We start from the raw sequence: 56,310 nt of genomic DNA, 5'->3' as shown, positions 1-56,310 counted from the left end.
CCCCGTGCCCGTCCCCGTCCCCGTGCCCGTGCCGCCGGTGGAGCCGGCCTCCTTCGCCGCCGCCTCGGCCTTGCGGTCCGCCTCGGCCTTGGCGGCGGCCTGCCGGCGGGCGAGTTCCTCCGCCTTGCGCTTGGCCTCCGCCTCCTTCTCGCGCTCCAGCGCCGCCAGCCGCGCCTTCTCCTCGGCCGTCAGCTTCGACAGCATCGCGCGCGCCTCGCCCAGCTTCTTCTGGACGGATTGTTTGCTAGTCCGGAGCGTGGCCTGGGACTCGGTGAGCGTCTCCAGGCTCTGCACCGCCTCGGTGCGCTTCTTCGCTGCCGCTGCCTGCTGCGTACGGAAGTCCGTGACCGCCTTCTGCTGCTGGGCGGTCATCCGGTTCATCAGCTGGTTCTGGTCGAAGTACGACTGCGGGTCGTCGGCCAGGAAGAAGGTGGCGGTCGGGGCGATGGAGCCGGTGCGGTACTGCGCGGCCGCGTAGTTGCCGAGGGTCCTGCGCGCCTCGTTCAGCTTGTCGGCGCGCTCGGCCACGTCCTCCAGCAGGGCGTCCACCTTGCCGCGCTGCGTGGCGGAGGCCTCCTTCGCCCTGTTGTACTGCTGGGTCGCGGTGCCCGCCTGCCGGTAGAGGTCGTCGACCTTCTTCTGCACGTCCTCGATACTGGGCTTGGGTGCGCCCGGAGCGGCCATGGCGCTCTGGGTCGACAGCAGGGTCACCCCTGCCAGTGCGGCCGTCGTGAGCCCGACGGCGGGGGTGGTGGTGCGTGCCCGGCTGCGCGGTTTGCGATGCGATGCCAAAACCGGCGTCTCCTTCCGTGGACCGCCTACCGGGTTAGCTGTCGGGTTCGGGCGGAACGGAAGGCTGCCCTACGGTCCGAGTGGGGATTTGGACCGATTCACCCCGGTTTGTCCTGTGGGTCCCCGGCTCCGAACTTCCCTGTGGGCAGCTCGGATTCGGCGTGGGAGCCCGCTCGGCGTGGTTCGCCTCAAGGGGGTACGGGCCGCCCGACGGAGCACGCTAGCCAACCGTGTTGCCGCTGTGAAGGTTGATGTTCGATATGTCCGATACGTTTTCGTGACCCTGGCGAAGAGGGGCCGGAGGACGTAGTCCGGGCCTCGTTTTCCTTACGGGGCGTGGGTGGCTGCTCTCCATGCGTAGGCGCCTTCCGGTCGGGCTTCTCCATGCGGCCGCAGAGTGTCGGTGTGTCGCCCTAGACTCGTGAGGCGATGAGCAGCCTCTTTGACGACAGCTTCCTGGCCGGCCTCCAGCACCCGGAGGAAGAACCCCCGCCGCCCCCCGAGGACTCCGCACCCGAAGCGGTGCCGGAGGACCTCTTCGCGGGTGTGTTCGACGCGCCCCCGCCGCCTCGGGACGCGTACTACCGGGACGGCGCCCACCGCCCCGCCATCGACTCCGCCGCCCTGCTCGACGGGCTGAACACCGAGCAGTGCGCCGCGGTCGTGCACGCCGGATCGCCGCTGCTCATCGTCGCCGGTGCGGGCTCCGGCAAGACCCGGGTGCTCACCCACCGCATCGCCCACCTGCTGGCCGAGCGCGGCGTGCACCCCGGCCAGATCCTGGCGATCACCTTCACCAACAAGGCCGCGGGCGAGATGAAGGAGCGCGTCGAGCAGCTCGTCGGACCGCGCGCCAACGCCATGTGGGTCATGACGTTCCACAGCGCGTGCGTCCGGATCCTGCGCCGCGAGTCGAAGCGGCTCGGCTTCACCTCGTCGTTCTCGATCTACGACGCGGCCGACTCCAAGCGGCTGATGGCCCTGGTCTGCCGCGATCTGGACCTCGACCCGAAGCGCTTCCCGCCGAAGTCGTTCACGGCCAAGGTCTCGAACCTGAAGAACGAGCTGATCGACGAGGAGACCTTCGCCGGCCAGGCGGCGGACGGCTTCGAGAAGACGCTCGCCCAGGCGTACGCGATGTACCAGTCCCGGCTGCGCGAGGCCAACGCACTGGACTTCGACGACATCATCATGACGACGGTCCATCTGCTCCAGGCGTTCCCCGACGTCGCCGAGCACTACCGCCGCCGCTTCCGGCACGTCCTCGTCGACGAGTACCAGGACACCAACCACGCCCAGTACACGCTCGTACGCGAACTGGTCGGCCCGGCCGGAGAAGCCGACGCCCCCGCCGAGCTCTGCGTCGTGGGTGACGCCGACCAGTCGATCTACGCCTTCCGTGGCGCGACGATCCGCAACATCCTCCAGTTCGAGGAGGACTACCCGAACGCGACGACGATCCTGCTGGAGCAGAACTACCGCTCCACGCAGACGATCCTCTCCGCCGCCAACGCGGTCATCGAGCGCAACGAGAGCCGCCGCCCCAAGAACCTCTGGACGAAGGCGGGCGAGGGCGCCCGGATCACCGGCTACGTCGCGGACACCGAGCACGACGAGGCGCAGTTCGTCGCCGATGAGATCGACCGGCTGACCGACGAGGGCGACGCGAAGGCCGGCGACGTCGCGATCTTCTACCGGACGAACGCGCAGTCCCGCGTCTTCGAAGAGATCTTCATCCGCGTCGGCCTGCCCTACAAGGTCGTCGGCGGTGTGCGCTTCTACGAGCGCAAGGAGGTCCGGGACATCCTGGCCTACCTCCGGGTCCTCGCCAACCCCGAGGACACCGTTCCGCTGCGCCGCATCCTCAACGTGCCCAAGCGCGGTATCGGCGACCGCGCCGAGGCGATGATCGACGCCCTGTCGTTGCGTGAGAAGATCACGTTCCCGCAGGCACTGCGCCGCGTCGACGAGGCATACGGCATGGCGGCCCGCTCGGCCAACGCCGTCAAGCGGTTCAACACGCTGATGGAGGAACTGCGCACGATCGTCGAGTCCGGCGCAGGCCCCGCCGTGGTGCTGGAGGCGGTGCTGGAACGGACCGGCTATCTCGCCGAGCTCCAGGCGTCCACTGACCCGCAGGACGAGACCCGCATCGAGAACCTTCAGGAACTCGCCGCCGTCGCGCTCGAATTCGAGCAGGAGCGGGGGGAGTCCGCCGGGGAAGAAGGTACGGGCACACTCGCCGAGTTCCTGGAGAAGGTCGCGCTCGTCGCCGACTCCGACCAGATCCCCGACGAGGACGAGGACGGCTCCGGCGTCATCACGCTGATGACGCTGCACACGGCCAAGGGGCTCGAATTCCCGGTGGTCTTCCTGACCGGCATGGAGGACGGCGTCTTCCCGCACATGCGCGCCCTGGGACAGGTCAAGGAGCTGGAGGAGGAGCGGCGCCTCGCCTACGTCGGGATCACCCGTGCCCGTGAGCGGCTCTACCTGACGCGGGCGGCTATGCGCAGTGCGTGGGGTCAGCCCTCGTACAACCCGCCGTCGCGGTTCCTGGAGGAGATCCCGGACCAGCACCTGGAGTGGAAGCGGACCGGGCCGATGGCGGCCCCGGCCGGACCGACGTCGGGGATCACGTCGTCGCTGTCCTCGTCGCGCGCCCGCTCGGGCCCCTCGGGCTTCGCGACCCGGCGCACCTCGGACAAGCCGACGGTCACGCTGGTGGTCGGGGACCGGGTCACGCACGACCAGTTCGGGCTCGGCACGGTGACGGCGGTCGAGGGAGTCGGCGATCAGGCGAAGGCGACGGTCGACTTCGGGGACGAGCGGCCGAAGAAGCTGCTGCTGCGATACGCGCCGGTGGAAAAGCTCTAGGAGGGCACGGAAGATCTTGGCCGGGCTCCCGGCGTCTTGCACGCACATCTGCGGCGTTGCCAAAACGGCCTGATAGCTCCGCTATGAGGCCGCTTCGGCGCCTTGCAGCTGCACGCACCAGACGCCGCTCGCTGATCCGGCCAAGATCTTCAGCACCCTCCTAGGGTCACTCGCTCGGATCATGCAGGGCTGACCCGAGCGAAAGACCCTGGGGGTCCGCCCCAGAGCCGACGGGGCGGGTGCGGGTGTCCGCCCCCTGTCGGCGGGTGGGGCCTGCTCCGTGGCGGGATCGGCTGCTCAGGATGGGTTGAGGCCGTGGCTGCGGAGCCAGGGCAGCGGGTCTATGGCCGCTCCGCCACCGGGCCGGACCTCGAAGTGCAGGTGCGGGCCGGTGGAGTTGCCGGAGTTCCCGGAGTAGGCGATGACGTCGCCGGCCTTGATGGGGCCCGAGCGGATCCTGGTGCTGCTGAGGTGGCAGTACCAGGTCTCGGTGCCGTCGGCCGTGGTGACGATGGCCATGTTCCCGTAGGCGCTGTTCCACTGGGTGCGTACGGTGCCGTCGGTCGCGGCCATCACCGGAGTGCCGTACGAGACGGGGAAGTCGATGCCCGTGTGCACGGACATCCAGTTGACGCCCGCCTGGCCGAAGTAGGCGCTGAGGCCGTGCTGCTTGACCGGCAGCAGGAACTTGGGCCGCAGCGCCTCTTTCCGGGCGGCCTCCTCCTCGCGCTTCTTCTTCTCGGCGGCCTGCCGCTCCCTCAGGTCGATGCGCTCCTGGGTGCGGCTGGCGCGGTCGGCGAAGTTCGCGGCGTCGGCGCTGAGGTTGGCGAGCTGGGTGTCGAGCTTGTTGTTGGCGGCGACCGGCTTGACGCTGCCGGGGTCGGCGGCCGCCATCGACATGGTGTCGTCCTTGGTGTCCCCGTTGCTGCCGAGTCCGCCGACGGAGGCGGCGGCGATACCGGCGACGCTCATCACGCAGGCGGAGGGGACGGCGACGGTGAGAAGAGCGGAACGCTTGACGGGGGTGCGGCGCCGGCCGCGGCTGCCACCGCCGCCGCGGGTGACGGAACGGCTCGCAGGGCGGGGGATGCCGACGATGTGGTGCACCGCCCGGTCTGCGCGGTCTGCCGCGTCGTCCGTGTCGGCGTCGAAGTCCGAATCCAGGTCGACGACGCCGAACTCGGAGGTCGCGGTGATGTCCGCGGGCTCCGCGGTTGCGGCCGGCGGGTAGGGCTCGTACGGAGCAAAGGAACCCTGGTCCTCGTACGTCTCGTACGCGGCTTGTTCGGGTTCGTACGACTCGTGCGCGGTGTGCACGGTTTGCTGTTCGTGCTCGGGCGTGGCGCCGGTGTTCCAGGCCGTGGCGTCGTACGTGCCGGTGTCGTAGGCAGCCGTCTCGGTCGTCGCCCACTGGCCGATCTGGTGCCAGCCGTTGGTGTCCCACCCGCCCGAGGTGTCCGGAGCGCCGCCCTGCGCGGGGATGCCCGGGGCTTCCGGCATCCAGGTCGCGGTGGTGTCGTACTGCTGCGGGTGCTGGGTCCCGTAGGCGGCGTAGGGGTCGTACACGGCGGTCTGATGTGCGCCGGTGTCCCACTGGGCGGAGTCGTACGGGCCGCTGTACCCGGCCTGTCCGGTGTCGTAGCCGCTGCTGTAAGCGGTGGTGTCGTACGTGCCGTCGTAGCTGCCCGGGAGGGAGCCGAAGAGCGGGTCGCTGTCGTAGCTGCCCGTGGAGTGGCTGTCGTAACCGACATACCCGGCGTAGGGGTGCTGGTCGTTCACCAACTTCTCTCTCGCCTCGGCAGCAGGACCTGGGTCTGGGGACCCGGTGGGGGGAATCCCAGGGGAAAGCAGTGGCCGCGACTGTACCCGGCAGTACGTGACGGCGACAATCTTCGTCGGGTCCTGGACTCGCAGGAAACGGGCAATCGGCCGTCTTTCGGGGGGCTGTGCACAGACCCTTGGCTCTATGTTCGAAACATGTTCTATTCGATGGGCCTCGGGTGGGCGGAGGGTTGCTGTCCGCGCTGCTAGGTGGTGCTTGAGCGCATCCCGCCGCAATGCCCGAGCCCGGGCGGTCACCGCAGCCTCAGAGCCTGTCGGGTGACCTCTGATCGGGCGGCCACGCCCTGGCACGCACGCTTCCGGCGTTGCCGAAATGCCCTGGTAGCTCCTTCCCCAAGCTCTCAACTTCGTTCGAGCAGGGGAGACCCCACCCAAGGCCATCCCGGCGCCTTGGAATCGCACGCACCAGGCCGCGTCCGCTCTCCGATCGAAGGTCACCCGACAGGCTCTCGGGGCAGGTGCGGCCGGACCGGTCACGCCACCGACGCGGCTCCTGGGTTTCCTGCTGGTCCGGTGGCTCCTTGTTCGGCGGTCTCCGTGGGTCCTGCGGCTTGTGCGGCCCCTGAGGCTTCCGTGGGTCCTGAGGACTCCGCGTCTACGGCCATCGATGCGCGGGATTCCAGTGCCTGGCGGACCGCGGCGGCGACGGCCGGGTGCACGGGGAGCGCGAGATGACCGATACCGCAGACGCGTACGTTCAGTGCGTCGAGATCCGGATGGTCGATGCAGGCTGCCTCGGCCGGGACGATCACCCGGTCCAGTTCACTCCAGAAGCTCACGAACCGGGTGCGGCAGCCGGGTGCCGGCCTGCGCAGTTCCTCGATCGGTGCGGAGCCTGTACGCATCTGGCGCACGACGGGGTGCGCACTCGCCAGCGGGGCGACAGCCGTGCCCCCGTGCGGTGTGCCGAGAGTGACCAGGGTGCGGACCCGCTGGTCACCGCCCAGCCGCTGTACGTAGTACCGGGCGATCAGGCCACCGAGGCTGTGGCCGACGATGTCGACCTCGTGGTGACCGGTGCGGGCGCAGATCTCCTCGACGTGCCGGCCGAGAAGTTCGGCGGCCGTGCGGATGTCACAGGTCAGTGGTGAGTAGTTGAGCGACTCCAGATGGTGCCAGCCGTGCCGGGCGAGGGAACGGCGCAGCAGGACGAACACGGAGCGGTTGTCGATGAACCCGTGCAGGAGCACGACGGGCCGCCGCTCGAGGCTCTCGGTGGGCAGGGCCCGGGCTCCGGCCGGTGCGGTGGGCGGCTGTTCGGCCGGGGGCGTCGCGTCATGCCGCTCCCCGGTCATGCCCGAGGGGTAGAGGAGTACGTGCCCGACGAGCACGACCAGCTCCAGCGCGGTGGCTCTCAGTAGTGCCGATGACAGCCAGGCGCGGCGCAGACACGGCTGGCGCAGCAGTAGCGGATGAAAAGGCAGGACCTTCATGGCCGACCTCCTGCTTCGGCGCACGGGAGGCGGCTCAGGTCCCCGTATGCCCTCATGGGGCGCCGTGGCAGAGGCGCGGGTGGCTGGTCGGACCACCGTGTCGACGGGCCGTACCACCGTGCCGTGCGGCTGACGGCGCGGTGGTACGGCGACCTCGTTGCGGCTCCCCTTGCCTCCGTGGCCCGCGCGGCAGGTGTGCCGCGTGATGCGGGAACGGGGCCTGGCGAACATGTCCCAGGTGTGATTTCCCCCTCCCGGCCCACCGCGAAACGGCGGGTTGCGGGATGCTGTCGATAACGTTCGTTCACATCCCCGGCCCTTTCCGGCACGGGAGACGCATGTGGAGGCAGTGATGGGTGTGACCGGTCCGATCCGTGTGGTGGTGGCCAAGCCGGGCCTGGACGGCCATGATCGCGGGGCCAAGGTGATCGCGCGGGCGCTTCGCGACGCCGGTATGGAGGTCATCTACACCGGCCTCCACCAGACGCCCGAGCAGATCGTGGACACCGCGATCCAGGAGGACGCCGACGCGATCGGCCTCTCGATCCTCTCCGGCGCGCACAACACGCTCTTCGCCAAGGTGATCGAGCTCCTGAAGGAGCGCGAGGCGGAGGACATCAAGGTCTTCGGCGGCGGCATCATCCCCGAGGCGGACATCGCGCCGCTGAAGGAGCAGGGCGTCGCGGCGATCTTCACCCCGGGTGCGACGACGGGCTCGATCGTCGACTGGGTGAACGCCAACGTCCGCCAGTCCGCAGACGCCTGACCCGGGCGGGCCGGGGCGTCCGTCCGCCCGGTGTCCTGTGTCCTCAATCGCCTGCCCGGTGCGAGACCGAGCCCGTCGAAGGGGTCCCCCATGCCCTGGAGACCGTGGGGAGATTGAGGACACAGCACGGCGCGGGCCGTGCAACCCGCCGCCGGCACCACCGCAGCCCCTACATCGCCTCCGGCATCAGCTCCACCTCCATCGCCGCGCGCAGCCGCAGGGTGGAGACCAGACGCCGGAAGGCCTCCGACCAGTAGCCGGCGGCTCCCGGCGACGCACCCTCCGGCTCGTCCGGTGTCGCCGTGAGGACCTCCAGGCGGTCCGCCTCCGCCGGGTTCAGACAACGCTCGGCGAGGCCCATCACGCCGCTGAAGCTCCACGGATAACTCCCCGCGTCGCGGGCGATGTCGAGTGCGTCGACGACCGATCTGCCCAGCGGCTCCGCCCAGGGAATCGCGCAGACCCCCAGGAGCTGGAACGCCTCGGACAGCCCATGCGCGGCAATGAAGTCGGCCACCCACGCGGCCCGTTCCGCATCGGGCAGTGTGGCGAGGAGTTTGGAGCGCTCGGCGAGCGACGCCGTTGCGGGGCCGTTCGACGGGGGCACAGAGGGGGCGCCCAGCAGCGCGCGGGCCCACTCCGGGGCCCGCTGCCGCACCGCCGCCCGGCACCACGCCGCGTGCAGCTCCTCACCCCAGCCGTCGGCGACGGGCAGCGCGACGATCTCCTGCGCCGTACGCCCGCCGAACCGCGCCGGCCAGGTGGACAGTGGGGCCGACTCCACCAACTGGCCCAGCCACCAGGACCGTTCGCCCCGGCCGGACGGCGGCGCCGCGACCACGCCGTCGCGCTGCATGTCCGCATCGCATTCATGCGGTGCCTCCACGGCGATGGACGCGGAACTGGCCGTCAGGTCCGGGTTCACGCACGACGCCGCACGGGCCGCCATCCGCCCGGCCAGCGCCGACTCCGGCAGCGCGGACAGCAGCTCGGCGGCCGTCGCGCGGACATTGCGGCTGCGGTCGGAGAGCGCCTGCTCCAGGAACGGTTCGTCCGCACCGGACAGCCCGGTACGCAGCGAGTCCACGAACATCAGCCGGTCCTCGGCACGCTCCGTCGGCCACGTGCTGGTCAGCAGCGCGAGCGCGTTCCCCGGATCATGCGCGCGTACAGCCCCGAGCAGGGCGACGCGCTCGGCGAACAAGCCCTCCTCCCACAGCCTGCGTACCGCCTCCGGGTCCGTCACCTCGGGCCGCGGCGCGCCGCCGGCCGAGCCGCGCAGCGCGAACTTCCACTCGGGGTTCAGCCGGGCCAGCCACAGCCCGCGCGGCCCGGCGAACGCCAGGGCCTGCGGCCGCAGGTCGGTACGGGCGCGGGCCGCGTCCAACAGCGCCGGGAGCAGCGCCGCCGGAGCCCGGTAGCCGTGCAGACCGGCTGTGGCCAGCCACTGCGGGATCAGCTCGGTGAGATCCGGCGCGGCACCGCGCCGACCGCCCGCAGTGCCCGGCGCCGACCGGTCGGCGAGCAGCTGGGCGAGTCTGCGCCGCGCGGCCGGCGGCAGGGGCGGCCGGGGATCGGCGGGCGCCGTCCCCGGCCGTGCGGCCGCGGGCGCGGGCAGCAGTCCGGCTCTGTGCCGCACGGTCTGCAGCGCCGCCGCGTCCAGGAGCGCGACCGGCCCCCCATCACCGCCCGCCATGGACGGTCGGCGATCGGTGCCGAGCAACGCCGAGGTGACGAGCTCTTCCCACGGGGTGGTTGTACTGGGCATCGGTCCTCCTCCAAGGATCAGATGAGCGGTACGGTCTCGGCCGCACCGCCGTCGGAGCCATCGGCCCAGGCGGCGAGCGGGTCGAAGCCGCGGTGGCCGCATTCGCCGAACACCGTGACGGGCGCACCCCCGGACAGCGCGACGAGCTTCCACAGGCCCGGCCGGGACAGCGCCGACGGGACGACGGGCAGGGCCGTACCGCCTGTGGCGTCCGCCAGTTGCCAGCCGTCGCCCGAGGGCACCGGTATGACCTCGCGCAGCGTCGCCGGCCAGGACTCCAGCCAGGGGTCGTCCCGCAGGGCGCGCCCGTACGCGGCGGCCGCGGCCGCGGTCGTGGAGCCCCGAGGGGGAGTGCCGGACGGCACCGGCGTACCGAACTGCGCGCCCAGCTCCGCCCGTAGCTGCCCGCCCCCCTGATACGGCGTGAGTTCGGCGTCGAGCGTGACGCCCACCGGCAGGGCCTGCCCGGGGGAGCGCCCGGCCGCTCCGAAGGACAGCAGCAGCGCGGTGCGGCCCGAGTCCTTTCCGAGCAGCCAGATCCGACGCGTGACGATTCTGCCGTCCGGGGTGTCGTACTGGGCGAGGACCAGCCACCGGTCACGGACCGGGAGGCCGTCGGCGGGGGATGTCAGACCCACCCGCGTACGGACCGTCGCGGCCAGCGGATCCGGCAGCCGGTCGATGCCCAGCCAGGCGGTGTCCAGCAGATGCAGCAGCGCGCACTCCTGCAGCAACCGCGCCGGCCAGCCGGGGCCGGACGCCGGGATCGCCTCCAACTCACGGACCCGGCCGGCAAGTCCCGGGGCCTGTGCGTCGACCATGCGGGCCGCCGTCTCCTCCCACAGCCCGTACCCCGACTGGTCGGCCGCCGCCAGACCGCCGCGCACCAGGTCCATCAGCCGCTGCTCCAGCTCCTCTGCGCCGCCGGTGATCCGCCCGGCCCGCCGCTCGGCGCGCCGCCGGGCGGCCTCCGGGTCCGCCGGAGCCGCCGCGGAGCCACCCGCAGCCGCCTTCGCCGCCGCGCGTCCGCGCCGGCCGTCGAGCCACTCCCGGGCCCAGTCCGGCACCTCCGCCGGCCCGAGCACCGCCTCGTCCGACGCCCAGAGCAGCAGCAGACCCAGGGCGTGCTTGCACGGGAACTTCCGGCTGGGGCAACTGCACTTGTATGCGGGGCCCGTCGTATCGACCACCGTCCGGTACGGCTTGCTTCCGCTTCCCTTGCACAGACCCCACACCGCGCCCGACCCGTCGCAGCCCGCACCGGACCACGGCCCGGCCGAACCGAGCTTGCCTCCCGCCTTGCGTGATGACTCGTCAGGAGTGAGGGCCAGCACCTGCTCCACCGTCCAGCGCGCCACTGGAGCAGCGGTGCGCGAGGGTTCTCCCCCGTGAGATAGCAGCATGGCGACGACGGTAGGACGCGGCACTGACAATCGGCTCCGACCTGCGGAGACAGCCGATTGTCAGTGGTGTGGTGCACGGTGGGAACCACATCCGGTCGACCGATCTGGAGGGGGATCCATGACCGTGTCCGAAACCACCGCAGGCGTCGGCGCAGCAGCTCTGCGCCCGCATGCCGAGGACGCTTTCGCCGACGAGCTGAAGGCGCTCGCCGCAGCCGACGACCGCCCGCGTCCCGCCCGATGGAAGCTGTCCCCGTGGGCGGTGGCCGCCTATCTCCTCGGCGGTGTGCTGGCGGACGGGACGGTGATCACACCCAAGTACGTGGGGCCGCGCCGCCTCGTCGAGGTCGCCGTGACGACGCTCGCCACCGACCGGGCGCTGCTGCTCCTCGGCGTTCCCGGTACCGCCAAGACCTGGGTCTCCGAACACCTCGCGGCCGCTGTCAGCGGCGACTCGACGCTGCTCGTCCAGGGCACGGCGGGCACACCCGAGGAAGCCGTCCGCTACGGGTGGAACTACGCGCAGCTGCTGGCGCACGGACCCAGCCGCGATGCACTGGTGCCCAGCCCGCTGATGCGTGCCATGTCCGAGGGCATGACCGCGCGGATCGAGGAGCTCACCCGCATCCCCGCCGATGTGCAGGACTCGCTCATCACGATCCTGTCGGAGAAGACGCTCCCCGTTCCGGAGCTGGGTCAGGAGGTCCAGGCCGTCCGGGGGTTCAACGTCATCGCGACGGCCAACGACCGCGACCGCGGGGTCAACGAGCTGTCCAGCGCCCTGCGCCGCCGGTTCAACACGGTCGTGCTGCCGCTGCCCGCCACGCCCGACGCCGAGGTAGACATCGTGTCCCGGCGCGTCGACCAGATGGGGCGCTCGCTCGACCTTCCGGCCGCCCCCGACGGCATGGCCGAGATCCGACGGGTGGTCACGGTCTTCCGTGAACTGCGCGACGGCATCACGACGGACGGACGCACCAAGCTCAAGTCCCCGTCGGGCACGCTGTCCACGGCCGAAGCCATCTCCGTCGTCACCAACGGTCTCGCGCTCGCGGCCCACTTCGGCGACGGAGTGCTGCGCCCCGGAGATGTCGCGGCCGGCATCCTCGGCGCGGTCGTCCGGGATCCGGCGGCGGACCGGGTGGTCTGGCAGGAGTACCTGGAGACGGTGGTCCGGGAGCGGGACGGCTGGAAGGACTTCTACCGCGCCTGCCGCGAGGTCTCCGTATGACCGGGGCAGTGCCCGCCGCCGGGCCGCTGCTGCTCGGGGTCCGGCACCACGGGCCCGGCTCCGCCCGCGCGGTCCGTGCCGCGCTGGAGGCCGCCCTTCCGAAGGCGGTCCTCATCGAGGGGCCGCCCGAGGGCGACGCACTCCTGCCGCTCGCCGCCGACGAGCAGATGCGGCCACCCGTCGCGCTGCTCGCTCATGCAGTGGACGATCCGGGGCGGGCGGCGTTCTGGCCACTGGCCGAGTTCTCGCCCGAGTGGGTCGCGATCCGCTGGGCGCTGGGCCACGACGTCCCGGTCCGCTTCATCGACCTGCCCGCGGCGCATTCCCTGGCCATGACCGACTCTCCGGACGGGAGCGAGGACAATGATCGGGGAGCTCGGGAAGCTGCCCCGGCCGACGCGGTCGCCGCGCCTCCGTTCGACCCGATCGGCGCCCTCGCCGAAGCCGCCGGATACGACGACCCGGAGCGCTGGTGGGAGGACGTCGTCGAACACCGCGCACCGAACGGCGAACTCGCCGACCCGCGCGCGCCGTTCGCCGCGCTCAGCGAGGCGATGACGGCGCTGCGCGAGGTGTACGGGGACGGCGGGCATCCCCGCGACGCCGTCCGCGAGGCGTACATGCGGATCCAGCTGCGGTCCGCGCGCAAGGAGTTCGGGGACGACATCGCTGTCGTCTGCGGCGCCTGGCACGTGCCCGCGCTCGGTGCGCGGACGACCGTCACCGCCGACCGGGCCCTCGTCAAGGGACTGCCCAAAGTGAAGGCCGAGTTGACGTGGGTGCCCTGGACCCATCGCCGGCTCGCCCGGCACAGCGGATACGGGGCGGGCATCGACTCGCCCGGCTGGTACGGACACCTCTTCGCCGCCCCCGACCGTCCCGTCGAGCGGTGGATGACCAAGGTCGCCGGACTCCTGCGCGACGAGGACCGGTTCGTGTCCTCCGCCCATGTCATCGAGGCCGTCCGGCTCGCCGGGACCCTCGCGGCGATGCGCGGCCGCCCGCTCGCCGGTCTGGACGAGACGACGGACGCGATCCGGGCGGTGATGTGCGAGGGCTCCGATGTGCCGCTCGCGCTCGTCCGGGACCGGCTCATCGTCGGCGAGACGCTCGGCGAGGTGCCGGACACCGCCCCGGCCGTGCCGTTGCAGCGCGACCTCACCAGGCTTCAGCGCACCCTGCGGCTCAAACCGGAAGCGCAGGAACGGGAGTTGGAGCTCGACCTCCGCAAGGACACCGACGCGTCCCGCAGTCGCCTGCTGCACCGCCTGCGGCTCCTCGCGGTCGGCTGGGGCGAACCGGCCACCGGGCGGGGGAGCACCGGCACCTTCCGGGAGACCTGGCGGCTGCACTGGGAGCCCGAGCTGCACGTACGTGTCGCGGAGGCCGGGGTCTGGGGCACCACCGTGCTCTCCGCAGCGACCGCCAAGGCCGAATCGGAGGCCGTGTCGGCGACCGCCCTCGCCGAGGTCACCACGCTCGCCGAGCGCTGTCTCCTCGCCGAACTGCCCGAGGCACTGCCCGTGGTGATGCGGGCCCTCGCCGACCGCGCCGCGCTCGACGCAGACGTGGGCCACCTCGCCGACGCCCTGCCCGCCCTCGCCCGCACCCTGCGGTACGGGGACGTCCGGTCCACGGACACCGCGGCGCTCGGCGAGGTCGCGGCCGGGCTCGCCGAGCGGGTCTGTGTCGGACTGCCGCCCGCCTGCACCGGGCTCGACGCCGACGGAGCCGCCGAACTGCGCCGCAAGGTGGACGGCGTTCACACCGCGATCGGGCTGCTCGCCGGAACCGTACCGGCGGACGGACTCCGTGAGCGCTGGGCCGTCGTGCTGCACAAGCTGGCCGCCCGGGACACGGTCGCGGGCGTCATCCGGGGCCGCTCGACGCGGCTGCTCCTCGACGACGGGCAGCTCGAAGAGGACGACGCGGCACGGCTGATGGGCCTCGCCCTCTCGCCCGGCACACCCCCGGCCGACGCGGCGGCCTGGATCGAGGGGTTCGTCGGCGGGGCCGACGGGGGCGGCATGCTCCTTGTCCACGACGAGCGGCTGCTCGGCCTGGTCGACGCCTGGCTGGCCGGTGTCCCCGCCGACACGTTCACCGATGTGCTCCCGCTGCTGCGCCGCACCTTCTCGGCGTACGAAGCAGGCGTGCGGCGCACGCTCGGTGAGCTCGTACGACGCGGTCCGGCCGCCGGGGCACCGGCCGCGACCGCCGCAGGGACGGCCGCACCCAGCTTCGGGCCCGGCCTCGACGAGGCGCGGGCAGATGCGGTGGTGCCGGTGCTGCGGCTGCTGCTGGGACTGGACGCCGAGGGCGCAGAGGGTGCCGACAACGCCATGGAACCGCTGGGGGCGACAGGATGACGACGGTCACGGAATCAGGCACGGACGCGGAGCGGCCGGGAGCCGCCGGACGGGGCGCGGTGCACGACGAACGGCTCCGGCGGTGGCGCATGGTGCTGGGCGCGGACAGCGCCGAGTCCACCGGGTGCACGCTGACCGGACAGGACGCCGCGATGGACGGTGCGCTGAACGCGCTGTACGGCGGCGGGGGCAGGTCCGGCGGCCGCGGCGGGACCGAGCGCTCGGCCGGACTGGGCGCCTCCGCCCCGTCCGTCGCCCGCTGGCTCGGTGACATCCGCACGTACTTCCCCAGCTCCGTCGTCCAGGTCATGCAGCGCGACGCGATCGACCGGCTCGGTCTCTCCGCGCTGCTGCTGGAGCCGGAGATGCTGGAGGCCGTCGAGGCGGACGTCCACCTGGTCGGAACGCTCCTCTCGCTCAACAAGGCGATGCCCGAGACGACGAAGGAGACGGCACGAGCCGTCGTCCGCAAGGTGGTCGACGACCTGGAGAAGCGGCTCGCCACCCGCACCCGGGCCACGCTGACCGGCGCACTCGACCGCTCGGCGAGGATCAACCGGCCGCGTCACCACGACATCGACTGGGACCGCACCATCCGGGCCAACCTCAAGAACTACCTCCTGCTTCCTGGCGGGGACGGAGCCGGCACGGTCGTCCCCGAGCGGCTCATCGGCTACGGACGCGCCGCGCAGGCGGTGAAGAAAGACGTCGTCCTTTGCATCGACCAGTCGGGGTCGATGGCCGCCTCCGTCGTCTACGCCTCCGTCTTCGGCGCGGTGCTCGCCTCCATGCGTACATTGCGGACCAGGCTCGTCGTCTTCGATACGGCTGTCGTCGACCTCACCGAGCAGCTCGACGACCCCGTCGACGTACTCTTCGGCACCCAGCTCGGCGGCGGCACGGACATCAACCGGGCGCTCGCCTACTGCCAGTCCCAGATCACCCGGCCCGCCGACACCGTCGTGGTTCTCATCAGCGACCTCTACGAAGGCGGCATCCGCAACGAAATGCTGAAGCGGGTGGCGGCGATGAAGGCGTCCGGCGTGCAGTTCGTGACGCTGCTCGCCTTGTCCGACGAGGGCGCGCCCGCCTACGACCGCGAGCACGCGGCGGCGCTCGGCGCGCTCGGAGCACCGGCTTTCGCGTGTACCCCGGACCTCTTTCCGGAGGTGATGGCCGCGGCGCTGGAGAAGAGGCCACTGCCCATACCGGACAAGGAGACCCATCAGTGACAAGGGACTCGCGTCAGCCCGGGAAGGCCGTGCACGCATCGTCCCGTCGCCCGTGGAGGACCGCGTTCCGCAGTCCACGCCCTTCCGGGAGGGCTCACTCCGACGGGACGGCAGCAACTGTCCGTCCAGTCGCCGGCCCGCGCCCGGCGCGCGGGCCGGGCGCGATGCCCGTCCGGCCGTCGAGCACGCGGCGCACGGAGCGGCGGGCCGGAGCCGATCGCTCCGCCTGCCCGAGCGACGCGGTGGCCGCCTTCACCGCTCCGGAGTATCCGGCCCGGGAGATCTGAGATCTCGCGGAACGCCGAGTGCTCCGCCCGGCCCGTGGCCGGGCGGGTCCCCGCCGGTGTGCCGGACCACCGCGTCCCGACCGTGGGCTCCGCCCGGCCACGGGCCGCCCTCGCTCCATCGGCACGGCCCGTGCCGTGTCGTCCACTGCCACCCGGCCGCCGGCACGATCTGTGACCGTAATCACCGCCCAGGTGCGATCTGCGATTTAGGGTCATGCGGAGCTCGGGGATAACCTGCGAGATGGACATGCCGCGTACTCGGTAACCGTGTGCGCCTTCCTTGTGACCGAGCAGTCACGTTGCCCCTCGCGGCACGCCCACGCTGAAAACGAACCGCGAGACCACTGAAAAGGGACGGACGCGCGTGGACCTGTTCGAGTACCAGGCGAGGGACCTCTTCGCCAAGCACGGTGTACCGGTGCTGGCCGGTGAAGTCATTGACACGCCTGAGGCAGCCCGCGAGGCGACCGAGCGGCTGGGCGGCAAGTCTGTCGTCAAGGCGCAGGTGAAGGTCGGCGGCCGCGGCAAGGCCGGCGGCGTCAAGCTGGCCGCCACCCCCGACGAGGCGGTCGCCCGGGCGACCGGCATTCTCGGCATGGACATCAAGGGCCACACGGTCCACAAGGTGATGATCGCCGAGACCGCGCCGGAGATTCTTGAGGAGTACTACGTCTCGTACCTCCTCGACCGCACCAACCGCACCTTCCTGGCCATGGCCTCGGTGCAGGGCGGCATGGACATCGAGGAGGTCGCGGAGAAGACCCCCGAGGCCCTCGCGAAGGTCCCGGTCGACTCCAACACCGGTGTCACGATCGAGAAGGCCCGCGAGATCGTCGCCCAGGCGAAGTTCCCGGCCGAGGTGGCCGAGAAGGTCGCCGAGGTCATGGTGACGTTGTGGGACACGTTCGTCGCCGAGGACGCGCTCCTCGTCGAGGTCAACCCGCTCGCCAAGGTCGCCTCCGGCGACGTCCTGGCGCTGGACGGCAAGGTGTCTCTCGACGAGAACGCCGACTTCCGTCAGCCCGGCCACGAGGCCCTCGAGGACAAGGACGCAGCCAACCCGCTCGAGGCTGCCGCCAAGGCCAAGAACCTCAACTACGTCAAGCTCGACGGCGAGGTCGGCATCATCGGTAACGGTGCCGGTCTGGTCATGTCGACCCTGGACGTCGTCGCGTACGCCGGTGAGAACCACGGCAACGTGAAGCCCGCCAACTTCCTCGACATCGGTGGCGGCGCCTCCGCAGAGGTCATGGCGAACGGCCTGGAGATCATTCTCGGCGACCCGGACGTCAAGTCCGTCTTCGTCAACGTCTTCGGCGGCATCACCGCGTGCGACGAGGTCGCCAACGGCATCGTCCAGGCTCTTGCGCTGCTCAAGAGCAAGGGCGAAGAGGTCACCAAGCCGCTGGTCGTGCGCCTCGACGGCAACAACGCGGAGCTGGGTCGCAAGATCCTTTCCGACGCCAACCACCCGCTGGTGCAGCGTGTGGACACCATGGACGGCGCGGCCGACAAGGCCGCCGAGCTCGCCGCGGCTGCGAAGTAAGGACGAGGGACTCCAACACCATGGCTATCTTCCTCACCAAGGACAGCAAGGTCATCGTCCAGGGGATGACCGGTGCCACCGGCATGAAGCACACCAAGCTCATGCTGGGCGACGGCACCAACATCGTCGGCGGCGTGAACCCGCGCAAGGCCGGCACGACCGTCGACTTCGACGGCACCGAGGTTCCCGTCTTCGGCTCCGTCGCCGAGGCGATGGAGAAGACCGGCGCCGACGTGTCCGTCCTCTTCGTGCCGCCGGCCTTCGCGAAGGCCGCCGTCGTCGAGGCGATCGACGCCGAGATCCCCCTCGCCGTCGTGATCACCGAGGGCATCGCCGTCCACGACTCGGCCGCCTTCTGGGCGTACGCCGGTTCGAAGGGCAACAAGACCCGGATCATCGGCCCGAACTGCCCCGGCCTGATCACCCCCGGCCAGTCCAACGCCGGCATCATCCCGGGCGACATCACCAAGCCCGGCCGCATCGGTCTCGTGTCGAAGTCCGGCACGCTGACCTACCAGATGATGTACGAGCTCCGTGACATCGGCTTCTCGTCCGCCGTCGGCATCGGTGGCGACCCGATCATCGGTACGACGCACATCGACGCCCTCGCGGCGTTCGAGGCCGACCCCGAGACCGACCTGATCGTCATGATCGGTGAGATCGGCGGCGACGCCGAGGAGCGTGCGGCGGACTTCATCGCGAAGAACGTCACCAAGCCGGTCGTCGGTTACGTCGCGGGCTTCACCGCCCCCGAGGGCAAGACCATGGGCCACGCGGGCGCCATCGTCTCCGGCTCCTCCGGCACTGCCCAGGCGAAGAAGGAGGCCCTTGAGGCCGCCGGCGTCAAGGTCGGCAAGACGCCGACCGAGACCGCCAAGCTGGCGCGCGAGATCCTCGGCGCCTGATCACCTCTTCGCGGGACTGCCTCCGCACAGGCGGCGCGGGCCCGTACCCCTCCCCGGGGGTACGGGCCCGCGCCGTTTCCTGTGCGCCGGCCGGAGCGCGCTGGAGTCACCTCAGGTCCGGTACCAGCCGCGCCGGGCCACGGACGAGCTCTTCGTGGAGCTTCTTCTGCAGCGTGAGGTCCTGTGGGGTCAGCCTCTGGGGACCGCCGCGGGGAGGCACGCCGCCGACCCGCTCGGCGGGCGGATTCCCGTACCGCGCCGGAGACATCACCATGCTGATCAGCGCGATCCCGACGATCAGGGCCGTCAGGGCGATGGCTGCCCGCATCCAGAGTCCGGCCTTGTGCTCACTGCCGTCACGGATCGCACGGGCTGTGGGCATCGCGGCCACCGGCTGGGTGAGGGCGAGCGCGCCCAGTTGCTCGTGCAGCAGCGCCGACTGTCCGGTGGGCCATGAGGGTTCCGCCAGCCCGGGCACCTGCTCGGCCACCGCGGCACGCGCGTTCGTCAGCCGGCTCGCCGCCGCCGGAGTGCTCGCCTCCGTCTCCGCGGCGGTCTCCGGCAGGTCCAGGCCGACACCGTCGTAGAGCAGCAGGGTGCGACGGTAGGACGGCGGCAGGTCGAGCAGCGCCTCGAGCAGGGCGCCCGCGCCGGGGGCGGCGGGCGGCGGATCGGGGTGGCGGTGCGCCCGGCGCAGCCGGTGCCAGGGCGACACCGCGTACTCGTATGCGGCCGCCCGTACCCAGCCCGCGGGGTCCCGGTCCACCGCGACCTCGGGCCAGCGCTGCCAGGCCTGCTCAAAGGCCCGCTCGACGGCCTCCCTGGAGAGGTTCCGGCGCCCGGTCAGCAGGAACGTCTGGCGGAAGAGGGCGGCGGCGTTCTTCGAGTACAGGGCGTCGAATGCCTCGGCGGGTGTGAGAGCGGGTACGGCGGCGCCCGGCCGGTCGCCGGCCGACGGCTCGTCCGCCCGCGCCGTTTCCGCCGCTCCTGCTGCCGGTGCCGGGGACGACGACGGCTTCGTCAGGCCGGCCCGCTTGCCGTGGGCGCCCGAAGGGGGGCCTTCCGAGGCGCCCCGCGTCTCCGTGCCGCCTGTGCCGATCAGCTTTGCGTACGCCGCACGCTTCCGTCCCCGAGGGCTGGCGCGGCCCGCCTCCCAGGACCGGACCGTGGCCGGGGTGACGCCCACGGCCGCGGCGACCTGCTCCTCACTCAGTGACTTCGCCTCACGCAGTCGGCGCAGCTCCTTCGGGGAGGGCAGAGGGAAGGAGGCCGTGTCGGTGGCGCCCTGGGTCATGAGGAACCCCCGGCAGGCCGCCACGGGATGAAAACGTACATAACCGTATATTGGGCGACACAGCGGCTAATCGCCCGTTACACGGAATAAGTGCGTGTCGTTGGGAGCATTGCGGTGTGATCCACACGACCGAACGCACCCCGTCGCTCTCGGCGGAGCAGGGAAGGACCGCCGTACTGGCATCCGCCTTCGTGCGGGGGGTGCTCGCCGCGGGGCTCGGACTCGGCTCGCTCGCCGTCCTCGCCCTGGTGGTGTGGATCAGCTCCCCGGCCCCCGACAACGGCCCCGGCGGGGCCCTCCACGCGGCGGCCGGGATCTGGCTGCTGGCACACGGCGCGCCACTCGTCAGGACCGACACGCTCAGCGGCGCCCCCGCCCCCGTCGGCATCGTCCCGTTGCTGCTCACCGGGGTGCTGGTGTGGCTGGTGCACCGGGCCGCCCGCGACGTGATGGAGCCGGACGAGGGGCGCACCCGACCGTCGGGCGCGAGCGCCTTCTGCCTGGTGACGGTGGGATATCTGCTGGTCGCGGCGGCGATCGCCCTCTATGCGAAGGGCGGGCCGATGTTCGCGCTGCCGGGCTCGCTTCTGTTCCCGATGGCCCCCGTGGTGGCGGGTGGGGCAGCCGCCGGGGTGTGGGCGGCGGCCGGGCGCCCGATCGGGCCGCCGCCGGCCCGGGCGCCGGAGCGGCTGCGCGAGGCGCTGGCACGGTCCCGGTTCGTGGAGCGGGCGGACGCGGTGTTCCGGTCGGCGGTGGCCGGGACGGCCGTGCTGTTGGGTGGCGGGGCGCTGCTCGTCGCGATGGCCCTGGTGTGGCATGCGCAGCCGGTTCGGGACTCGTTCCTCGGGCTGTCAGGCGACTGGGCGGGCCGGGCCGCGGTCCTGCTGCTGGCGCTGGTGCTCGTGCCGAACGCGGCGATGTGGGGTGCCGCGTACGGGATGGGGCCAGGATTCGCCCTCGGTACGGCGTCCACGGTCACCCCGCTCGCCTTCACCGGGCGACCGGCCCTGCCGAACTTCCCACTGCTGGCTGCGGTCCCCGCCCACGGAACCGGAACGGCTCCGAACTGGGCGGCCGCGGCGGTACCGGTCGCGGCCGGGGTGACGATCGCCTGGTTCACGGTACGGAGGGCAGTGCCCGCCCGTGGTGTGGGGCATCAGCCGGCGTGGGGCCTGTGGGGGACCGCGCTGACGGCTTTCCTGGCCGCGCTCGGATGCGGCGCCTGCACGGCGGTGCTGACCGCCGCGGCGGGAGGTCCGCTGGGGACCGGGGCGCTGGCGGAGTTCGGCCCGGTGTGGTGGCTGACCGGGGCGGCGGCGGTGGCGTGGACGGCACTGCTCGGTGTGCCGGGGGCACTGCTGCTGAGAGCGTGGCGACTGCGCGGGTCCGGCAGCGAGGGGGGCAGCGCCGAGGCCGCGGAGAAAACGGTGGCCCGCGTGACACCTGGGGCGGCCGATGCGGAGGCGCCCGGGCAGCCGAGCGAGGAGCGGCGTCGGTGGTGGCGCAGGACCGGGGGCGAGGACGCGGCTGCCGGCACGGAGCCCGGAACCGGATCTGCGGCTGGAGCAGGCCCCGTGCGGCCGTCCGCGACCGCGCCTGCGCCCGCTTCCGTGCCCACCCCCACACCCACCTCCGTGTTCCGCAACGAGGAACACGGAGGCCGGGACGCGTACGACTTCCTGCCTGCCGATCCGTGGCGCGGGCGAGCGGTCCAGGATTCCTCCTGGGCCCCGCTCCTGACGGAGCCGGAAACGCCGTCGGCCCGGCCTCCGGAGGCCGGGCCGACGAGTGCGCCGGGGGAAAGCGCTACTTCTTGACGCCGAAGAACGGCTCCAGCGGCTTCGGCAGGAGATCGTTGCAGGCCAGCTGTCCGGACTTGGTGAGCGCGTCGTTCACGCAGGTGTAGTAGTCGCGGTAGACCAGCTGCACCGTGAACGTCATCGCGACGATCGACAGCGCCAGCAGCGCCGTGACAAGCCCGCTGACTGCGGCCGTCGTCTGCGGCCTGCCCTGGATCTGCGCATACGGTGCACCGGGTCCGGAGGCCGGGGCGCCTGTCGGAGCGGAGCCCGTACCGGAGGAACCGGCGGCGCCGTCCGCGGCTGTCGCGCTCCTGGGCTTGGCGCGCAGTGAGCTGATCGACCAGTACACGGCCAGCGCGCCGAGCAGCAGGGCGATCTCCGGGAAATCGAAGATCGCGAAGAAGAAGGCCCACATGCCGGAGAGCAGCGCGTAGCGGGCGCGGCGCTGGGCGGGGTCGGTCGGGTCCCAGCGCAGTCCGCCGGGGGTGTTCTCGGGTCCGCCCCGGCCGTTCGGTCCGCCCTGGCTGCCGGGACGGCCACCGAAGCCGCCGCTCTGGCGTCCCGGCTGCTGGCTGCTCCACTGACTGCCCCAGACGGGGCGGTCGTCGGAGGAGCCGTTCTCGGGTGCCCCGTCGCCGTTTCCGCTCCCGTTGCCCTCTCCGCCGGTCCCGCCGTTCGACGGGTGGCGGGGCTGCCACGGCTGGTCGGGGCGGTTCTCCGGCGGTGCGGCGAACGGGTTGTCGTCCTTGTCCGGGGAAGAGGAGGAGCCGGTGGGGGGCCGGCGTTCCCTCAGCAGCACTGAGGACCGCTCGGGCAGTGGGAGGCGGAAGGCGGTGCGGCGGCGTCGGTCCGGCATATGGTGAACGTCTTCCCCATCTCGTCATTTCCGCCCTGCGGACGGTTCGCTGTCCCCTGACGCTACCTCCCGGCCATCAGGGGCCGAAAGCGGGGAGCGCGGCCGCGGCGGCCCGTGCCTTCCGTCCGGCCCCCTCCTCTCTTCGATCCGGCCCCTCACCCCCGTCCCGTGGGGGTCCCGCGATGTGCCGGTATCGTTGCTGACGGTCGACTCCTTCGTAGAGTTCCCCGTATCGAGGGGCGCGATTCTTTCGTACGACCGTACAAATAGCGTCGCTCTGCTTCACCACGCGAGGCTTCACCACGCGAGAAAGGGCCCAGCCGTGGCCTCCCCGCCCTCCTCCGCCGCCCCGGCCCGCCTGGTCGTGCTGGTCTCCGGCTCGGGTACGAACCTCCAGGCCCTGCTCGACGCGATCGATGACGACCCTGCGGGCTTCGGCGCCCGGGTCGTCGCGGTCGGCGCCGACCGCGACAGCATCGTCGGTCTGGAACGGGCGGAGCGCGCGGGGCTGCCGACCTTCGTCTGCAAGGTCAAGGACTACGCCACCCGCGAGGAGTGGGACGCGGCGCTCGCCGCGGCCACCGCAGCGCACCATCCGGACCTCGTGGTGTCCGCGGGCTTCATGAAGATCGTGGGCAAGCGGTTCCTCGCCGAGTTCGGCGGCCGGTTCGTCAACACCCACCCCGCCCTGCTCCCCAGCTTTCCCGGTGCCCACGGGGTGCGTGACGCACTCGCGTACGGCGCGAAGGTCACCGGGTGCACCGTCCACTTCGTCGACGACGGTGTCGACACCGGTCCGATCATCGCGCAGGGCGTGGTCGAGGTGACCGAAGAGGACACACCGGAGGGCGAAGCCGCTCTCCACGAACGCATCAAGGAAGTCGAGCGCAAGCTGCTCGTCGAGGTCGTGGGGCGGCTCGCCCGTAACGGCTATCGCATTGAGGGACGAAAGGTTCATCTCGGTCATGTCGGTGAATAAGCCCATCCGTCGCGCCCTGGTCAGTGTCTACGACAAGACAGGGCTCGAAGACCTCGCCCGCGGTCTTCACGAGGCGGGCGTCGAGCTCGTCTCCACCGGTTCGACCGCCGGGAAGATCGCCGCTGCCGGTGTGCCGGTCACCAAGGTCGAGGAGCTCACCGGCTTCCCCGAGTGCCTCGACGGCCGCGTGAAGACGCTGCACCCGCGCGTCCACGCCGGCATCCTCGCCGACCTGCGCCTGGACGCCCACCGCGAGCAGCTCGCCGAGCTGGGTGTCGAGCCCTTCGACCTCGTCGTCGTCAACCTGTACCCGTTCAAGGAGACCGTCGCCTCCGGCGCCTCCGCCGACGAGTGCGTGGAGCAGATCGACATCGGCGGCCCGTCGATGGTCCGCGCCGCCGCCAAGAACCACCCGTCCGTGGCCGTCGTCACCAGCCCCGAGCGGTACGCCGACGTCCTCGCCGCGGTCAAGGCGGGTGGCTTCGACCTGACCGCCCGCAAGCGTCTCGCCGCCGAGGCGTTCCAGCACACCGCCGCGTACGACGTGGCCGTCGCCTCCTGGTTCGCGGACGACTACGCCGCCGCCGACGACTCGGGCTTCCCCGACTTCCTCGGTGCGACGTACGAGCGCAGCAACGTCCTGCGGTACGGCGAGAACCCGCACCAGCCCGCCGCGCTGTACACCTCCGGCTCCGGTGGCCTGGCCGAGGCGGAGCAGCTGCACGGCAAGGAGATGTCGTACAACAACTACACGGACACGGACGCCGCGCGCCGTGCCGCGTACGACCACGCCGAGCCGTGCGTCGCGATCATCAAGCACGCCAACCCGTGCGGCATCGCGATCGCCGACGACATCGCCGAGGCGCACCGCAACGCGCACGCCTGCGACCCGCTGTCGGCGTTCGGCGGGGTCATCGCCACCAACCGTCCGGTGACCGTCGCCATGGCCGAGCAGGTCGCGGAGATCTTCACCGAGGTCATCGTCGCCCCGGCGTACGAGGACGGCGCGGTCGAGATCCTTGCCCGCAAGAAGAACATCCGCGTGCTGCGCTGCCCCGACACCCCGGGCTCCGCGGTCGAGCTCAAGCCCATCGACGGCGGCGCGCTGCTCCAGGTCACCGACCGGCTCCAGGCCGACGGCGACAACCCGGCCAACTGGACCCTCGCCACCGGTGAGGCGCTCTCCGAGGACGAGCTCGCCGAGCTCGCCTTCGCGTGGAAGGCCTGCCGTGCGGTCAAGTCCAACGCGATCCTGCTCGCCAAGGGCGGCGCCTCGGTCGGCGTCGGCATGGGCCAGGTCAACCGCGTCGACTCCGCGAAACTCGCCGTCGAGCGGGCGGGTGAGGAGCGGGCACGCGGCGCGTACGCCGCCTCGGACGCGTTCTTCCCGTTCCCGGACGGCCTGGAGATCCTGACCGCGGCCGGCATCAAGGCCGTGGCCCAGCCCGGCGGTTCGGTCCGTGACGAGCTGGTCGTCGAGGCCGCGAGGAAGGCGGGCGTGACGATGTACTTCACGGGTACCCGGCACTTCTTCCACTGAGCAGCGTGAACGAACGAGCAGCGTGAACGAACGCCGAGGGCGTCTCCCGGAGACCGGCTCCGGGAGACGCCCTCGGCGCTGACCGCTGACCGTTCGGGGAGCCGCGCCCGGAGCGGGTCGGTCGGCGCCCGGAAAACGCCGAAGGCCGTAAACCCACGCGCGTGCGGGTTTACGGCCTTCCTGTTCCCCTGCGGGAACGACAGACCGGCAGGTTCAGTACTGCGGCTGCTGCTGACGGTTGAACCAGGCGCTGCCGTCGGCCCGCGCCACGAAGACGATGACCAGGATCGACAGAACCGTGTGGACGAGGCCGACCACGATGAACGGGTAGATACCGAGAAGCGCGGTGATCGAGCCGAAGACGATGGCGGTGATGCGGATTCCGTTGCCGCCCTTGCCGAACTTCACGGCGAGGAACACGGCCAGGACGCCCCACAGCAGCACGAGGACCGAGAGGCCCCACAGCGCGCCGCCGGAGTAGTCGGCGAGCTGCTGGAATTGGACGTCGTCCTGGAGTGTCGCGTCGTTCTTGGCAGCGTTCACGGCCACGGCGCTGAGGACGAAGAGGACCGCGCCGATGAGCTGCAGGCCGCCGATCACGTAGAGCATGACGCGGGCGGCCTTGACGCCACCCGGCATCTCGACCGGTGCGCCCGGGAAGCCGTAACCGGGCTGGACGGGCGGGGCCTGCGGGTAGCCGTAACCCTGCTGCGGCACGCCCTGCGGGGCCTGCTGAGGGTAGCCGTAGCCCGGCTGCCCGCCCTGCGGCTGGCCATAGGGGTTGTTCGGGTCGCCGTTGCTCATGGCGAAATTCCTCCGTTGAAAAATATGCGGGGACGACGCGGTCCACGCGGAGGAACGGTGCACAATCTGAACGGCCTGTCCCCCCGACACTGTCCGCGGTGCTGCGCGGCTCATCGTGGTCTTGACATCGGCTTTTTGTCCAGCCAGTAGCCGTATGTGTTGTGTAAGCGCAACCTAATGGCCACCGGTGGCACCCAGAATTGGTATGCGGGCGGGGTCATCCGCGAGGATGGGCACCATGACTGCCCAGATTCTCGATGGCAAGGCCACCGCAGCCGCGATCAAGTCCGATCTGACCGCCCGCGTGGCGGCCCTCAAGGCGCAGGGCATCACCCCTGGCCTGGGAACCCTGCTCGTCGGGGACGACCCGGGCAGCCGGTGGTACGTGAACGGCAAGCACCGCGACTGCGCGCAGGTGGGCATCGGCTCCATCCAGCGCGAACTCCCCGGCACCGCCACCCAGGAGGAGATCGAGGACGTCGTACGGGAACTCAACGCGAACCCCGACTGCACGGGTTACATCGTGCAGCTTCCCCTTCCCAAGGGCATCGACACCAACCGGGTCCTGGAACTGATGGATCCGGCCAAGGACGCCGACGGCCTGCACCCGATGAACCTCGGCCGCCTCGTACTGAACGAGACGGGTCCGCTGCCGTGCACCCCGCAGGGCGTTGTCCAGCTGCTCCGCCACCACGGTGTGGAGATCAACGGGGCGCACGTCGTGGTCGTCGGCCGCGGTGTCACCATCGGCCGCTCGATCCCGCTGCTGCTGACCCGTAAGTCCGAGAACGCCACCGTCACCCAGTGCCACACCGGTACGCGTGACCTCTCCGCCCAGCTCAAGCAGGCCGACATCATCGTCGCCGCCGCGGGTGTCCCGCACATCATCAAGCCCGAGGACGTGAAGCCGGGCGCTGCCGTGCTCGACGTCGGCGTCAGCCGGGACGAGCACGGCAAGATCGTCGGCGATGTGCACCCCGGTGTGGCCGAGGTCGCCGCGTGGATCTCGCCGAACCCGGGCGGTGTGGGCCCGATGACCCGCGCCCAGTTGCTCGTCAACGTGGTCGAGGCGGCTGAGCGCGACGCGGCTGCCGTGTCTTCCGGCTCCGCCGGCTGACCTGATGCTGACCTGATCCGGAAGGAACCCCATGGGTGCTGGTACGAGTCCGGCTGATCCGGCCGCCGCGGTGGCCGGGGCGATTCCGGTGCCGCCGGATGAGGAAGTGACTGCGGTGGAGGCCTTCGGCGGGGCGGCAGCGAACGACCGTGCCCAGTCGGCCCGGGGTGCCGACGCGCGGCGGGGCAGCGACTCGGGAACCGGGCCGGAGGACGGCTCCGGCGCGGACGCGGGCTCGGCTTCCGGCTCCGATGCCGACGCGGCTCCCGGTTCCGATGCGGAAGCGGCCCCAGGTTCGCGGGACGGCGTGGCTCGTGGCGCGGAGGCCGGCGCGGGCGGCGACTCCGACAGCGGTGCGCGCCGCTCCGACGGCCGCGAGCCGGGCAGCGGAGCCGAGGGCGAGGGCTCCGGCGACAGCGGCTCGGACCGGGGCGCGGACGGTGCCGTCTCCGCCCCGGCGCCCGGTGGCGGCCCGCGCGGATCGCGACGGTTCCCATCGTTCACCAGGGACACCGCCCGCCCCGAGGGTGGTGGCCGGGCCGCGTCGGGGGACGCGCCCGCCCCGGCCCGTCAGTGGCCGCTGCTGGCCGTGCTCTGCACGGCCGGGATCGGACTGTTGATCGTCGCCCTGAACCCCTTCGCGGAGGCCTTCCGGATCGGCACGATACTGATCGGCGCGGCCCTCATCGGGGGCGCCGTGCTGCGCTGCGTCGTCCCCTCGGTGGGCATGCTCGCCGTCCGTTCCCGCTTCACCGACCTGGTGACGTACGGACTCCTGGGCGTCCTGATCGTGATGCTCGCCCTCGTGGCGCAGCCCAAGCCATGGCTCGACCTCCCCTTCCTGGAGCATGTGGTCCGGTTCACGATCCGCTGACACCGCCGCCTGTGCGGCCCCGCCGCGGCCCCCTCGCACCCGGCAGGTGCGAGGGGGCCGCGGTCTGTGCAGGGGGGAGAAAACCGCCACCATGTATGACGACGGCGGCGACGTCCAGTCCGACGTCGTCGCGCAGGGTTTCGGCTCGCTCGGCCTGATGACCTCGGTCCTGACGTCCCCCGACGGCAGGACCGTCGAGGAGGAGGCCGCGCACGGCTCGGTCACCCGTCACTACCGCCGGCACCAGCGCGGCGAGGCGACGTCGACCAATCGCTCTGACGGCCTCGCGCCGGCTGCCCGCACGCCGGTCTGTGGTGTCCGTCCCCTCCCCCGAGAAGGGACGGACACCCGAGGCCGGAGTCCACCGGAGCGCAGATGCCCCCGGAACGTGGCGACTTGAGCGGCCTTGCCCCGGCCTACGTCAGCTTTGTCGACGGGGTGTCAGGGATCAAGGGATGCCAGGGGTCTGTGGCACGGAAGTGACCATTCCGCCATGGTGTGATCGCTGCGCGACGGTGGCGGTCCGGCACGGCGGAGCGCCACGGAAGGGGGCGCGCGAGGGTGCGCGCCGATCCCCCGAACGCCACCGTGCGCCATCTCTCCCGCAACTGGCAGCCTGCCTTTGGGCATCCTTCTGGGTAGTCCGGAACGGTGGACCGCCGTATCGGGGCAGGGGGAACGACGGGGCGTCGGAAGAGCGGGGCACGCCAGGCACGTTCGGGGGAACGGAGGGGGAACAATGCCTCGTTGGAAGGCATTATCGGATGAACTCGATCCGCAGGTGAGGGAGTTTGCGGGCCAGCTGCGCAGGCTCATCGACCGCGGCGGCCTGAGTGTCGCAGCGGTGGCCGACCGCACGGGCTACAGCAAGACGTCGTGGGAGCGCTACCTGAACGGGCGGTTACTCGCCCCCAAGGGGGCGATTGTCGCTCTGGCCGAGGTCACGGGCACCGACCAGGCACATCTGGCCACCATGTGGGAGTTGGCGGAGCGGGCCTGGAGCCGCTCCGAGATGCGCCACGACCTGACGATGGAAGGCATGCGGGTCGCGCAGGCGCGCGCGGCGCTCGGCGAGTTCGGGCCGAACCCGTTGGGCGACGACAGGAGCCGCCGCTTCGGTGGCCGGATCACCGGCACGGCCGTGGACGAGGACGATGGCGCGGGTGCGGGCTGCGGGGCGCGCCCGCCATCCGTACCGATCCAGCGTGGGAACGCACCACGGGCGCCGCAGCCGGAGGACCGGCCGCCGCGGCCCGACGGCGTCCGGCGGGAGCCGGCCGACCGCCGCAGGCTGACCCTGGTGCTCACCGGTGTGGTGGGCGCACTGCTGGTGCTGGCCGCGGCGGTACTCCTGACCGGCCCGGGCGGCGACGACAAAGGCGGGAAGGCCGCGGCCACCCCGTCGTCCGTATCACCGACGACCGGTGCGCCCGCACGGCCCGCCGGGGCGGGGTGCAGCGGCGCCGACTGCACGGGACAGGACCCGGAGGGCATGGGGTGCGGCGGCCGGTCCGCGCGCACGGTCTCCAGTGCCACGGTCGGCGGAAGCCTCGTCGAGGTGCGGTACAGCAGGACGTGTGGCGCGGCGTGGGCCCGCATCACCGACGCCGTCCGGGGGGACACCGTACGGATCACCGCGGGCGGCGCCGCGCGGCAGGACGGCACGGTCGACGCCGGCGCGGACGCGTACACCCCAATGGTCGCAGCGAAGAAGGCCGCCGACGCCAAGGCGTGCGCGACCCTCGCCTCCGGCACGAAGGGGTGCACCACCGTCGCCGCCGAGTGAGAACGCGCGGGGCGCGGTGAGCAGTGAGTGACCGGCTGTGTGCGGTGCCACAGGGGGCCGGGCGGCCGGGAGGTCCCGGGTCGGATAGCCTGAACGCTGGATATCTCTTCACATCAAGATTCAGGGGATATCCAGCATCAGGGGCAGGGACCCCCACCGCCAGCTGTCTAACGGAGATCGCCATGACCCGCACTCCCGTGAATGTCACCGTGACCGGCGCAGCCGGCCAGATCGGCTACGCGCTGCTCTTCCGCATCGCCTCCGGCCACCTGCTCGGCCCGGACGTGCCGGTCAACCTGCGCCTCCTCGAGATCCCGCAGGGGCTGAAGGCCGCCGAGGGCACCGCGATGGAGCTCGACGACTGCGCCTTCCCGCTGCTGCGCAACATCGAGATCACGGACGACGCCAACGTCGGCTTCGCCGGTGCGAACGTCGCCCTGCTCGTCGGCGCCCGCCCGCGCACGAAGGGCATGGAGCGCGGCGACCTGCTCTCCGCCAACGGCGGCATCTTCAAGCCGCAGGGCAAGGCCATCAACGACAACGCCGCGGACGACATCAAGGTCCTCGTCGTCGGCAACCCGGCCAACACCAACGCGCTCATCGCGCAGGCCGCCGCCCCGGACGTGCCGGCCGAGCGCTTCACCGCGATGACGCGCCTGGACCACAACCGCGCGATCTCGCAGCTGGCCGCCAAGACCGGTGCCGCCGTCTCCGACATCAAGAAGCTGACGATCTGGGGCAACCACTCGGCGACCCAGTACCCGGACATCTTCCACGCGGAGATCGCCGGCAAGAACGCCGCCGAGATCGTCAACGACGAGGCGTGGCTGGCCGACACCTTCATCCCGACCGTCGCCAAGCGCGGCGCCGCGATCATCGAGGCCCGTGGCGCGTCCTCGGCCGCCTCGGCCGCCAACGCCGCCATCGACCACGTGTACACCTGGGTCAACGGCACCGCCGCCGGCGACTGGACCTCGATGGGCATCCCGTCGGACGGCTCCTATGGTGTGCCGGAGGGTCTCATCTCGTCCTTCCCGGTCACCACGAAGGACGGCAAGTACGAGATCGTCCAGGGCCTGGACATCAACGAGTTCTCCCGTGCGCGCATCGACGCGTCCGTGCAGGAGCTCACCGAGGAGCGCGACGCGGTTCGCGAGCTCGGCCTGATCTGACCGTCGGATCCGTTCGTTCCCGGTTGGATCCGCACGCCCTTCGCGTACCGCACCGCCCCCGGCAGCCGTTGCTGCCGGGGGCGGCCGCCTATCCGGACGTGCGCGCCCCGCCAGGGAACTGATCGCGCCCCGACCCGGGTCTGTGCGGTCATGCGCGGGACGATGATTCTTCCGGCCCTGACCGAGGCGACCAGCCCGGACACCTGGCCGCCCTAGCCTGCGTGCAGCCGGTCGGCCATCTCCCGCACGGCTGCCATGGCCCGGCGCTGCAGGCCGGGGCCGAAGGTGATGCGCGTGGCGCCCAGCTCGCCGAGCCGGCGCGGGGTCGGGCCGTCCGGCAGCGCCAGTGCGTTGAGCGGGGCCGCGACGGCGGCGGCCAGGCGGGGAAGGGACTCGGGCGGCGCGGCGATCGGGTAGACGCAGTCCGCGCCGGCCGCCGTGTACAGCCGGGCCCGGGCGATCGTCTCCGCCTCCGGGTCCGTGCCGTCCGGGACGCCGCGTACGTACGTGTCGACGCGGGCGTTGACGAAGAGGTCCTCGCCCGCCACCGCCCGCACCTCGGCCAGCCGGTCCGCCTGCCGCTGCGGGTCGAGGAGGACGCCGTCCACCGAGTCCTCCAGATTGCAGCCGACCGCTCCGGTGGCCAGAAGACGCTCCACGAGCTCCTTCGGCGGCAGCCCGTAACCGGCCTCGATGTCCGCCGACACGGGTACGGGGACGGCGCGCACGATCCGGGCGACGGCCGCGAACACCTCGGCGGCGGGCGTCGCCCCGTCCTCGTACCCGAGCGAGGCCGCGACCCCGGCGCTCGGGGTGGCCAGTGCCGGGAAGCCCGCGTCGGCGAAGACACGGGCGCTCGCGGCGTCCCACGGGCCGGGGAGGACCAGCGGGTCGTCGGGGGCGCGGCCGTGGTGCAGCGCGCGGAGAACGGACACAGTCATCGCGGCTCCTGGGGTGGGGTGGGCTGACGGTCCGGGGTGCGGCCCGGACCGGATCTGCCGGATCAGGGTCAGTGCTTGCTGTCGCCCGGGGTGTAGTGGCCCGGGACCATCCGGGTGGTCACACCGAACCGGTTCCAGGCGTTGATCACCGTGATGGCGGCGATCAGCTGGGCGAGCTCGGCCTCCTCGAAGTGCTTCGCGGCCTTCTCGTACACCTCGTCCGGTACGAAACCGTCGGTGAGGACCGTCACGGCCTCCGTCAGCTCGATCGCCGCGATCTCCTTCTCCGTGTAGAAGTGCTGCGACTCCTCCCACGCGCTGAGCTGAATGATCCGTTCGACGGACTCGCCCGCCGCGAGCGCGTCCTTGGTGTGCATGTCGAGGCAGAACGCACAGTGGTTCAGCTGCGAGGCGCGGACCTTCACCAGTTCGACGAGGACCGGGTCGAGGCCCTTACGGGACGCGACGTCCAGCCGGACCATGGCCTTGTAGACATCGGGGGCGAGCTGGGCCCAGTGCAGACGGGCGCTGTGTTCGGGGGCGTGGCCGGAGTTCGGGTGGGAGTGCTCGTTCGTGGTCATGGGTACGACGCTACGGGGCGGATGGCTCATGGGTATGGTCCATTTTCATGACGGATTCCTGGGCCACTTTCGGAGCCGACCTGCACATCGACCCGACCGGTGCGGCAGGGCTGCGGGCCGGGCTGATGGACGCGCTGCGGGAGGCCGTACGGACCGGGCGGCTGGCACCCGGTACCCGGCTGCCGTCCTCCCGGACGCTTGCCGCGGACCTGGGTATGGCCCGGAACACCGTCGCCGACGCCTACGCCGAACTGGTCGCCGAGGGGTGGCTCACCGCCCGGCAGGGCTCCGGTACGAGGGTCGCACCGCGGGCCGAACCGCGCCCGGTGGCCACGACGACGCCGCGCTCCAGGACAGTGCGCCGACGGCCCGCGTACAGCCTGATGCCCGGCTCGCCGGACCTCTCCACGTTCCCGCGCTCCGACTGGCTCAAGGCGGCCCGGCGCGCCCTGACCGCCGCGCCCAACGACGCCTTCGGCTACGGCGATCCGCACGGACGCATCGAGCTGCGCACCGTACTGGCCGGCTATCTGGCGCGGGCGCGCGGCGTGTACGCGGACCCGGAGCGGATCGTGATCTGTTCCGGCTTCGTCCATGGCCTGATGCTGATGGGGAAGGTGCTGCGGCAGCGGCGGGTGCGCGAGGTGGCCGTCGAGTCGTACGGACTGGACATGCACTGGGAGCTGCTCGCTGATGCCGGGCTGCGCACCCCCTGCCTGCCACTCGACGGACTCGGCTCCCGGACCGGGGAACTGGCCGGGATGCGTGGCGTGGGCGCGGTCCTGCTGACGCCCGCGCACCAGTTCCCCACGGGGGTCCCGCTCCACCCGGACCGGCGGGCCGCGGCGGTCGACTGGGCGCGGGGCACGGGCGGGCTGATCCTGGAGGACGACTACGACGGGGAGTTCCGCTACGACCGGCAGCCGGTCGGCGCCCTCCAGGGCCTCGACCCGGAACGGGTCGTCTACCTGGGGACGTCCAGCAAGTCCCTGGCGCCCGGGCTGCGGCTGGCCTGGATGGTGCTGCCGCGGGGGCTGGCGGGGGCGGTGGCCGAGGCCAAGGGCCAGGTCGACTGGGTGTCGAGCACGCTGGACCAGCTGACGCTCGCGGAGTTCATCGAGTCCGGCGCCTACGATCGCCATGTGCGCTCCATGCGGCTGCGCTACCGGCGCCGCCGCGACCAGCTCGTCGCGGCGCTCGCGGAACGTGCTCCCGCGCTCCGGGTCAGCGGGATCGCAGCGGGTCTGCACGCCGTGGTCGAACTCCCGGAGGGCACCGAGCGAGCGGTGATCCAGGCCGCCGCCTGGCAGGGCCTGGCGCTGGAGGGCCTGGCCCGCTTCCGGCACAAGGACGCGGCGGCGGAGGCGGGCAGCGACGCCCTGGTCATCAGCTACGGGGCGCCGACCGACAGCGCCTGGGCGGGAACCCTGGAGGCACTCTGCCGGGTGCTCCCGTAGGGCGTGCGGGAGGACCGCGCCGGCGCAGTACGCGCTACCGCTCGCCCGGGACGTCCGGCTCGGTGATGTCCGCCGGAGCCTCGCCGAACCGGGTCAGCGCCAGCGCGCCCGCCACCGCCACCGCGAACCCGGTGACCGCCAGCCAGCCGAGACCCTCCCGCGTGCGGTCCCCGAGCCAGACGACGCCCACCAGCGCCGGGCCGATCGTCTCGCCGATCACCATGCCGGCCGTCGCCGTCGTCACCGAGCCCCGCTGCAGCGCGGAGGTGAGCAGCAGGAACGCCGCACCTCCGCCCAACAGCAGCGCATATGTCGCCGGGTTGGCGACCAGCGCCGACGGCGACACGTCGTCGATCAGCCGAACAGCGACCTCGACCACCCCGAAACCGCACCCTGCGCCCAGCCCCAGCACCAGTGCGCGCGACTTCTCCGGGAGCCGCCCGGCCGCCGCGCCGATCACCAGGACACCCAGTGCCACACCGAGCATCGACCAGCGCAGGGCGGTCGAGCCGGTCAGGTCGCCCTCGCCGCCGGCGGCGAGCCCCAGCATGGCGAGACCCGCGCAGACCAGGCCGATGGCGGCCCACTCCGTACGGCTCAGCCGCACGTGCAGCAGGCGCGCGGCGACCACGGCCGTCACCGCGAGACTTGCGGCGAGGGCGGCGCTCACCGCATAGATGGGCAGGGAGCGCAGGGCGATGATCTGGAGGATGAAACCACAGCCGTCGAGGGCGAGTCCGGCCATGTAACGCCACTGCCGCACGGCGCGCAGCAACAACGCCGGATCGACCCCCGCACCGGACCCCGGCCCGGCGGCCGCCCGCGCGGCAACGGCCTGGAGGACGGAGGCCGTACCGAAGCAGACCGCGGATCCGAGCGCGCAGATCATCCCTAGGAGCACATGGGGACTCTACGCGGGCGCTCCCGGCCACCAGGTTCCGGCCGAAAGCAGCAGCCCCCTCATCTGACGAACGTTCCTACTGGTGTGAACCGGACAACGGGGGAAACCGAAAAATGGCCAAGCGCAGGCTGAGGTCGAGCACAGTGGTGCTCGGTTCCATGGGCGCACTCGCGGCGGCGATCACGTCCTGTGGTTCGGAGCCGGACAAACGGTGCGTGGACCCGGTCACCCACTCCAAGCTGCCGAGCTACGAGTGCAAGAACAGCAACGGCAAGGGCGACTACTACTACGGCGGCACCTCCAAGGGCGGCACCGTGCAGGGCGGCAGTTTCGACAAGTCCGCCGTCGACCGCGGCGGCTTCGGCTGCTCCGGTACGAGCGGCGGCTGACCGATCATGGAACGCCGCACCGCGCAACCGCGCCCCGGCTGGCAGGAGACGGTCGAAGAGCAGGGGATCGTAACGATCGCAAGGCGGCCGGGCGTCCTGGGGTGGGGTCTCCCCTGCTCGAAGGGAGCTGAGAGCTCGGGGAAGGAGCTGCCAGGGCTTGTGGCCGACGCGGCGAGCGTGCGTGCCGGTCGGTGCGACGGGACAAAGCCTGCCGGGAGGGGCACGAGTGCCCCTCCCTACGCGCCCGCCGACCCGGCTTGCTCCGAGCACCGGCCGTGGGCGACACGCGCGTCCCGTCAGCCGCGCAGCACCTCCCGGAGTTGCTCCAGGCCCCAGTCCAGGTCCTCCTTGCTGATCACCAGGGGTGGGGCGATCCGGATCGTCGAACCGTGGGTGTCCTTGACCAGCACGCGGCGGTCCATCAGCTTCTCGGAGATCTCCCGGCCTGTGCCGAGGCTCGGGACGATGTCCACACCCGCCCACAGCCCGCGCCCCCGCACCGCCTCCACGGCGCCGCCGCCCACGAGCAGCCCCAGCTCCTGATGGAGGTGGTCGCCCAACTCCGTGGCCCGCTGCTGGAATTCACCGGTACGCAGCATCGCGATGACTTCCAGCGCGACCGCGCAGGCGAGTGGATTCCCACCGAACGTCGATCCGTGCTCACCGGGCCGGTAGACCCCCAGCACCTCCGCCGACGAGACGACGGCCGACACCGGGACCACGCCGCCGCCCAGCGCCTTGCCGAGCACGTACATGTCCGGCACGACGCCCTCGTGCTCACAGGCGAATGTCTTGCCCGTCCGGCCCAGACCCGACTGGATCTCGTCCGCGATGAACAGCACATTCCGCTCTCGGGTCAGCTCGCGCACCCCGGGGAGATAGCCGGGCGGCGGCACCAGCACCCCGGCCTCGCCCTGGATCGGCTCCATCAGCACCGCCACGGTGTTCTCGGTCATCGCCGCACGGAGTGCGGTGAGGTCCCCGTACGGCACGATCTCGAACCCCGGTGTGTACGGGCCGAAGTCCGCCCGGGCCTCCTGGTCCGTGGAGAAGCTGATGATGGTCGTCGTCCGGCCGTGGAAGTTGTTCGCGGCGACGATGATCTTCGCCATGCCGTCCGGGATGTCCTTGACCCGGTAGCCCCACTTGCGGGCGGTCTTCACCGCCGTCTCCACGGCCTCCGCCCCCGTGTTCATCGGCAGCACCATCTCCATGCCGCACAACTCGGCGAGCTGCGTGCAGAAATCGGCGAACCGGTCGTGGTGGAAGGCGCGCGAGGTCAGGGTCACCCGGTCCAGCTGCGCCTTGGCGGCCTCGATCAGACGTCGGTTGCCATGGCCGAAGTTGAGCGCCGAGTAGCCCGCGAGCATGTCGAGATACCGCCGACCCTCGACGTCGGTCATCCAGGCGCCGTCCGCCGAGGCGACGACGACCGGAAGCGGATGGTAGTTGTGCGCGCTGTGCGCCTCGGCGGAGGCGATGGCAGTTTCCGTGGTCGACACGGGATCTCCGTTCGTCGTGCGGCGTCGGGCTGGGGTAACGCCCACTTTGTATCGTCGGTCGGATCCTCGGGGAGGAAACCTTCAATCCATGGCGCGCCCATGCGTTTGCGCAGTCAGAGGTCCAGGAGCTCATGGCGGCGGCCGCTGTCCCGGCCGCCCCGGTGACCGCCGCAGCACCAGGGCTGCCTGCTGCCGGCTGAACCGGCCTCCTTGCCGTTGCACGGAACGCACCCGCCGCCCTCGCGTGAACAGGCTTCCTGGCTTTCGCATGACGCCCCCCTTGCTGTCGCACTGTGCGGTACGGCCCGTCTGCACCGCGTCACCTCTGGTACACCGTTCAAGCCCCGCGGGTTCCGCTCCGGGCCCATCGATTCCGGGCCCACCGATTCCGGGCCCGCCGGTCGTCGGCCTGCCGGTCGCCGGGTCCGTCAGAGGGTGGACCCGGCGACCGAGCGGGCCCGCTCCCGCGAGGCCACGCCCTCCAGCCGCAGAGTCAGCCGTCCGCCCTTCACCCACAACAGAGTCGGTCCAGCCGTCCGCTGGGACCGCGTCCACCGGACACCATCCCCGTCGGTCATGCCGAACTGCAGCACATGCGGCCTCGCGAACCAGAGGCCGTCCACTGCGCCGCCGCGGCCGTCGGCCACCTTCAGCCACTCCGGCTGTTCCCGCATCTGCTTGATGAAGTACGGATCCAGCGGCGCCCCGAACTCGTCGAGCCGTATCGTCCGCCCTTCCTCCTGCCAGCACAGCGTGACCATCCACCGGCCCTTCGGCAGCCCCGACACGGACACCGCGTCCGGCGGGCCGAGCGCCCCGGGCACGACCGGCCGGAAGCCCGACCGCCGCGCCGCTTCCGCCGTCGTCACGGGGGTGCCGCAGCCCGGCACCGGTGCTCCCGGCTGCTCGGGGACCGGCGCCGACGGGTCGTACCGCACGTCCACCCCGCCGAAGCCGAACCAGTCGGCGACCGTCGCCCGCACCGGAGGCGTCAGCACCAGCACGACCAGGAGCCCCGAGACCGCCGCGGCCAGCAGACGGGCCCGCCGACGGGCCCACACCCCGGCCCGCTCCAGCCGCCCCGGGGGTACCGGCACAGGCACCGGGACTGCTTCGGCGACGATCTGCGCCAGCACTCGCTCGGCCATCGTCAGCCCGCCGCCCTCCGGCTCTGGGACCTTCATCCCGTGCCCCAGCGCCAGCAGCTCCGCCCGCAAGCACGCCCGGTCCGGATCATTCGCACCCGTCACCCCACGTCACCCCCTCCCACCCCGGTCCCGAGCTTCTTCTCCAGCTTCTTCAGTGCACGGTTCAGCCGGGACTTCACCGTCCCCCGCGGCCAGCCCAGGGTTCGCGCCGTCTCCGCCTCGTCCATCTCCAGCAGGTATCGGTAGGTGACGACCTGCCGATGCTCCTCGCTCAGCTCGTCGAGCGCTGCTGTCAGCAGCGCCCGCCGCTCCTCCGCGAGCGCCGCCACCGCCGGATCCGCCGACTCCGGTATCACCGGCTCGGCGCCCCGCAGCACCGCCTCGCGCCCGGCCACCGCACGCGCCCGACCCGCCGACCGGAGTGTGTTCCTCGTCTCATTCACGACGATCCGCAGCAGCCACGGCCGGAATGCCGCGCCTTCCCGGAATCGACCGAGCGACTGATACGCCTTGAAGAACGCGGACTGCACCACATCCTCCGCCTCCGCCCCCGCTCCGAAGGCGACCGCGGCCCGCAGCGCGACGCCCGTGTGGGCGCGCACCAGCTGCGCGTATGCCTCCGCCTCTCCGGCGCGCACACGAGCGATCACCGCGGCCTCGTCCTCTGCCGGCGCCCCTTCCGGCGCCGCGGCACGAGTCCCGGTCCGCTGTTCGGCCCGTGCCTCGGCCTGCCCTCCGGCACGCCCGAGAGCGCGGTCCGCACCCCCGTCCTCGACGGCGCGGCCCCCCTCCCGACCCCTTTGCAGGGCCCCCTCCTGCGTCCTCACACCTTTCATACACCGGCTGCCGGAGATTGGTTCCGTACCTGAGACAATGAGTCCTATGGCCTCTGAACGCCCCCGCGTGCTCTCCGGAATCCAGCCCACCGCAGGCTCGTTCCACCTCGGCAACTACCTCGGTGCGGTCCGCCAGTGGGTGGCGCTGCAGGAGTCCCACGACGCCTTCTACATGGTGGTGGACCTGCACGCGATCACCGTTCCGCAGGATCCCGTGGAGCTGCGTGCGAACACCCGGCTTGCCGCCGCCCAGTTGCTGGCCGCCGGTCTCGACCCCGAGCGCTGCACGCTCTTCGTCCAGAGCCATGTTCCGGAGCACGCCCAGCTCGGCTGGGTCATGAACTGCCTCACCGGGTTCGGCGAGGCCTCCCGGATGACGCAGTTCAAGGACAAGTCCGCCAAGCAGGGCGCCGATCGGGCGACCGTCGGCCTCTTCACGTACCCGGTCCTCCAGGTCGCGGACATCCTGCTCTACCAGGCCCACCAGGTCCCGGTCGGCGAGGACCAGCGCCAGCACATCGAGCTCACCCGCGACCTCGCCGAGCGTTTCAACGGCCGGTTCGGCGACACGTTCACCATCCCGGCGCCGTACATCCTCAAGGAGACGGCGAAGATCTACGACCTGCAGGACCCGTCGATCAAGATGAGCAAGTCGGCGTCCACGCCGAAGGGCCTGATCAACCTGCTCGACGAGCCCAAGACCACGGCCAAGAAGGTCAAGAGCGCGGTCACCGACACCGACACGGTCATCCGGTACGACGTCGAGAACAAGCCAGGTGTCAGCAACCTCCTGACCATCTACTCCACCCTCACCGGCACGGGTATCGCGGATCTGGAACAGAAGTACGAGGGCAAGGGCTACGGTGCGTTGAAGACCGACCTCGCAGAGGTCATGGTCGAGTTCGTCACACCTTTCCGGACCCGTACCGAGGAATATCTCGGCGACCCCGAGACGCTGGACTCGATCCTGGCCAAGGGGGCGGAGAAGGCCCGGGCGGTAGCCGCCGAGACCCTGGCCCGGACGTATGACCGGATGGGCTTTCTGCCCGCGAAGCACTGAGTCCGAGGACCCTGGCGAGATGACGGCTCCAGGCTGCACACTGGGCACACTGGTGACAGGAGACCACCCCCCGGTGACGGCCTGAAACCAGCCACTGACCGCGGTGACGGCGGCACGCCGGTCACCGACTTCGAAGAGTGAGGAGAACGACGTGGGGACCGTTACGCTCGGCGTTTCGATCGCGGTCCCGGAGCCCTACGGCAGCCTGCTCCAGGAGCGGCGCGCGAGCTTCGGGGACCCTGCCGCATTCGGCATTCCCACCCACGTCACGCTTCTCCCGCCGACCGAGGCGGAGGCGGCCGACCTGCCCGCGATCGAGCGGTATCTCGCCGAGATCGCGACAGGCGGCCGTCCCTTCCCGATGCGGCTGTCCGGCACGGGGACGTTCCGCCCCCTGTCGCCGGTGGTCTTCGTCCAGGTCGTCGAGGGCGCGTCTGCCTGCTCCTGGCTGCAGAAGCGGGTGCGGGACGCGTCCGGCCCGCTGACCCGCGAGCTGCAGTTCCCGTACCACCCGCATGTGACCGTGGCGCACGACATCCCGGAGCAGGCGATGGACCGGGCGTATGACGAGCTCGCCGACTACGAGGCGTCCTGGACCTGCGCTTCCTTCGCGCTGTACGAACAGGGCCCGGACGCCGTCTGGCGCAAGATCAACGAGTTCCCGTTCGGGGCCGAGAGCAGCGCGCCCGCTGTGCCCGCGCAGGGCGGCAGCTCCGTGGACGAGCCGTCCCTGCAGCCCTGAGGCCCCTTACGGCCTCCCCCACGACCCGCGGCAGGGAGTGGGCTCCCGGCGTCGCGCGACTCCTCCCCCAAGCTCTCGGCCTCGCTCGAGCAGGGAGCGGCCCCCTCCGGCGTTGTCGTCGGTCAGCGACGCTCCGCGTCGCCTCCCTCCTCCGCCTTGGATTCGAAGCCGCATGACGCCGCTCGCTGATCCACTCGCTATCGTGCACCGGGCCGTAAGCGCTGCGCTCAGACCGGCAGGCGCCGGAAGAGCGGCCGCGGCACGTGCCGCAGCGCCGACATCACCACCCGCAGTGCCCCCGGCACCCACACCGTCTCCGAGCGCCGCCGCAGTCCCGTCACGATTGCCTCCGCGACCGCGTCCGGGGTCGTCGCGAGCGGTGCCTCAGGCATCCCCGCCGTCATCTTCGACCGTACGAAGCCGGGGCGTACGACCATCACATGCACCCCCGTGCCGTGCAGTGCGTCCCCCAGCCCCTGGGCGAACGCGTCCAGGCCCGCCTTGCTCGACCCGTAGATGAAGTCGGCGCGCCGGGCGCGCTCACCCGCCACCGAGGACAGGACCACCAGCGATCCATGCCCCTGCGCCTGGAGTGCGCCGGCGCACACCAGTCCGGCGGAGACAGCGCCGGTGTAGTTGGTCTGGGCGACCCGGACCGCGGAGAGCGGTTCCTCCTCGTCGCGTCCCTGGTCCCCGAGGATGCCGAACGCGAGCAGCACCATGTCGATGTCGCCCTCGGTGAAGATCTTGCCGAGAGCGGTCTCGTGGGACTCGGAGTCGAGGGCATCGAAGGCGACGGTGCGGACGTAGGCACCCAGTTCCCGCAGTTCGGCCGCGGCCGATTCCAGGGCGGGGGAGGGGCGTCCGGCCAGCCAAACCGTGCGGGTGCGGCGGGCGATCAGCCGACGCGCGGTGGCGAGCCCGATCGCCGATGTCCCACCGAGGACGAGCAGGGACTGCGGGGCACCGAAGGCGTCCATCACGGAAACACTCCTAGCGGGGGTGGCGGGGAGAGCAAGCAGGCAGAGCGCGGGCTCAGAGGCCGAGGCGGCGGGAGAGGTCCGAACGGAACGCCCCGTCCGGGTCCAGTTCGGCGCGCAGCGCCCGGAACTCGGGCAGCCGCGGATACATCGCGGCCAGCGTCTCGGGGCGCAGCCGGGAATCCTTCGCCAGGCAGACGCGGCCACCGGCCGTCGCGACCTCCTCGTCCAGCTCGTCGAGGAAGCGGGCCAGGTCCGGCAGCGTGGCCGGCAGATCGAGGGCGAGCGTCCAGCCGGGCATCGGGAACGACAGCCAGCCCGGATCGCCGTCCCCGAACCGTTTGAGCACGGCCAGGAACGATGGGCAGCGCCGCCGCGAGATCCGGCGCACGATCCGGCGCAGCGCCTCCTCCTGCCCGTATCCGACGACGAACTGGTACTGGACGAAGCCGCTGCGGCCGTACACCCGGTTCCAGTGCGGCACGCCGTCCAGCGGGTGGAAGAACGTGGACAGCTTCTGGAGTTCGCCGATGCGGTACGTGGGGGCTCTGCGGTACCGGAGCTCGTTGAAGAGGGCGACAGAGGTGCGTCCGAGCAGTCCGTCCGGTACGAACGCGGGCGGGACGGGCAGCTGTCCCGGGCGGAACGCGAGCGGTGCGCGCCGGGCGCGCGCCGGGAGCACATGCAGGGGCGCGTGCTCCCCTCGGGTGAGTACGGAACGCCCGGTCGCCCTGCCTCGGGCGAGGAGGTCGATCCAGGCCGCCGAGTAGCGGTAGCGGTGGTCGGAGGCGGTGAGCCGGGCCATCAAGTCGTCCAGATCGACAGCCCGTTCGGTGGTGACCGACATCAGTGACGTCGCGACGGGCTGGAACCGGAGCGTGGCCGAGAGGATCACCCCGGTCAGCCCCATGCCGCCCGCGGTCGCGTCGAAGAGAGCGGTGCCGGGCCGGACCGTACGGATCCCGCCGTCGGCGGTCAGCAGCTCCATGTCCTGTACGTGGCGGGAGAAGGAGCCGGAGACGTGATGGTTCCTGCCGTGGATGTCGGCGCCGATCGCTCCGCCCACGGTGACGTAACGGGTCCCGGGAGTCACCGGCACGAACCAGCCGAGCGGCAGCAGTACGTCCATCAGCCGGTGCAGGCTCACGCCCGCGTCGCACACCACCAGACCGGTGGCGGCGTCGATGGTGCGGATCCGGTTCAGCGCGGTCATGTCGAGGACGGAGCCGCCCGCGTTCTGTGCCGCGTCGCCGTACGCCCGGCCCAGACCGCGCGCGATGGAACCGCGGGGTCCGCAGCCGCGCACCGCGCCCGCCGCCTCCTCGTACGTACGGGGACGGAACCGCAGGGCGGTCGTCGGGGCGGTACGGCCCCAGCCGGTCAGGGAGACGGTGTCGGCAGACATGATGGTGACCGTATCGCCCAGAGAAACACCTTTGAGGGATTTGTTACAGAACTCGCCGAAATGGGCGATTGAAGGAATTTTGCTGATTAATGACGCGCAACTTCCTTTACTGGTCGGAAGAGTCCGCTTCGGCTTCGTCCGGCAGCAGGGCGCGGCCCTCGCCCCCGTCCGTGGCGCCGGAGAGCGGCGGCCCGGCCGACGGGAGCCTTCCGTCCTGGCGTCCGCCGCCGGTGATCCCGTCCGTCCTGGCGGTGCTGCGGTACGCGGTGTCCGCCGGCCGCTGCATGCCCGGCGCCCCCGGCGACGTGGTGCCGGGAGGCCGGCGCTCGCCGCCGTCGGGCTGGTGTGGATGGCCCCGTGCGGACCGGCGATCGCCGAGCTGTGAGGGTCCCGCCTGCGGGGTTCCGCCTCGGCCGTACCGGGTGTTGGTCGCCGTCGACGCCCGCGGCTCTGTGGTGCAGTTGCCGTCCGGCCATGTCGCCCACGGGGCCGGCCCGACACCACCCCGGCGCCCGCGCCCGGGGCCCGTACACCGGTTTTCCGCGCCCAGGAGGGTACGCGCACGTCATGGACTGGCTGAAGAATCTCCCCGTCATCGGGCCACTCGTCGCCCGGCTGATGATGACGCACGCCTGGCGCTCGTACGAACGGCTTGACCTGGTCCACTGGACCAGGCTCGCCGCCGCAATCACCTTCATCAGCTTCCTGGCGCTCTTCCCGCTGATCGCGGTCGGCGCGGCGATCGGCGCCGCGCTGCTCTCCGACGAGCAGCTGCACAAACTCGAGAAGACGATCGCCGACCAGGTGCCGGGCATCTCCGACCAGCTGGGCATCAGCAATCTGGTGGCCAATGCGGGCACGGTCGGGCTGGTCGCCGCTGCGCTGCTGCTCTTCACCGGCGTCGGCTGGATCGGTGCGATGCGGGACTGCCTGCGGGCGGTCTGGGAGAAGGACGATGTGGATCAGGGCAATCCGATCGTCCGTAAGCTCAAGGACGCCGGACTGCTGATCGGCCTCGGCGGAGCCGTGCTCGTCACCCTTGCCGCCTCCACGGCGGGCTCCACCGCGGTCGGCTGGACCGCCGGTCTGGTGGGCATCCCCAACCGTGGCGCGGGCGGAGTGCTGCTGCAGACCGCGGCCCTGCTCGTGGCGGCCGTGGCCGACTTCCTGCTGTTGCTCTATCTGCTGACACTGCTGCCGGGCGTGAAGCCGCCGCGGCGCAGGCTGCTGACAGCGGGGTTGATCGGTGCGATCGGCTTCGAACTGCTCAAGCTGCTGCTCGGCGGCTATATGAAGAGTGTCGCGTCGAAGAGCGTGTACGGCGCCTTCGGTGTGCCGATCGCCCTCCTGCTGTGGATCAACTTCACGGCGAGGCTGCTGCTGTTCTGCGCCGCTTGGACGGCGACGCGGAGCAGCAAGGACATCAGGGAGGGCGTCGCGGACGTCAGAGGCGAGGACGGCGGCGCACCAGGTCCGGCAGCGGCCAGCGCCGGTTGACCAGGTACACGCCGCCGGCCAGCAGTACCAGCACCCCGCCGACGATCCCCAGTGCGACCCCGGCTCCGCTGGAGGCCTTGGTGGCCGGACCGTGCTTGCCGGCATCGTCGCTTTCCGAGCCAGGGGTGCCCGCGGCGCTGTCGCCGTTGGTCGGTTCCGCGCTCTTCCCGGTGCCCGTCTGCGCGGACTTCGGGGGGACCAGTTCGCCGACCGGGGTCACCTTGCCGGCCGCGTCGAAGCCCCAGTCGAGCAGGCTCGCGGCCTCCTTGTAGACGGCGTGGGGCTCCTTCGACGACGGGTTCATGACGGTGACGAGCAGCACCTTCCCGTTGCGCTCGGCGACGCCTGTGAAGGTGTTGCCCGCATGCGTGGTGTAGCCGTTCTTGACGCCTGCGATGCCCTTGTACGGCTCGACGCCACCGGCGCCGGTGAGCAGCCGGTTGGTGTTCTGGATCTCGAAGGTCCCGCGCTTCTTCCCCTTCTTCTTCTCCCCGGGGAATTCGGCCGTGGCCGTCGAGCAGTACTCGCGGAAGTCCTTCTTCTGCAGCCCGCTGCGGGCGAACAGGGTGAGGTCGTACGCGCTGGAGACCTGTTCGGGTGCGTCGTAACCGTCGGGAGACACGACGTTCGTGTCGAGGGCCTGCAGCTCTTCGGCGTGCGCCTGCATGGCGGCGACGGTCCTGGGCACGCCTCCGTACATCGCGGACAGCACATGTACCGCGTCGTTGCCGGAGCGCAGGAAGACGCCGAGCCACAGGTCGTGGACCGTGTAGGTCAGGTGCTCCTTGACGCCGACCAGACTGCTGCCCTCGCCGACACCGGCGAGGTCCTTGTCCGTCACCTTGTGCTGCAGGGTCTTCGGCTGCAGTTCGGGCGAGCCCATGACCGTGTCGGCGAACAGCATCTTCAGGGTGGACGCGGGGGGCAGCCGCCAGTGCGAGTTGTGCGAGGCGAGCACCTCACCGCTCTCCGCGTCCGCGACGATCCAGGACCGCCCGGTGAGGTCCTTCGGCAGCACCGGGGCGCCGGGACCGAGTTCGACCTGGGTGCCGACCCGGCCGAGCTTCGCGCCACCGACGTTCGACATGGGGGCGGTCGGCTTCGGGTCGTCGGTGGTGTCCTTGTCGACCGCTGACGCGGGACTGATGACAAGAGTGGACAGCAGAGCGGCGGAGATGACCGTCAGCGCGGTCTTTTTCAGAGCGGGCACGGTCGGAAACGTACAGGCTGATGATGTGACGAGTGTTGCGGACCTGCTGACCGGCCGTCCGCGACGCTGGGACAGCCCACCCCGGGCGCTCCGGCCGGAGCGTGGCGGCGATACTGGATCCATGAAGCTCAGCCGCCCCGTTTCCTGGTTCCTGCTCGCTTTCGGGGTGTGGAGCTGGGTCATTTGGGTCACTTTCGCCAAGAATCTATGGAAAGACGGCAGTGGACTTGCCTTCGACGACGCGGGTGACCCGACTGCGTACTTCTGGGTGCATCTGCTGCTCGCCATCACGTCCTTTCTCCTGGGGACGGCGGTCGGTGTGATCGGGTTCCGCGGACTCAGGGCGCTGCGCCGCGAACGTTCATAACCCGCCGGGCGGCGACCGGACATAGGTGTACGAAGCGTCGGCGCACAAGGCGCGGACGTACCGAGAACCGCACCTGGGTGGGGGATATCACGTGGCAGTGGTCTTCGTTGCGGTGGCGCTGGCGGTCCTCGCGCTGCTCGTCGGTGTGCACCGCTACGTGTGGCGCCGCTTCGTCGCCGACACGACGGCCCCGGGCGGCACACCGCGCCGGGTGGGCACGGCGGCGGTCTGGCTGTTGCCGCTGCTGAGCGTCGGCGCCCTGGTCTCCGGGCGGGCGGGCGCCCCGTTCTGGCTGCAGCAGGTGCTGGCCTGGCCGGGCTATCTGTGGCTGGCGGTGCTGCTGTACCTGACCCTGGCTCTGCTGGTGGGCGAGGCGGTACGGCCTGTTCTGCGGCGGGTCCTCGCACGCCGGGCGGGCGGTGGTACGGCTGCCGAGAACGATTCGGCCGAAACCGTTTCATCTCAGGTCGAAGTACCCGCGGCGGAGAGCTCCCCGGCCCGTGCGCCCGTGAGCGGAACCCCTGCCACCCTTGTCGCCGACGCCTCCGTCACGTCCCCCGCCGACCCCTCCCGCCGCCTCTTCGTCGCGCGCGCCGTCGGGGGCGCGGCCGCCGCCGCCGGGTTCGGCACCGTCGGCTACGGCACCTACGGCGTGCTGCGCGGTCCGCGCGTCAAGCAGGTCACCGTCCCGCTCGCCAAACTGCCCCGCGCCGCGCACGGCTTCCGGATCGCTGTCGTCAGCGACATCCACCTCGGCCCGATCCTGGGCCGCGCCCACACCCAGCGGATCGTCGACACGATCAACCGGACCCAGCCCGATCTGGTCGCCGTCGTCGGGGACCTCGTCGACGGCTCCGTCGCCGACCTCGGTCCGGCCGCCGAACCGCTCGCCCGGCTGGAGGCCCGCCATGGCGCGTTCTTCGTCACCGGCAACCATGAGTATTTCTCCGGTGCGGCCCAATGGGTCCATCATGTAAGGGAATTGGGGCTGCACCCGCTGGAGAACGCCCGGGTCGAGATCGACGGTTTCGATCTCGCCGGGGTCAATGACGTCGCCGGTGAGAGCGAGGGGCAGGGCCCCGATTTCGAGCGCGCCCTGGGCGACCGGGACCGGACTCGTGCCTCCGTCCTCCTTGCACATCAGCCCGTCGTCATCGACGACGCGGTTGCGTACGGCGTGGATCTCCAGCTTTCGGGCCACACCCACGGCGGCCAGCTCTGGCCGGGCAACTACGTCGCCGGACTGGCCAACCCCACGGTCGCCGGTCTGGAGCGCTACGGTGACACTCAGTTGTACGTCTCTCGGGGTGCGGGTGCCTGGGGTCCGCCCGTGCGGGTCGGCGCCCCCTCCGACATCACCGTCATCCACCTGGCGTCCCGTCAGGCGTAACGACATAAAAGGGATGACTCAACTGCACGGCGTCTCCACGGCTTTCGGCCGTTGGGCCCAACCGAGGTTTCAACTGTCGAACAAAGGGCTATGAGATACAGATTTCCTCTTCCAGATGTGAAAATCGTGTGATTGGCTGACCGTGAGCACGGTGATGTGCGTTTCTGAGCACATCTGCCCAAGTGGGGCTGTTAAGGGAGAGCACGGCAATGCGGTCGATCCGGCTACGGATTCTCGCGATTCTCGCGGTTTTGGTCATCGCAGGCGTGGTCGCCTGGCAGTTGCTTCCCTCGGGCGAGGTGAAGAGTGACCCGATCATGGTCGGGACGACGGACGAGGTGACGTCCCTCGATCCGGCCGGTGCGTACGACGCCGGTTCCTGGGCGATGTACAGCAACCTCTACCAGTCCCTCCTGACGTTCAAGCCCGGGGCGATCGTCCCGGAACCGGACGCCGCCGAGAGCTGTGGGTTCATCGGCCAGAAGCTCCAGACGTACCAGTGCAAACTGCGCGACGACCTGACCTTCGCCAGCGGCCGGAAGATGACCGCTGCCGATGTCGAGTACTCCATCGAGCGCATGATCAAGATCAAGACGGACGTCGGTCCGTCGGTCCTGTTCCCCAGCCTCAAGAACGTGGTGTCCGAGGGCCGCACGATCACCTTCAACCTCTCCTCGCGTGACGCGACCTTCCCGCAGAAGCTCGCCACCGGAGCCGGTTCGATCGTCGACCGCGAGGAGTACCCGGCGGACAAGCTCCGCACCGGAATCAGGGTCGACGGCTCGGGGCCGTACGTCCTGAAGTCGTACAAACCCGGCGTCCTGGCGGAGTTGGCCCCGAACACCCGGTACAAGGGCGCGCTGAAGAATACCGGCGTCCCCGTCACCGTCCGCTACTACAAGCAGTCGGACGAGCTCCTGGCTGCCTGGAATTCCGGACAGGTCCAGGTGACGCACCGGCAGCTGCCGCCGTCCACGCTCGCCGAGCTGAACCCCGGCGACCCCGACGTGCGCATCACCGAGGCGGAGAGCGCCGAGATCCGCAACCTGGTCTTCAACGTGCGCGCCGGGTCCCCGCTCGCCGACAAGAGGGTCCGGCAGGCCATCGCGTCCATCATCAACCGCGGGCCGCTGGTGGCAGATGTCTACAAGAGCACCGTCGAACCGCTCTACTCGCTGATCCCGCAGGGCTCCATCGGGCACAGCACGCCGTTCTTCGACGCCTACCCGGCGCCCGACCCGGCGCGCGCCAAGCGGCTGATGCAGGAGGCGGGCGTGCAGACCCCGCTGCACATCACCTTCGCCTACCGCGCCGACGACGCGTACACGAAGGAGACCGCCGAGCTCCGCCGCCAGCTGGAAGCGGACGGGCTGTTCAAGGTCTCGGTCAAAGCCGTGGACTGGCAGGACTTCCAGAAGCGTTACGCGGCCGGCAAGTACGACGCGTACACCGTCGGATGGCTGCCCGACTACCCGGACCCCGACACCTTCAGCCAGCCGCTCGTCGGCAGCGACAACAGCCTTCACAACGGCTACACCAGCAAGAAGATGGACGACCTGATTTCGGCCACGCGGCAGTACAGCGACCGGAGCCGTACCGCGGCGGACTTCAAGGAGCTCCAGGCGCTGGTCGGCGAGGATGTGCCGCTCGTGCCGCTGTGGCAGAAGAAGGACTACGTCCTCAGCAAGACCGATGTCTCCGGCTCGCAGTACCTGGCGGACGGCACGGGCATCTGGCGGCTGTGGGAACTCAACTGGATCTAGGGCGCGTTTGCGTAAAGGGCCGGGGACGGCCGGAGGCTGCCGCACAGCGTGTGCGAGGTCTTCGGCCGGCCCCGGCCCTTACGGCCTGGTGCGCGATAGCGAGCGGGCTCTCTATCGCGCACCCGGCCGTTACGCCTTTTGCCGGCCCGGCCGCTCGGGGGCCGGCTGCTGTTTCACCGACCCGGGCAGGAAGTCCGCCAGTACGCCGTGGATCTGCCGTACGAGCGGTCGCAGCACCCGGAACCGGGAGAGCGTGATCGCCCGGGCAGCGATCGGTGCGGTGCGCTCGACGAGGCGGCGGCTGCGCTCGGCGCCCTCCGTCCGGTCGTACACCCAGAAGAGCACCAGACCCATCTGTATCAGCCACATCAACTGCGGCAGTACGTCGGTCATTTCGGGGTCGGTCTTGGTGCTGGAGCCGCGCAGGCACCGTTCATGAATGGAGATCGCCGCCTCCCGGGCCGCGACCGACTCCTCGGAGAACGGGGAGAGCGGGCTTTCCGGATCGGCGGCGTTCTTGAAGAACTGGGCGGCGAAGCGGTGGTACGGCCCGGCCACGTCGAGCCAGCTGAGCAGTACCCCGCGGATCCGCACGGCCAGGTCCTTGTCGCCTTCCAGGACCGGCTTCACCGCCGCCTCGTGCTCTGCGGCGAGCCGGTCGTAGAAGCTCTGGACGAGAGCGTCTTTCCCCGTGAAGTAGTAGTAGGCGTTGCCGACGGAGACCCCGGCCTCCTGCGCGATGGCCCGCATCGTCGTCTTGTCGTAGCCGCGTTCCTCGAAGAGCCGGAGCGCCGTTTCGAGAATGAGTGTCCGGGTCTGCTCGCTCTTGGGAGCCTTGGCTTCCTTCGCGTCCTTCGCTTCCTTCACCACAGCCCCGAGCGTAGCTGTCGGCCCTGGTCCTCCGTGCCGGGGATCCGGCATGCTCCGTCCCCGGGACCGCGGGCGCCGCCGTCACGTACGCCACGACTGGACCTCTATGTGAACATGTTCAAGCGGGTACTCCGGGGCGCTTGTCACTGGCCGCCCCGGCCGCGGCCGCAGGGCCTCTGAAGCGTCGTACGCCCGGTACCGCCGCCGTCGCCAGACAGGCCGCACCGACCGCCACGGCGGCGACGGCGAGCGGGACTTCGGGACCCCAGGCCGTAGCGGCGACCGGGGCCAGGGCGTAGCCGAGTGGCATCGCGCCGAGGGAGAGCAGCCAGTCGTACGAGGTCACGCGGGCCAGCGCGTGGGCAGGTACCGCGGACTGGACCGAGGTCTCCCAGACCGGGCCGAGGAAGCCGAGTCCCGCCAGCGCGATGCCGTACCCGGCGATGGTCAGCGGGGCGGGGGCGCCGGCCGCGAGGAGGCCGAGGGGGAGTGCGTACGTGGCGAGGCCCAGGTTGGCGGCCAGAACCGGGCGGCGCGGGCGGGCGTGCCCGGCCAGCAGCGAGCCGAGGAGGAGGCCGACCGCGCCGGTCTGGAGCAGGGCGATCCAGGTGCTCTTGCCGCCCATGTCCTCGATGGCGAGTGCCGGCCCCAGGGTCATCAGGACAGCCGCCGCACCGTTCCACACGGAGTGGGCGATCAGGCTCGTCCAGTACCAGTCGCGGCCGCGGACCTCGCCCCAGCCCTCCTTGAGGTCGGCGAGCATCGAGCGGCGCGGTATCGGCACTTGCCGGATCTTGATGGCGGACAGGAGTGCGGCGCTCACCGCGAAGCTCGCACTGTCCAGCACGAACGCCCAGCCGGGGCCCGCGGTGAGGATCAGCGTTCCGGCGACGGCCGGGCCGCCGAGCCGGGTCGCGCTGGTGGCGACCGCCATCAGGGAGTTGGCGCGCAGCAGACCCGAGGCTTCCACCGTGCCGCAGATCAGCGGTGACACGGTCGGCATCGCGAAGGCGCCGGCCGCGCCCCCGATCGCCTCGGCGACCGCGATCTGCCAGAGCCGCGGTTCACCGCCGAGCAACTCCACGCCGACGAAGAGCTGGGCGGCGCACCGTACGAGATCGGTGGTGAGGGCCACCGTGCGGGCGTTGAAGCGGTCGCCCATGACGCCGCCGAGCGGCAGCAGGAGCAGCTTGGGCACCATCGCACACGCCAGCACCAGGGCGAGGGCGGCGGTCGAGCCGGTGGCCAGGTAGACGGCGAGGGAGAGGGCGGCGGGGATGGCGGCGTCGCCGAGGAGGGAGAGGGTGCGCCCGATGAAGAGCAGGCGGAAGGCACGCGTGCGCAAGGGGTGCGGCATGCGAGGAAATCTATTTCGGTAACGAAGTATTCGTCAACGAAATATCTGGCGCCGAAGCGCATGCGTACGCCGGGCGTACCCTTTCCTCATGGAGCCACGCGACTGGACCGACGGACATGTCGAGCGGTGGAAGCCCGTGCTTCCCGACCTCGATCCCGATGTCGAGGGTGCGGTGACGCGCATGAAGAGGCTCTCGGTCCACCTGCGACGGGTGCGTGAACAGTCCCTGGTCGACTTCGACCTGGACCGCCAGGAGTTCGAGACGCTCCACAAGCTCGCCGGACGCGGCGGGAAGGCGGCCCCCTCCGAACTCGCCGCCGACCTCGACCTTGCCCCCGCCTCCGTCACCGGCAGGCTGGACGCGCTCGAACGGCGCGGATTCATTCGCCGTACGCCCTCCAGCACGGACCGGCGACGGGTCGACGTGGAACTCGCCGAGGAGGGCCGCTCGACCTGGCTCGGCGCGATGGACTTCCTCGGCCACGAGGAGTACCGGCTCCTCGGCGTACTCGACAAGGACGAACGCATCCTGCTCAACGACATGCTGCGCCGCATCATGGTTGTCGCGGAGGACCGCGACGGAGCCGGCTAGGACGTCTTTCGAAAGTGGCGTCGTCCGCCCGTAGGGCGGGCCTTGCGGCGTCTGGTGCGTGCGATCGCAAGGCGGCCGGAAGCCTTGTAGAGCCACCAGGGCTTTGGGTCAACGCGGCGAGCGGGCGTGCCGGACGGCGCGACGGGGCAGAGCCTGCCCCGCCCCGTCCGCTCGTTCGTCTGCGATGCGTCAGATGCTCATCGAGCGCGCGGTGTTGACCTGGGCCATCACCATCTGGAACGTCTCCGGGCCGGTCGCCTGGATCATCGTCGAGTGGTGCCGGCCGCCGCTGGTCACCGAGACCTGGATGAACCCGGTCGTCTTCTTCTCCTTCATCAGGAGGAAGAGCAGCCCGACCAGGCAGAGCAGCGCGAAGATGATCGCCAGCACGATCGCGACCGTCGGGATCTTCTCCTCGGTGCGCGACATGTCGGTGGCCGTCCACACCGCGCCCTTGAGCGGCAGCGTGCCGGATGGCGTCACGATCGAGTCGTTCATGACGGTGATGTCCCCGAGCGACAGCATCGGCGCCCCGCCGCCGGCCCCCGGGCCCTGCTGCGGCGGGAACCCGTAACCGGGCAGGGGCGGCTGGGCCGGCGGATTCACGGCCGGATAGCCGTAGGCCGGGCCCTGCTGGGCCGCGGCGTCGGGCAGGTGCTGCGGGTAGCCGTATCCCTGACCATCCGCGACGGTGGGCGGATTGCCCGGCTGCTGGGGCGGTCCCCACTTGTATGAGTCGTCCGCGTACGGATTCGGATCGCTCAACGTTCCCCGCTCTCGATCAAACCTGTGCGCCCCGCGCGTTGCTGCCCCGGGCGGTGAACCGGTCTCCGGCTCCGCACGACCGTACCGAACGGATCCGCGCAGCGCAGCAGAAGGCCCCGCCTCCCGCAGCGTTCCTGCGGAAAACGGGGCCTTCTGTGCAACTGGCTTACCCGAAGGGTCAGAAGCGACGCGTGATCAGCGCGCGCTTCACTTCCTGGATCGCCTTGGTGACCTCGATGCCACGCGGGCACGCGTCCGTGCAGTTGAAGGTGGTGCGGCAACGCCACACACCGTCACGGTCGTTGAGGATCTCCAGGCGCTGCTCGCCGCCCTCGTCACGCGAGTCGAAGATGAAGCGGTGCGCGTTGACGATCGCCGCCGGGCCGAAGTACTGGCCGTCGTTCCAGAACACCGGGCACGACGAGGTGCACGCGGCGCACAGGATGCACTTGGTGGTGTCGTCGAACCGCTCGCGGTCCTCGGCGGACTGCAGACGCTCACGCGTCGGCTCGTTCCCCTTGGTGATGAGGAACGGCATGACGTCGCGGTACGCCTGGAAGAACGGGTCCATGTCGACCACGAGGTCCTTGAGGACCGTGAGGCCCTTTATGGCCTCGATCAGGATCGGCTTCTCCGGGTTGATGTCCTTGATCAGCGTCTTGCAGGCGAGCCTGTTCTTGCCGTTGATCCGCATCGCGTCGGAGCCGCAGATGCCGTGGGCGCAGGAACGGCGGAACGTCAGCGTGCCGTCGGTGTCCCACTTGATCTTGTGAAGGGCGTCGAGAACGCGCTCCTTCGGGTCGATCTCGATCTGGAAGTCCTGCCACGTGGCCTCGTCGGAGACCTCGGGGTTGAAGCGGCGGATCCGGAAAGTGGCCGTGATGTACGGGGAGACGGTGGACTCCGCCTCCACCTTGTCCAGAGTCGGGGTAGCCATCAGTACTTACGCTCCATCGGCTGGTAGCGGGTCTGGACGACCGGCTTGTAGTCGAGTCGGATCGACTCGGTGCCGTCGTCGGCGACCTCGCGGTACGCCATGGTGTGGCGCATGAAGTTGACGTCGTCGCGGTTCGGGTAGTCCTCGCGGTAGTGACCGCCGCGGGACTCCTTGCGGGCCAGCGCGGAGGTCGCCATGACCTCGGCCAGGTCGAGCAGGTTGCCCAGCTCGATGGCCTCCAGGAGGTCCGTGTTGAACCGCTTGCCCTTGTCCTGGATGGACACGTTCAGGTAGCGCTTGCGCAGCTCGGCGATCTTGTCGACGGCCGTCTTGATGGTCTGCTCGGTACGGAACACCATCACATTGGCGTCCATGCACTCCTGCAGCTCCAGACGGAGCGTCGCGACCCGCTCGGTGCCCGTCGAGTTGCGCAGCCGCTCGACCTGGTCGATGACCAGCTGTGCCGGGTTCTCGGGAAGCTCGACGTAGTCGTTCTTCGCCGCGTACTCGGCGGCGGCGATGCCCGACCGGCGTCCGAAGACGTTGATGTCGAGCAGCGAGTTGGTCCCCAGGCGGTTGGCGCCGTGCACGGAGACACACGCGACCTCGCCGGCGGCGTACAGGCCCGGGACGACGGTGGTGTTGTCGGCCAGCACCTCGCCCTCGACGTTGGTCGGGATGCCGCCCATGGCGTAGTGCGCGGTCGGCTGGATCGGGATCGGGTCCGTGTAGGGCTCGATGCCGAGGTACGTACGCGCGAACTCGGTGATGTCCGGGAGCTTCGCGTCCAGCTGCTCCGGCGGCAGGTGCGTGAGGTCGAGGTAGACGTGGTCGCCCTCGGGACCGCAGCCGCGGCCCTCACGGATCTCCGTGTAGATGGAGCGGGACACGACGTCACGGGACGCGAGGTCCTTCATGACGGGCGCGTACTTCTCCATGAAGCGCTCGCCGTCCTTGTTGCGGAGGATGCCGCCCTCACCACGGGCGCCCTCCGTCAGCAGGATGCCCATGCGCCAGATGCCCGTCGGGTGGAACTGGAAGAACTCCATGTCCTCCAGCGGCAGACCGCGGCGGTACGCGGCGGCCTGGCCGTCACCGGTCAGGGTGTGGGCGTTCGACGTCACCTTGAAGAACTTGCCGGTGCCGCCGGAGGCGAAGATGATCGCCTTCGCCTGGAAGACGTGGATCTCGCCGGTCGCCAGCTCGTACGCGACGACGCCCGCGGACTTCTTGACGCCGTCGACCTCCTGCAGCAGCAGGTCCAGGACGTAGAACTCGTTGAAGAACTCCACACCCTCCTTGACGCAGTTCTGGTACAGCGTCTGGAGGATCATGTGGCCGGTGCGGTCCGAGGCGTAGCAGGACCGGCGGACCGGGGCCTCGCCGTGGTTACGGCTGTGGCCGCCGAAGCGACGCTGGTCGATCTTGCCCTCGGGCGTGCGGTTGAAGGGCAGGCCCATCTTCTCCAGGTCGAGAACGGAGTCGATGGCCTCCTTCGCCAGGATCTCGGCGGCGTCCTGGTCGACCAGGTAGTCGCCGCCCTTGATCGTGTCGAAGGTGTGCCACTCCCAGTTGTCCTCTTCCACGTTGGCGAGCGCGGCGGCCATGCCGCCCTGCGCGGCGCCCGTGTGGGAGCGGGTCGGGTACAGCTTCGTGAGCACGGCGGTACGGCTGCGCTTCGTCGACTCGATGGCCGCGCGCATGCCGGCGCCGCCTGCGCCGACGATGACGGTGTCGTACTTGTGGATCTGCATGATTTCCTCTGGTCCCTCTGGCCCGGCGCCTAGCGGATGTTCGGGTCGAAGGTGAAGATCACCAGCGTGCCCAGCAGGACGGTGAACACCGTGGCGGTGTACAGGAGCATCTTCAGCCAGAAGCGGGTGTTGTCCCGTTCGGCGTAGTCGTTGATGACCGTACGGAGGCCGTTGGCGCCGTGCAGCATGGCCAGCCACAGCATCGCCAGGTCCCAGACCTGCCAGAACGGCGAGGCCCAGCGGCCCGCCACGAAGGCGAAGCCGATCTTGGAGACACCGCCGTCCAGCACGAGCTGGATCAGCAGGTGGCCGATGACCAGGACGACGAGCACGATGCCCGACAGGCGCATGAAGAGCCAGGCGTACATCTCGAAGTTGGTGCGCGAACCCTTGGGGGTCTTGCCCGTCCGCTTGCGCGGGGGCTCGATGACCGGGGCCGGGTGGTCGACGTCGTAGAGGCTGACGCCTTCGACGGCGCCGATTGCGGAGGACTCGGTGGACATTGGCCTCAGCTCCCGAAGACTGCGCGTACGGCGTGGCCGAGGACGGGGTACAGGGCCCCGACCATCAGCACGATCCAGATGCCCATGGCGGACCAGAGCATCTGCTTCTGGTAGCGCGGGCCCTTGGCCCAGAAGTCCACGGCGACGATACGGAGACCGTTCAGCGCGTGGAAGAGAATCGCGGCCACCAGGCCGTATTCGAGGAGCGCGACAGGCCAGGTCTTGTACGTGGCCACGACGTTGTCGTAGGCCTCGGGGGAGACGCGGACGAGAGCGGTGTCCAGGACGTGTACGAACAGGAAGAAGAAAATGAGGACACCGGTGACTCGATGAGCCACCCAGGACCACATGCCTTCCCGGCCGCGGTACAGCGTTCCAGCCGGCACGGAAGAACCCTCCGGGAGCGGGGATTGGGGTCGGCCGGCTTGACTGTCGGTCTGACCCGGCCGGGTACGGTCCACCGGCCCCGGCCATCGTAGCGACGGTTTGTCGGTTCGCTCGCGCCGGGGCCTCTGGTGTGATCAAAGTGGCAATGAAACAGGCTCGGACGGGCTAGGGCGTGTTTCGAAAGTCCCGCCTGCCGGGCGGCGTCTGGCACGCACGCTCGCTGCGTTGTCGGGCTCGCCCCGATACGACCTGTATCGGGGCGACCCTCCGCCTTGCGATCGCACGCACCAGACGCCGCCCG

48 protein-coding genes, 1 pseudogene and 1 riboswitch (1 of these 50 only partly in view) are annotated in these 56,310 nt (G+C 70.8%); of the genes and pseudogenes, 24 read left to right on the top strand and 25 right to left on the bottom strand.

From position 1 onward, the window contains the following. Positions 1–792, bottom strand: the 5' portion of a protein-coding gene (locus ACIBB8_RS11760) for an NlpC/P60 family protein (RefSeq protein WP_398950984.1). Its footprint begins 396 nt before the window's first position; only the first 792 of its 1,188 coding nucleotides appear in the window; it begins with the start codon at positions 790–792; its stop codon lies off the left edge, out of view. A gap of 7 nt (positions 793–799) precedes the next feature. Then, positions 800–964, bottom strand: a riboswitch (cyclic di-AMP (ydaO/yuaA leader). A 257-nt stretch (positions 965–1,221) separates the two neighbouring features. On the opposite strand from ACIBB8_RS11760, the gene pcrA reads away from it, so the two are divergent. After that, a complete protein-coding gene (gene pcrA, locus ACIBB8_RS11755) occupies positions 1,222–3,669 on the top strand; it encodes a DNA helicase PcrA (RefSeq protein ID WP_398950982.1) in 2,448 nt (815 codons plus the stop codon). 297 nt (positions 3,670–3,966) lie between these two features. Here pcrA and ACIBB8_RS11750 read toward each other — a convergent pair whose 3' ends face one another. Further along, positions 3,967–5,448 carry a M23 family metallopeptidase gene (locus ACIBB8_RS11750; protein WP_398950980.1) on the bottom strand — a complete coding sequence of 494 codons (1,482 nt, stop codon included), beginning with the start codon at positions 5,446–5,448 and terminating at the stop codon, positions 3,967–3,969. 536 nt (positions 5,449–5,984) lie between these two features. Continuing rightward, positions 5,985–6,944, bottom strand: a complete 960-nt coding sequence (locus ACIBB8_RS11745; protein WP_398950978.1) for an esterase/lipase family protein — start codon at positions 6,942–6,944, stop codon at positions 5,985–5,987. Positions 6,945–7,296: 352 nt separating this feature from the next. Between ACIBB8_RS11745 and ACIBB8_RS11740 the strand changes: the two genes are divergently transcribed. Beyond that, positions 7,297–7,710 carry a cobalamin B12-binding domain-containing protein gene (locus tag ACIBB8_RS11740; protein ID WP_358863017.1) on the top strand — a complete coding sequence of 138 codons (414 nt, stop codon included), beginning with the start codon at positions 7,297–7,299 and terminating at the stop codon, positions 7,708–7,710. A gap of 169 nt (positions 7,711–7,879) precedes the next feature. On the opposite strand, the gene ACIBB8_RS11735 is transcribed toward ACIBB8_RS11740, so the two are convergent. Then, positions 7,880–9,478, bottom strand: coding sequence for a DUF5691 domain-containing protein (locus ACIBB8_RS11735; RefSeq protein WP_398950976.1), 1,599 nt, complete (start codon positions 9,476–9,478; stop codon positions 7,880–7,882). A 17-nt stretch (positions 9,479–9,495) separates the two neighbouring features. Then, positions 9,496–10,881 carry an SWIM zinc finger family protein gene (locus ACIBB8_RS11730; protein ID WP_398950974.1) on the bottom strand — a complete coding sequence of 462 codons (1,386 nt, stop codon included), beginning with the start codon at positions 10,879–10,881 and terminating at the stop codon, positions 9,496–9,498. Positions 10,882–10,999: 118 nt separating this feature from the next. Between ACIBB8_RS11730 and ACIBB8_RS11725 the strand changes: the two genes are divergently transcribed. From ACIBB8_RS11725 to sucD, 5 genes are all read left to right on the top strand, one after another. Then, on the top strand, positions 11,000–12,112 hold the full coding sequence (locus ACIBB8_RS11725; protein WP_398950972.1) for an AAA family ATPase: 1,113 nt from the start codon (positions 11,000–11,002) through the stop codon (positions 12,110–12,112). Further along, positions 12,109–14,481, top strand: a complete 2,373-nt coding sequence (locus tag ACIBB8_RS11720; RefSeq protein WP_398950970.1) for a DUF5682 family protein — start codon at positions 12,109–12,111, stop codon at positions 14,479–14,481. Before ACIBB8_RS11725 ends, ACIBB8_RS11720 begins: the two co-directional genes overlap by 4 nt. Further along, a complete protein-coding gene (locus ACIBB8_RS11715; protein WP_398950968.1) occupies positions 14,478–15,713 on the top strand; it encodes a VWA domain-containing protein in 1,236 nt (411 codons plus the stop codon). The genes ACIBB8_RS11720 and ACIBB8_RS11715 overlap by 4 nt, the downstream gene beginning before the upstream one ends. A gap of 651 nt (positions 15,714–16,364) precedes the next feature. Then, positions 16,365–17,546: an ADP-forming succinate--CoA ligase subunit beta gene (gene sucC / locus ACIBB8_RS11710; protein ID WP_398950966.1), complete on the top strand. Its 1,182-nt coding sequence runs from the start codon at positions 16,365–16,367 to the stop codon at positions 17,544–17,546. 20 nt (positions 17,547–17,566) lie between these two features. Beyond that, a complete protein-coding gene (gene sucD, locus ACIBB8_RS11705; RefSeq protein ID WP_366695025.1) occupies positions 17,567–18,451 on the top strand; it encodes a succinate--CoA ligase subunit alpha in 885 nt (294 codons plus the stop codon). A gap of 106 nt (positions 18,452–18,557) precedes the next feature. Here the strand turns inward: sucD and ACIBB8_RS11700 are convergent, their stop codons facing one another. Then, positions 18,558–19,745: a sigma factor-like helix-turn-helix DNA-binding protein gene (locus tag ACIBB8_RS11700; RefSeq protein WP_398950963.1), complete on the bottom strand. Its 1,188-nt coding sequence runs from the start codon at positions 19,743–19,745 to the stop codon at positions 18,558–18,560. 116 nt (positions 19,746–19,861) lie between these two features. Here ACIBB8_RS11700 and ACIBB8_RS11695 point away from each other — a divergent pair, with 116 nt between their 5' ends. Then, positions 19,862–21,562 (top strand): DUF6350 family protein, encoded by a 1,701-nt coding sequence (locus ACIBB8_RS11695; protein ID WP_398950961.1) that lies wholly within the window; start codon positions 19,862–19,864, stop codon positions 21,560–21,562. On the opposite strand, the gene ACIBB8_RS11690 is transcribed toward ACIBB8_RS11695, so the two are convergent. Then, the gene (locus ACIBB8_RS11690) at positions 21,552–22,403 is read right to left on the bottom strand and encodes a hypothetical protein (RefSeq protein ID WP_398950959.1); all 852 of its coding nucleotides are present in this window, start codon (positions 22,401–22,403) and stop codon (positions 21,552–21,554) included. The genes ACIBB8_RS11695 and ACIBB8_RS11690 overlap by 11 nt on opposite strands. A 322-nt stretch (positions 22,404–22,725) precedes the next feature. Between ACIBB8_RS11690 and purN the strand changes: the two genes are divergently transcribed. Both purN and purH read left to right on the top strand, forming a co-directional pair. Further along, positions 22,726–23,382: a phosphoribosylglycinamide formyltransferase gene (gene purN / locus ACIBB8_RS11685; RefSeq protein ID WP_398950957.1), complete on the top strand. Its 657-nt coding sequence runs from the start codon at positions 22,726–22,728 to the stop codon at positions 23,380–23,382. Beyond that, positions 23,369–24,922, top strand: coding sequence for a bifunctional phosphoribosylaminoimidazolecarboxamide formyltransferase/IMP cyclohydrolase (gene purH, locus ACIBB8_RS11680; protein WP_398950955.1), 1,554 nt, complete (start codon positions 23,369–23,371; stop codon positions 24,920–24,922). The genes purN and purH overlap by 14 nt, the downstream gene beginning before the upstream one ends. 213 nt (positions 24,923–25,135) lie before the next feature. Here the strand turns inward: purH and ACIBB8_RS11675 are convergent, their stop codons facing one another. Further along, a complete protein-coding gene (locus ACIBB8_RS11675) occupies positions 25,136–25,726 on the bottom strand; it encodes a hypothetical protein (RefSeq protein WP_398950953.1) in 591 nt (196 codons plus the stop codon). 238 nt (positions 25,727–25,964) lie between these two features. Here ACIBB8_RS11675 and ACIBB8_RS11670 point away from each other — a divergent pair, with 238 nt between their 5' ends. The 5 genes and pseudogenes from ACIBB8_RS11670 (at position 25,965) to ACIBB8_RS11650 (ending at position 30,675) form a co-directional block, all read left to right on the top strand. Then, positions 25,965–26,843, top strand: coding sequence for a bifunctional methylenetetrahydrofolate dehydrogenase/methenyltetrahydrofolate cyclohydrolase (locus ACIBB8_RS11670; RefSeq protein WP_398950951.1), 879 nt, complete (start codon positions 25,965–25,967; stop codon positions 26,841–26,843). A gap of 31 nt (positions 26,844–26,874) precedes the next feature. Beyond that, positions 26,875–27,717 (top strand): DUF3017 domain-containing protein, encoded by an 843-nt coding sequence (locus tag ACIBB8_RS11665; protein WP_398950949.1) that lies wholly within the window; start codon positions 26,875–26,877, stop codon positions 27,715–27,717. Between the two features lie 106 nt (positions 27,718–27,823). Then, positions 27,824–27,988, top strand: a pseudogene (locus ACIBB8_RS11660) (isocitrate/isopropylmalate family dehydrogenase); the annotation flags it as partial. 468 nt (positions 27,989–28,456) lie between these two features. Further along, positions 28,457–29,503, top strand: coding sequence for a DUF2690 domain-containing protein (locus tag ACIBB8_RS11655; protein WP_398950947.1), 1,047 nt, complete (start codon positions 28,457–28,459; stop codon positions 29,501–29,503). A gap of 182 nt (positions 29,504–29,685) precedes the next feature. Beyond that, positions 29,686–30,675 (top strand): malate dehydrogenase, encoded by a 990-nt coding sequence (locus ACIBB8_RS11650; RefSeq protein ID WP_358863140.1) that lies wholly within the window; start codon positions 29,686–29,688, stop codon positions 30,673–30,675. Between the two features lie 212 nt (positions 30,676–30,887). Here ACIBB8_RS11650 and ACIBB8_RS11645 read toward each other — a convergent pair whose 3' ends face one another. Beyond that, entirely contained in the window at positions 30,888–31,616 is a 729-nt protein-coding gene (locus ACIBB8_RS11645; protein ID WP_398950945.1) for an isocitrate lyase/phosphoenolpyruvate mutase family protein, read from the bottom strand. Between the two features lie 68 nt (positions 31,617–31,684). Continuing rightward, positions 31,685–32,197 (bottom strand): carboxymuconolactone decarboxylase family protein, encoded by a 513-nt coding sequence (locus ACIBB8_RS11640; protein ID WP_398950943.1) that lies wholly within the window; start codon positions 32,195–32,197, stop codon positions 31,685–31,687. 47 nt (positions 32,198–32,244) lie between these two features. Between ACIBB8_RS11640 and ACIBB8_RS11635 the strand changes: the two genes are divergently transcribed. Then, positions 32,245–33,654, top strand: a complete 1,410-nt coding sequence (locus ACIBB8_RS11635; RefSeq protein WP_398950941.1) for a PLP-dependent aminotransferase family protein — start codon at positions 32,245–32,247, stop codon at positions 33,652–33,654. 34 nt (positions 33,655–33,688) lie between these two features. On the opposite strand, the gene ACIBB8_RS11630 is transcribed toward ACIBB8_RS11635, so the two are convergent. Then, the gene (locus tag ACIBB8_RS11630) at positions 33,689–34,543 is read right to left on the bottom strand and encodes a hypothetical protein (RefSeq protein ID WP_398950939.1); all 855 of its coding nucleotides are present in this window, start codon (positions 34,541–34,543) and stop codon (positions 33,689–33,691) included. 125 nt (positions 34,544–34,668) lie between these two features. On the opposite strand from ACIBB8_RS11630, the gene ACIBB8_RS11625 reads away from it, so the two are divergent. After that, complete coding sequence (locus ACIBB8_RS11625) at positions 34,669–34,944, top strand: hypothetical protein (protein WP_398950937.1); 276 nt, start codon at positions 34,669–34,671, stop codon at positions 34,942–34,944. A 296-nt stretch (positions 34,945–35,240) separates the two neighbouring features. Here the strand turns inward: ACIBB8_RS11625 and rocD are convergent, their stop codons facing one another. The 3 genes from rocD to ACIBB8_RS11610 all read right to left on the bottom strand — a co-directional run bounded on the left by rocD (position 35,241) and on the right by ACIBB8_RS11610 (position 38,244). Next, positions 35,241–36,446 carry an ornithine--oxo-acid transaminase gene (gene rocD / locus ACIBB8_RS11620; protein ID WP_398950935.1) on the bottom strand — a complete coding sequence of 402 codons (1,206 nt, stop codon included), beginning with the start codon at positions 36,444–36,446 and terminating at the stop codon, positions 35,241–35,243. Between the two features lie 428 nt (positions 36,447–36,874). Continuing rightward, positions 36,875–37,696, bottom strand: a complete 822-nt coding sequence (locus ACIBB8_RS11615; protein ID WP_398950933.1) for a hypothetical protein — start codon at positions 37,694–37,696, stop codon at positions 36,875–36,877. Then, on the bottom strand, positions 37,693–38,244 hold the full coding sequence (locus ACIBB8_RS11610; RefSeq protein WP_398950931.1) for an RNA polymerase sigma factor: 552 nt from the start codon (positions 38,242–38,244) through the stop codon (positions 37,693–37,695). Before ACIBB8_RS11610 ends, ACIBB8_RS11615 begins: the two co-directional genes overlap by 4 nt. A 232-nt stretch (positions 38,245–38,476) precedes the next feature. On the opposite strand from ACIBB8_RS11610, the gene trpS reads away from it, so the two are divergent. Together trpS and ACIBB8_RS11600 are read left to right on the top strand one after the other, a co-directional pair. Then, positions 38,477–39,490 (top strand): tryptophan--tRNA ligase, encoded by a 1,014-nt coding sequence (gene trpS, locus ACIBB8_RS11605; RefSeq protein WP_398950929.1) that lies wholly within the window; start codon positions 38,477–38,479, stop codon positions 39,488–39,490. Between the two features lie 151 nt (positions 39,491–39,641). Continuing rightward, positions 39,642–40,232 carry a 2'-5' RNA ligase family protein gene (locus ACIBB8_RS11600; protein WP_398950927.1) on the top strand — a complete coding sequence of 197 codons (591 nt, stop codon included), beginning with the start codon at positions 39,642–39,644 and terminating at the stop codon, positions 40,230–40,232. Positions 40,233–40,459: 227 nt separating this feature from the next. Here the strand turns inward: ACIBB8_RS11600 and ACIBB8_RS11595 are convergent, their stop codons facing one another. The 3 genes from ACIBB8_RS11595 to ACIBB8_RS11585 all read right to left on the bottom strand — a co-directional run bounded on the left by ACIBB8_RS11595 (position 40,460) and on the right by ACIBB8_RS11585 (position 42,903). Next, a complete protein-coding gene (locus tag ACIBB8_RS11595) occupies positions 40,460–41,215 on the bottom strand; it encodes a decaprenylphospho-beta-D-erythro-pentofuranosid-2-ulose 2-reductase (protein WP_398950925.1) in 756 nt (251 codons plus the stop codon). Positions 41,216–41,267: 52 nt separating this feature from the next. Further along, positions 41,268–42,617, bottom strand: a complete 1,350-nt coding sequence (locus ACIBB8_RS11590) for an FAD-binding protein (protein WP_398950923.1) — start codon at positions 42,615–42,617, stop codon at positions 41,268–41,270. A 106-nt stretch (positions 42,618–42,723) separates the two neighbouring features. After that, on the bottom strand, positions 42,724–42,903 hold the full coding sequence (locus ACIBB8_RS11585; RefSeq protein WP_398950921.1) for a hypothetical protein: 180 nt from the start codon (positions 42,901–42,903) through the stop codon (positions 42,724–42,726). Positions 42,904–43,184: 281 nt separating this feature from the next. Here ACIBB8_RS11585 and ACIBB8_RS11580 point away from each other — a divergent pair, with 281 nt between their 5' ends. After that, a complete protein-coding gene (locus tag ACIBB8_RS11580; RefSeq protein WP_398950919.1) occupies positions 43,185–44,114 on the top strand; it encodes a YihY/virulence factor BrkB family protein in 930 nt (309 codons plus the stop codon). Here the strand turns inward: ACIBB8_RS11580 and ACIBB8_RS11575 are convergent. Beyond that, on the bottom strand, positions 44,062–45,507 hold the full coding sequence (locus tag ACIBB8_RS11575; protein WP_398950917.1) for a D-alanyl-D-alanine carboxypeptidase: 1,446 nt from the start codon (positions 45,505–45,507) through the stop codon (positions 44,062–44,064). The two genes, ACIBB8_RS11580 and ACIBB8_RS11575, sit on opposite strands and share 53 nt — an antisense overlap. Between ACIBB8_RS11575 and ACIBB8_RS11570 the strand changes: the two genes are divergently transcribed. The 3 genes from ACIBB8_RS11570 to ACIBB8_RS11560 all read left to right on the top strand — a co-directional run bounded on the left by ACIBB8_RS11570 (position 45,446) and on the right by ACIBB8_RS11560 (position 48,844). Further along, entirely contained in the window at positions 45,446–45,691 is a 246-nt protein-coding gene (locus ACIBB8_RS11570; protein WP_037688258.1) for an SCO4848 family membrane protein, read from the top strand. The two genes, ACIBB8_RS11575 and ACIBB8_RS11570, sit on opposite strands and share 62 nt — an antisense overlap. 97 nt (positions 45,692–45,788) lie before the next feature. After that, positions 45,789–47,081 carry a metallophosphoesterase gene (locus ACIBB8_RS11565; protein WP_398951200.1) on the top strand — a complete coding sequence of 431 codons (1,293 nt, stop codon included), beginning with the start codon at positions 45,789–45,791 and terminating at the stop codon, positions 47,079–47,081. Positions 47,082–47,290: 209 nt separating this feature from the next. Further along, on the top strand, positions 47,291–48,844 hold the full coding sequence (locus ACIBB8_RS11560) for an ABC transporter substrate-binding protein (protein ID WP_398950915.1): 1,554 nt from the start codon (positions 47,291–47,293) through the stop codon (positions 48,842–48,844). 129 nt (positions 48,845–48,973) lie between these two features. Here the strand turns inward: ACIBB8_RS11560 and ACIBB8_RS11555 are convergent, their stop codons facing one another. Beyond that, positions 48,974–49,714 carry a TetR family transcriptional regulator gene (locus tag ACIBB8_RS11555; protein WP_398950913.1) on the bottom strand — a complete coding sequence of 247 codons (741 nt, stop codon included), beginning with the start codon at positions 49,712–49,714 and terminating at the stop codon, positions 48,974–48,976. 118 nt (positions 49,715–49,832) lie between these two features. Further along, a complete protein-coding gene (locus tag ACIBB8_RS11550) occupies positions 49,833–51,071 on the bottom strand; it encodes an MFS transporter (RefSeq protein WP_398950911.1) in 1,239 nt (412 codons plus the stop codon). Positions 51,072–51,159: 88 nt separating this feature from the next. On the opposite strand from ACIBB8_RS11550, the gene ACIBB8_RS11545 reads away from it, so the two are divergent. After that, positions 51,160–51,663, top strand: a complete 504-nt coding sequence (locus ACIBB8_RS11545; protein ID WP_398950909.1) for a MarR family winged helix-turn-helix transcriptional regulator — start codon at positions 51,160–51,162, stop codon at positions 51,661–51,663. A 189-nt stretch (positions 51,664–51,852) separates the two neighbouring features. Here ACIBB8_RS11545 and ACIBB8_RS11540 read toward each other — a convergent pair whose 3' ends face one another. The 5 genes from ACIBB8_RS11540 to sdhC all read right to left on the bottom strand — a co-directional run bounded on the left by ACIBB8_RS11540 (position 51,853) and on the right by sdhC (position 56,008). After that, positions 51,853–52,428, bottom strand: a complete 576-nt coding sequence (locus ACIBB8_RS11540) for a hypothetical protein (protein ID WP_398950907.1) — start codon at positions 52,426–52,428, stop codon at positions 51,853–51,855. A 178-nt stretch (positions 52,429–52,606) separates the two neighbouring features. Then, complete coding sequence (locus tag ACIBB8_RS11535; RefSeq protein WP_398950905.1) at positions 52,607–53,365, bottom strand: succinate dehydrogenase iron-sulfur subunit; 759 nt, start codon at positions 53,363–53,365, stop codon at positions 52,607–52,609. Further along, positions 53,365–55,119: a succinate dehydrogenase flavoprotein subunit gene (gene sdhA / locus ACIBB8_RS11530; RefSeq protein ID WP_398950903.1), complete on the bottom strand. Its 1,755-nt coding sequence runs from the start codon at positions 55,117–55,119 to the stop codon at positions 53,365–53,367. The genes ACIBB8_RS11535 and sdhA overlap by 1 nt, the downstream gene beginning before the upstream one ends. Before the next feature lie 29 nt (positions 55,120–55,148). After that, on the bottom strand, positions 55,149–55,622 hold the full coding sequence (locus ACIBB8_RS11525) for a succinate dehydrogenase hydrophobic membrane anchor subunit (protein ID WP_327244726.1): 474 nt from the start codon (positions 55,620–55,622) through the stop codon (positions 55,149–55,151). Positions 55,623–55,627: 5 nt separating this feature from the next. Continuing rightward, positions 55,628–56,008, bottom strand: a complete 381-nt coding sequence (gene sdhC, locus ACIBB8_RS11520; RefSeq protein ID WP_345515112.1) for a succinate dehydrogenase, cytochrome b556 subunit — start codon at positions 56,006–56,008, stop codon at positions 55,628–55,630. Between the last annotated feature and the right edge of the window lie 302 nt (positions 56,009–56,310).

Source organism: Streptomyces sp. NPDC051286, from assembly GCF_044455345.1.
Lineage (GTDB): Bacteria > Actinomycetota > Actinomycetes > Streptomycetales > Streptomycetaceae > Streptomyces.
Note: the sequence above shows the minus strand (reverse complement) of the source record. Positions and strands in the feature narration are given on the sequence as shown.

What these genes read in the sequence shown, in the direction of transcription:
- pcrA (WP_398950982.1), top strand. Translation starts at nt 1,222, where the DNA reads ATGAGCAGCCTCTTTGACGACAGCTTCCTGGCCGGCCTCCAGCACCCG.
- ACIBB8_RS11745 (WP_398950978.1), bottom strand. Translation starts at nt 6,944, where the DNA reads ATGAAGGTCCTGCCTTTTCATCCGCTACTGCTGCGCCAGCCGTGTCTG.
- ACIBB8_RS11740 (WP_358863017.1), top strand. Translation starts at nt 7,297, where the DNA reads ATGGGTGTGACCGGTCCGATCCGTGTGGTGGTGGCCAAGCCGGGCCTG.
- ACIBB8_RS11735 (WP_398950976.1), bottom strand. Translation starts at nt 9,478, where the DNA reads ATGCCCAGTACAACCACCCCGTGGGAAGAGCTCGTCACCTCGGCGTTG.
- ACIBB8_RS11730 (WP_398950974.1), bottom strand. Translation starts at nt 10,881, where the DNA reads ATGCTGCTATCTCACGGGGGAGAACCCTCGCGCACCGCTGCTCCAGTG.
- ACIBB8_RS11725 (WP_398950972.1), top strand. Translation starts at nt 11,000, where the DNA reads ATGACCGTGTCCGAAACCACCGCAGGCGTCGGCGCAGCAGCTCTGCGC.
- ACIBB8_RS11720 (WP_398950970.1), top strand. Translation starts at nt 12,109, where the DNA reads ATGACCGGGGCAGTGCCCGCCGCCGGGCCGCTGCTGCTCGGGGTCCGG.
- ACIBB8_RS11715 (WP_398950968.1), top strand. Translation starts at nt 14,478, where the DNA reads ATGACGACGGTCACGGAATCAGGCACGGACGCGGAGCGGCCGGGAGCC.
- sucD (WP_366695025.1), top strand. Translation starts at nt 17,567, where the DNA reads ATGGCTATCTTCCTCACCAAGGACAGCAAGGTCATCGTCCAGGGGATG.
- ACIBB8_RS11700 (WP_398950963.1), bottom strand. Translation starts at nt 19,745, where the DNA reads ATGACCCAGGGCGCCACCGACACGGCCTCCTTCCCTCTGCCCTCCCCG.
- ACIBB8_RS11690 (WP_398950959.1), bottom strand. Translation starts at nt 22,403, where the DNA reads ATGCCGGACCGACGCCGCCGCACCGCCTTCCGCCTCCCACTGCCCGAG.
- purH (WP_398950955.1), top strand. Translation starts at nt 23,369, where the DNA reads ATGTCGGTGAATAAGCCCATCCGTCGCGCCCTGGTCAGTGTCTACGAC.
- ACIBB8_RS11675 (WP_398950953.1), bottom strand. Translation starts at nt 25,726, where the DNA reads ATGAGCAACGGCGACCCGAACAACCCCTATGGCCAGCCGCAGGGCGGG.
- ACIBB8_RS11670 (WP_398950951.1), top strand. Translation starts at nt 25,965, where the DNA reads ATGACTGCCCAGATTCTCGATGGCAAGGCCACCGCAGCCGCGATCAAG.
- ACIBB8_RS11665 (WP_398950949.1), top strand. Translation starts at nt 26,875, where the DNA reads ATGGGTGCTGGTACGAGTCCGGCTGATCCGGCCGCCGCGGTGGCCGGG.
- ACIBB8_RS11655 (WP_398950947.1), top strand. Translation starts at nt 28,457, where the DNA reads ATGCCTCGTTGGAAGGCATTATCGGATGAACTCGATCCGCAGGTGAGG.
- ACIBB8_RS11650 (WP_358863140.1), top strand. Translation starts at nt 29,686, where the DNA reads ATGACCCGCACTCCCGTGAATGTCACCGTGACCGGCGCAGCCGGCCAG.
- ACIBB8_RS11645 (WP_398950945.1), bottom strand. Translation starts at nt 31,616, where the DNA reads ATGACTGTGTCCGTTCTCCGCGCGCTGCACCACGGCCGCGCCCCCGAC.
- ACIBB8_RS11640 (WP_398950943.1), bottom strand. Translation starts at nt 32,197, where the DNA reads ATGACCACGAACGAGCACTCCCACCCGAACTCCGGCCACGCCCCCGAA.
- ACIBB8_RS11635 (WP_398950941.1), top strand. Translation starts at nt 32,245, where the DNA reads ATGACGGATTCCTGGGCCACTTTCGGAGCCGACCTGCACATCGACCCG.
- ACIBB8_RS11630 (WP_398950939.1), bottom strand. Translation starts at nt 34,543, where the DNA reads ATGATCTGCGCGCTCGGATCCGCGGTCTGCTTCGGTACGGCCTCCGTC.
- ACIBB8_RS11625 (WP_398950937.1), top strand. Translation starts at nt 34,669, where the DNA reads ATGGCCAAGCGCAGGCTGAGGTCGAGCACAGTGGTGCTCGGTTCCATG.
- trpS (WP_398950929.1), top strand. Translation starts at nt 38,477, where the DNA reads ATGGCCTCTGAACGCCCCCGCGTGCTCTCCGGAATCCAGCCCACCGCA.
- ACIBB8_RS11590 (WP_398950923.1), bottom strand. Translation starts at nt 42,617, where the DNA reads ATGTCTGCCGACACCGTCTCCCTGACCGGCTGGGGCCGTACCGCCCCG.
- ACIBB8_RS11585 (WP_398950921.1), bottom strand. Translation starts at nt 42,903, where the DNA reads ATGCAGCGGCCGGCGGACACCGCGTACCGCAGCACCGCCAGGACGGAC.
- ACIBB8_RS11580 (WP_398950919.1), top strand. Translation starts at nt 43,185, where the DNA reads ATGGACTGGCTGAAGAATCTCCCCGTCATCGGGCCACTCGTCGCCCGG.
- ACIBB8_RS11570 (WP_037688258.1), top strand. Translation starts at nt 45,446, where the DNA reads ATGAAGCTCAGCCGCCCCGTTTCCTGGTTCCTGCTCGCTTTCGGGGTG.
- ACIBB8_RS11575 (WP_398950917.1), bottom strand. Translation starts at nt 45,507, where the DNA reads ATGACCCAGCTCCACACCCCGAAAGCGAGCAGGAACCAGGAAACGGGG.
- ACIBB8_RS11560 (WP_398950915.1), top strand. Translation starts at nt 47,291, where the DNA reads ATGCGGTCGATCCGGCTACGGATTCTCGCGATTCTCGCGGTTTTGGTC.
- ACIBB8_RS11550 (WP_398950911.1), bottom strand. Translation starts at nt 51,071, where the DNA reads ATGCCGCACCCCTTGCGCACGCGTGCCTTCCGCCTGCTCTTCATCGGG.
- ACIBB8_RS11545 (WP_398950909.1), top strand. Translation starts at nt 51,160, where the DNA reads ATGGAGCCACGCGACTGGACCGACGGACATGTCGAGCGGTGGAAGCCC.
- ACIBB8_RS11535 (WP_398950905.1), bottom strand. Translation starts at nt 53,365, where the DNA reads ATGGCTACCCCGACTCTGGACAAGGTGGAGGCGGAGTCCACCGTCTCC.
- sdhA (WP_398950903.1), bottom strand. Translation starts at nt 55,119, where the DNA reads ATGCAGATCCACAAGTACGACACCGTCATCGTCGGCGCAGGCGGCGCC.
- ACIBB8_RS11525 (WP_327244726.1), bottom strand. Translation starts at nt 55,622, where the DNA reads ATGTCCACCGAGTCCTCCGCAATCGGCGCCGTCGAAGGCGTCAGCCTC.